This window comes from Mesorhizobium sp. L2C084A000 (assembly GCF_000502875.1).
In the GTDB taxonomy this organism is placed as follows: Bacteria; Pseudomonadota; Alphaproteobacteria; order Rhizobiales; family Rhizobiaceae; genus Mesorhizobium.
The window spans coordinates 225302-281786 of record NZ_AYWX01000004.1 but is presented as its reverse complement, the minus strand read 5'-3'; the positions used below and the strand labels follow the sequence as shown (position 1 = coordinate 281786).

Annotated in this window: 54 protein-coding genes, 1 tRNA gene and 2 pseudogenes (2 of these 57 cut by a window edge); 35 read left to right on the top strand and 22 right to left on the bottom strand. The window is 63.6% G+C overall.

All coding sequences use genetic code 11. From position 1 onward, the window contains the following. The 4 genes in view from hpaE to hpaH are tightly spaced (at most 20 nt apart) and all read left to right on the top strand, a layout consistent with a single transcriptional unit that may run on beyond the window. A protein-coding gene (gene hpaE / locus X735_RS153570) for a 5-carboxymethyl-2-hydroxymuconate semialdehyde dehydrogenase (RefSeq protein WP_023810845.1) crosses the window boundary here: on the top strand, positions 1-1388 show its 3' portion. Its footprint begins 130 nt before the window's first position; the window shows 1388 of its 1518 coding nt (coding positions 131-1518); its start codon lies off the left edge, out of view; it ends in the stop codon at positions 1386-1388. 14 nt (positions 1389-1402) lie between these two features. Then, positions 1403-2383 (top strand): 3,4-dihydroxyphenylacetate 2,3-dioxygenase, encoded by a 981-nt coding sequence (gene hpaD, locus X735_RS153575; protein WP_023810844.1) that lies wholly within the window; start codon positions 1403-1405, stop codon positions 2381-2383. A gap of 20 nt (positions 2384-2403) precedes the next feature. Continuing rightward, on the top strand, positions 2404-3279 hold the full coding sequence (locus X735_RS153580; protein ID WP_023810843.1) for a fumarylacetoacetate hydrolase family protein: 876 nt from the start codon (positions 2404-2406) through the stop codon (positions 3277-3279). Further along, positions 3276-4082 carry a 2-oxo-hept-4-ene-1,7-dioate hydratase gene (gene hpaH, locus X735_RS153585; RefSeq protein ID WP_023810842.1) on the top strand — a complete coding sequence of 269 codons (807 nt, stop codon included), beginning with the start codon at positions 3276-3278 and terminating at the stop codon, positions 4080-4082. The genes X735_RS153580 and hpaH overlap by 4 nt, the downstream gene beginning before the upstream one ends. Positions 4083-4112: 30 nt before the next feature. Here hpaH and X735_RS153590 read toward each other — a convergent pair whose 3' ends face one another. The 6 genes from X735_RS153590 to X735_RS153615 form a co-directional block, all read right to left on the bottom strand. Continuing rightward, complete coding sequence (locus tag X735_RS153590; protein WP_023810841.1) at positions 4113-5135, bottom strand: phosphotransferase; 1023 nt, start codon at positions 5133-5135, stop codon at positions 4113-4115. Continuing rightward, entirely contained in the window at positions 5132-6424 is a 1293-nt protein-coding gene (locus X735_RS153595) for an aminotransferase class III-fold pyridoxal phosphate-dependent enzyme (RefSeq protein ID WP_023810840.1), read from the bottom strand. Before X735_RS153595 ends, X735_RS153590 begins: the two co-directional genes overlap by 4 nt. A 35-nt stretch (positions 6425-6459) precedes the next feature. After that, positions 6460-7788, bottom strand: coding sequence for an aminotransferase class III-fold pyridoxal phosphate-dependent enzyme (locus X735_RS153600; RefSeq protein WP_023810839.1), 1329 nt, complete (start codon positions 7786-7788; stop codon positions 6460-6462). A 19-nt stretch (positions 7789-7807) separates the two neighbouring features. After that, positions 7808-8476 (bottom strand): HAD-IA family hydrolase, encoded by a 669-nt coding sequence (locus X735_RS153605; protein WP_023810838.1) that lies wholly within the window; start codon positions 8474-8476, stop codon positions 7808-7810. After that, a complete protein-coding gene (locus X735_RS153610; RefSeq protein WP_023810837.1) occupies positions 8473-9753 on the bottom strand; it encodes a Tm-1-like ATP-binding domain-containing protein in 1281 nt (426 codons plus the stop codon). Before X735_RS153610 ends, X735_RS153605 begins: the two co-directional genes overlap by 4 nt. After that, the gene (locus X735_RS153615; protein ID WP_023810836.1) at positions 9753-10523 is read right to left on the bottom strand and encodes an IclR family transcriptional regulator; all 771 of its coding nucleotides are present in this window, start codon (positions 10521-10523) and stop codon (positions 9753-9755) included. The genes X735_RS153610 and X735_RS153615 overlap by 1 nt, the downstream gene beginning before the upstream one ends. A gap of 173 nt (positions 10524-10696) precedes the next feature. On the opposite strand from X735_RS153615, the gene X735_RS153620 reads away from it, so the two are divergent. The 6 genes and pseudogenes from X735_RS153620 to X735_RS153645 all read left to right on the top strand — a co-directional run bounded on the left by X735_RS153620 (position 10697) and on the right by X735_RS153645 (position 17897). Continuing rightward, a complete protein-coding gene (locus tag X735_RS153620) occupies positions 10697-12145 on the top strand; it encodes an APC family permease (RefSeq protein WP_023810835.1) in 1449 nt (482 codons plus the stop codon). Positions 12146-12578: 433 nt separating this feature from the next. After that, a pseudogene (locus X735_RS1000000170395) lies at positions 12579-13235 on the top strand (cytochrome P450); the annotation flags it as partial. Positions 13236-13476: 241 nt separating this feature from the next. After that, a complete protein-coding gene (locus tag X735_RS153630) occupies positions 13477-14964 on the top strand; it encodes an aldehyde dehydrogenase (protein ID WP_023810832.1) in 1488 nt (495 codons plus the stop codon). Between the two features lie 251 nt (positions 14965-15215). Next, entirely contained in the window at positions 15216-16070 is an 855-nt protein-coding gene (locus tag X735_RS153635; RefSeq protein ID WP_023810831.1) for a MetQ/NlpA family lipoprotein, read from the top strand. 92 nt (positions 16071-16162) lie between these two features. Further along, the gene (locus X735_RS153640) at positions 16163-17260 is read left to right on the top strand and encodes a methionine ABC transporter ATP-binding protein (protein WP_023810830.1); all 1098 of its coding nucleotides are present in this window, start codon (positions 16163-16165) and stop codon (positions 17258-17260) included. Then, positions 17241-17897, top strand: a complete 657-nt coding sequence (locus tag X735_RS153645; protein WP_023810829.1) for a methionine ABC transporter permease — start codon at positions 17241-17243, stop codon at positions 17895-17897. The genes X735_RS153640 and X735_RS153645 overlap by 20 nt, the downstream gene beginning before the upstream one ends. Before the next feature lie 75 nt (positions 17898-17972). Here the strand turns inward: X735_RS153645 and X735_RS153650 are convergent, their stop codons facing one another. Both X735_RS153650 and X735_RS153655 read right to left on the bottom strand, forming a co-directional pair. Further along, positions 17973-18482: a flavin reductase gene (locus tag X735_RS153650; protein ID WP_023810828.1), complete on the bottom strand. Its 510-nt coding sequence runs from the start codon at positions 18480-18482 to the stop codon at positions 17973-17975. 6 nt (positions 18483-18488) lie between these two features. Beyond that, positions 18489-20033: a 4-hydroxyphenylacetate 3-hydroxylase N-terminal domain-containing protein gene (locus tag X735_RS153655; protein ID WP_023810827.1), complete on the bottom strand. Its 1545-nt coding sequence runs from the start codon at positions 20031-20033 to the stop codon at positions 18489-18491. 92 nt (positions 20034-20125) lie between these two features. Here X735_RS153655 and X735_RS153660 point away from each other — a divergent pair, with 92 nt between their 5' ends. The 15 genes from X735_RS153660 to X735_RS153725 all read left to right on the top strand — a co-directional run bounded on the left by X735_RS153660 (position 20126) and on the right by X735_RS153725 (position 35920). Beyond that, complete coding sequence (locus tag X735_RS153660; protein WP_023810826.1) at positions 20126-20995, top strand: helix-turn-helix domain-containing protein; 870 nt, start codon at positions 20126-20128, stop codon at positions 20993-20995. A 252-nt stretch (positions 20996-21247) separates the two neighbouring features. Further along, positions 21248-21655, top strand: coding sequence for a hypothetical protein (locus X735_RS0134105; protein ID WP_245273201.1), 408 nt, complete (start codon positions 21248-21250; stop codon positions 21653-21655). Between the two features lie 152 nt (positions 21656-21807). After that, on the top strand, positions 21808-22902 hold the full coding sequence (locus X735_RS153665) for a transporter substrate-binding protein (RefSeq protein WP_023810824.1): 1095 nt from the start codon (positions 21808-21810) through the stop codon (positions 22900-22902). Continuing rightward, positions 22899-23516, top strand: a complete 618-nt coding sequence (locus X735_RS153670; protein WP_023810823.1) for an ANTAR domain-containing protein — start codon at positions 22899-22901, stop codon at positions 23514-23516. The genes X735_RS153665 and X735_RS153670 overlap by 4 nt, the downstream gene beginning before the upstream one ends. A gap of 19 nt (positions 23517-23535) precedes the next feature. Further along, on the top strand, positions 23536-24402 hold the full coding sequence (locus X735_RS153675) for an ABC transporter permease (protein WP_196815320.1): 867 nt from the start codon (positions 23536-23538) through the stop codon (positions 24400-24402). Next, complete coding sequence (locus X735_RS153680) at positions 24399-25319, top strand: ABC transporter permease (RefSeq protein WP_023810821.1); 921 nt, start codon at positions 24399-24401, stop codon at positions 25317-25319. The genes X735_RS153675 and X735_RS153680 overlap by 4 nt, the downstream gene beginning before the upstream one ends. Positions 25320-25353: 34 nt before the next feature. Beyond that, positions 25354-26997: an ABC transporter substrate-binding protein gene (locus tag X735_RS153685; protein WP_023810820.1), complete on the top strand. Its 1644-nt coding sequence runs from the start codon at positions 25354-25356 to the stop codon at positions 26995-26997. Next, positions 26987-27931 carry an acetamidase/formamidase family protein gene (locus X735_RS153690; RefSeq protein WP_023810819.1) on the top strand — a complete coding sequence of 315 codons (945 nt, stop codon included), beginning with the start codon at positions 26987-26989 and terminating at the stop codon, positions 27929-27931. Before X735_RS153685 ends, X735_RS153690 begins: the two co-directional genes overlap by 11 nt. Before the next feature lie 208 nt (positions 27932-28139). After that, the gene (locus X735_RS153695; protein WP_023810818.1) at positions 28140-29906 is read left to right on the top strand and encodes an ABC transporter ATP-binding protein; all 1767 of its coding nucleotides are present in this window, start codon (positions 28140-28142) and stop codon (positions 29904-29906) included. A gap of 209 nt (positions 29907-30115) precedes the next feature. Beyond that, entirely contained in the window at positions 30116-31324 is a 1209-nt protein-coding gene (locus tag X735_RS153700; RefSeq protein ID WP_023810816.1) for an ABC transporter substrate-binding protein, read from the top strand. 12 nt (positions 31325-31336) lie between these two features. Next, positions 31337-32116 (top strand): ABC transporter ATP-binding protein, encoded by a 780-nt coding sequence (locus tag X735_RS153705; RefSeq protein ID WP_023810815.1) that lies wholly within the window; start codon positions 31337-31339, stop codon positions 32114-32116. Next, entirely contained in the window at positions 32109-32819 is a 711-nt protein-coding gene (locus tag X735_RS153710) for an ABC transporter ATP-binding protein (RefSeq protein WP_023810814.1), read from the top strand. The genes X735_RS153705 and X735_RS153710 overlap by 8 nt, the downstream gene beginning before the upstream one ends. A gap of 7 nt (positions 32820-32826) precedes the next feature. Beyond that, entirely contained in the window at positions 32827-33714 is an 888-nt protein-coding gene (locus tag X735_RS153715; protein WP_023810813.1) for a branched-chain amino acid ABC transporter permease, read from the top strand. A gap of 1 nt (position 33715) precedes the next feature. Continuing rightward, positions 33716-34687, top strand: coding sequence for a branched-chain amino acid ABC transporter permease (locus X735_RS153720; RefSeq protein ID WP_023810812.1), 972 nt, complete (start codon positions 33716-33718; stop codon positions 34685-34687). Between the two features lie 174 nt (positions 34688-34861). Beyond that, positions 34862-35920, top strand: coding sequence for an aminopeptidase (locus tag X735_RS153725; protein WP_023810811.1), 1059 nt, complete (start codon positions 34862-34864; stop codon positions 35918-35920). Between the two features lies 1 nt (position 35921). Here X735_RS153725 and X735_RS153730 read toward each other — a convergent pair whose 3' ends face one another. The 10 genes and pseudogenes from X735_RS153730 to X735_RS153770 form a co-directional block, all read right to left on the bottom strand. Further along, positions 35922-36857 carry an acetylserotonin O-methyltransferase gene (locus X735_RS153730; protein WP_245273200.1) on the bottom strand — a complete coding sequence of 312 codons (936 nt, stop codon included), beginning with the start codon at positions 36855-36857 and terminating at the stop codon, positions 35922-35924. Between the two features lie 181 nt (positions 36858-37038). Beyond that, positions 37039-37269, bottom strand: a complete 231-nt coding sequence (locus X735_RS153735) for a hypothetical protein (RefSeq protein ID WP_023810809.1) — start codon at positions 37267-37269, stop codon at positions 37039-37041. Positions 37270-37373: 104 nt separating this feature from the next. After that, positions 37374-37756: pseudogene (locus X735_RS1000000170390) on the bottom strand (VOC family protein). Between the two features lie 95 nt (positions 37757-37851). After that, the gene (locus X735_RS153740) at positions 37852-38832 is read right to left on the bottom strand and encodes a 2-dehydropantoate 2-reductase (protein WP_023810808.1); all 981 of its coding nucleotides are present in this window, start codon (positions 38830-38832) and stop codon (positions 37852-37854) included. 2 nt (positions 38833-38834) lie between these two features. Further along, positions 38835-40361, bottom strand: a complete 1527-nt coding sequence (locus X735_RS153745; RefSeq protein ID WP_023810807.1) for an acyl--CoA ligase — start codon at positions 40359-40361, stop codon at positions 38835-38837. A gap of 90 nt (positions 40362-40451) precedes the next feature. Beyond that, on the bottom strand, positions 40452-42038 hold the full coding sequence (gene ggt / locus X735_RS153750; protein WP_023810806.1) for a gamma-glutamyltransferase: 1587 nt from the start codon (positions 42036-42038) through the stop codon (positions 40452-40454). A gap of 81 nt (positions 42039-42119) precedes the next feature. Beyond that, complete coding sequence (locus X735_RS153755) at positions 42120-42920, bottom strand: ABC transporter permease (protein WP_023810805.1); 801 nt, start codon at positions 42918-42920, stop codon at positions 42120-42122. Then, a complete protein-coding gene (locus tag X735_RS153760) occupies positions 42917-43843 on the bottom strand; it encodes an ABC transporter permease (protein ID WP_023810804.1) in 927 nt (308 codons plus the stop codon). Before X735_RS153760 ends, X735_RS153755 begins: the two co-directional genes overlap by 4 nt. Next, positions 43843-44925 carry an ABC transporter ATP-binding protein gene (locus tag X735_RS153765; protein WP_023810803.1) on the bottom strand — a complete coding sequence of 361 codons (1083 nt, stop codon included), beginning with the start codon at positions 44923-44925 and terminating at the stop codon, positions 43843-43845. The genes X735_RS153760 and X735_RS153765 overlap by 1 nt, the downstream gene beginning before the upstream one ends. 79 nt (positions 44926-45004) lie before the next feature. Then, positions 45005-46045 carry an ABC transporter substrate-binding protein gene (locus tag X735_RS153770; RefSeq protein ID WP_023810802.1) on the bottom strand — a complete coding sequence of 347 codons (1041 nt, stop codon included), beginning with the start codon at positions 46043-46045 and terminating at the stop codon, positions 45005-45007. A 239-nt stretch (positions 46046-46284) separates the two neighbouring features. On the opposite strand from X735_RS153770, the gene X735_RS153775 reads away from it, so the two are divergent. After that, a complete protein-coding gene (locus X735_RS153775) occupies positions 46285-46986 on the top strand; it encodes a GntR family transcriptional regulator (protein ID WP_023810800.1) in 702 nt (233 codons plus the stop codon). A 64-nt stretch (positions 46987-47050) separates the two neighbouring features. Here X735_RS153775 and X735_RS153780 read toward each other — a convergent pair whose 3' ends face one another. Next, the gene (locus X735_RS153780; protein WP_245273198.1) at positions 47051-47815 is read right to left on the bottom strand and encodes an SDR family NAD(P)-dependent oxidoreductase; all 765 of its coding nucleotides are present in this window, start codon (positions 47813-47815) and stop codon (positions 47051-47053) included. 164 nt (positions 47816-47979) lie between these two features. Between X735_RS153780 and X735_RS153785 the strand changes: the two genes are divergently transcribed. The 4 genes from X735_RS153785 (at position 47980) to X735_RS1000000170255 (ending at position 49937) form a co-directional block, all read left to right on the top strand. After that, positions 47980-48147 (top strand): ATP-dependent Clp protease adaptor ClpS, encoded by a 168-nt coding sequence (locus X735_RS153785; RefSeq protein ID WP_196815318.1) that lies wholly within the window; start codon positions 47980-47982, stop codon positions 48145-48147. 192 nt (positions 48148-48339) lie between these two features. Continuing rightward, entirely contained in the window at positions 48340-48816 is a 477-nt protein-coding gene (locus X735_RS18145; protein WP_050592680.1) for a hypothetical protein, read from the top strand. After that, complete coding sequence (locus X735_RS153790) at positions 48816-49730, top strand: hypothetical protein (protein ID WP_023810796.1); 915 nt, start codon at positions 48816-48818, stop codon at positions 49728-49730. The genes X735_RS18145 and X735_RS153790 overlap by 1 nt, the downstream gene beginning before the upstream one ends. Positions 49731-49808: 78 nt before the next feature. Then, positions 49809-49937 (top strand): hypothetical protein, encoded by a 129-nt coding sequence (locus tag X735_RS1000000170255; protein WP_023810795.1) that lies wholly within the window; start codon positions 49809-49811, stop codon positions 49935-49937. Between the two features lie 13 nt (positions 49938-49950). Here X735_RS1000000170255 and X735_RS153795 read toward each other — a convergent pair whose 3' ends face one another. Continuing rightward, positions 49951-50184: a hypothetical protein gene (locus X735_RS153795; protein ID WP_155930575.1), complete on the bottom strand. Its 234-nt coding sequence runs from the start codon at positions 50182-50184 to the stop codon at positions 49951-49953. Positions 50185-50249: 65 nt separating this feature from the next. Here X735_RS153795 and X735_RS1000000168730 point away from each other — a divergent pair, with 65 nt between their 5' ends. Further along, complete coding sequence (locus tag X735_RS1000000168730; RefSeq protein WP_155930574.1) at positions 50250-51131, top strand: hypothetical protein; 882 nt, start codon at positions 50250-50252, stop codon at positions 51129-51131. Between the two features lie 581 nt (positions 51132-51712). Here X735_RS1000000168730 and X735_RS153810 read toward each other — a convergent pair. Beyond that, positions 51713-51789 (bottom strand) — tRNA-Arg (locus X735_RS153810). Positions 51790-52065: 276 nt separating this feature from the next. Further along, positions 52066-53571: a HAMP domain-containing sensor histidine kinase gene (locus X735_RS153815; RefSeq protein WP_023810791.1), complete on the bottom strand. Its 1506-nt coding sequence runs from the start codon at positions 53569-53571 to the stop codon at positions 52066-52068. Between the two features lie 278 nt (positions 53572-53849). Between X735_RS153815 and rpmH the strand changes: the two genes are divergently transcribed. From rpmH to X735_RS153830, 4 genes are all read left to right on the top strand, one after another. Then, on the top strand, positions 53850-53984 hold the full coding sequence (gene rpmH / locus X735_RS1000000167425) for a 50S ribosomal protein L34 (protein ID WP_008833937.1): 135 nt from the start codon (positions 53850-53852) through the stop codon (positions 53982-53984). Positions 53985-54000: 16 nt separating this feature from the next. Continuing rightward, positions 54001-54354, top strand: coding sequence for a ribonuclease P protein component (gene rnpA, locus X735_RS153820; RefSeq protein ID WP_013528505.1), 354 nt, complete (start codon positions 54001-54003; stop codon positions 54352-54354). 14 nt (positions 54355-54368) lie between these two features. Next, positions 54369-56180, top strand: a complete 1812-nt coding sequence (gene yidC / locus X735_RS153825) for a membrane protein insertase YidC (RefSeq protein WP_023810790.1) — start codon at positions 54369-54371, stop codon at positions 56178-56180. A gap of 176 nt (positions 56181-56356) precedes the next feature. Further along, positions 56357-56485, top strand: partial view of a fasciclin domain-containing protein gene (locus X735_RS153830; RefSeq protein ID WP_023810789.1) — the beginning only. 432 nt of this gene lie beyond the right edge of the window; the window shows 129 of its 561 coding nt (coding positions 1-129); it begins with the start codon at positions 56357-56359; its stop codon lies off the right edge, out of view.

Here is a 56485-nt window from a genome sequence, read left to right as displayed (position 1 = left end):
CGCCGGTCGACCTGAAGCCGCTGGCAAGCGTCGCGCGCGGCGGGGCTGCCGACATCGACCGCGCCGCCAGGGCGGCGAAGGCGGCTTTCCCGGCCTGGGCCGCCATGCCTGGCGAGGCACGCAAGAAGCTGCTGCACAGAATCGCCGACGCGATCGAGGCGCGTGCCGAGGAGATCGCCTTCGTCGAATGCATGGATACCGGCCAGGCGCTGAAATTTATGGCCAAGGCGGCGTTGCGGGGTGCCGAGAATTTCCGCTTCTTCGCCGACCGTGCGCCCGAAGCGCGCGACGGCGAGACGCTGCGGACCACGGGCCAGGTCAACCTCACCACGCGGGTACCAATCGGCCCGGTCGGCATCATCACGCCGTGGAACACGCCGTTCATGCTGTCGACCTGGAAGATCGCACCAGCGCTGGCGGCCGGTTGCACCGTGGTTCATAAGCCGGCTGAATTTTCGCCGCTGACCGCCCGCCTGCTCGTCGAGATCGCCGAGGAGGCTGGCCTGCCGAAGGGTGTCTGGAACCTGGTCAACGGCCTGGGTGAAGATGCCGGCAAGGCGTTGACCGAGCATCCCGACATCAAGGCGATCGGCTTTGTCGGCGAAAGCCGCACCGGCTCGATGATCATGAAACAAGGCGCCGACACGTTGAAGCGCGTGCATTTCGAGCTTGGCGGCAAGAACCCGGTGATCGTCTTTGCCGACGCCGATCTCGAACGCGCCGCCGACGCCGTCGTATTCATGATCTATTCGCTGAATGGCGAACGCTGCACCTCGTCGTCGCGGCTGCTGGTTGAAGCCTCGGTCTATGAGAGCTTCACCGCCAAAGTCGCGGAGAGGGCGAAGCGCATCGTCGTCGGCCACCCGCTCGATCCGAAAACGGTGGTCGGGCCGCTGATCCATCCGGTGCATGAAAAGAAGGTGCTGTCCTATATCGAGATCGGCAGGTCGGAGGGGGCCACGCTCGCCGTCGGCGGCGGCAAGGTCGATGGGCCGGGCGGCGGCTGTTATGTCGGCCCGACCCTGTTCACCAACGTCTCCAACGGCATGCGTATCGCGCAGGAGGAGATTTTCGGGCCGGTGCTGAGCGCTATTCCCTTCAAGGACGAGGCTGAAGCGCTCGCGCTGGCCAACGACACCCAATACGGTCTGACCGGTTATCTCTGGACGTCCGACGTCACCCGCGCCTTCCGCTTCACCGATGCGTTGGATGCCGGCATGATCTGGGTCAACTCGGAGAATGTGCGCCATTTGCCGACACCGTTCGGCGGCGTCAAGAGTTCCGGCATCGGCCGCGACGGCGGGGACCATTCCTTCGACTTCTACATGGAGACGAAGAACGTAGCCTTCGCGACGACCGCGCACGCGATCCAGAAACTCGGCGGCTGACCGGAGGAAATCAGATGCCCTTGCCCAAGCCCAATCTCTATCCCGCCTTCAACATCGTGCGCCTCAGCCATGTCGAGCTGGCCGTCACCGACCTCGCCAAATCCCGTGCGTTCTATGTCGATACGCTCGGCCTCCAGGTCACCGACGAGACTTCGGACACCATCTATCTCAGGGCGCTGGAGGAGCGCGGGCACCATTGTATCGTGCTGAAGAAGGGGGCCACGGCCGAAGCCCGCGACCTCGGCTTCAAGGTCTTCTCGGACGAGGATCTCGACAAAGCGGTGCATTTCTTCAAGGGAAAAGGCCTGCCGGTGAAATGGGTCGAGCGACCCTACCAGTCGCGAACCTTCCGCACCCGCGATCCGCACGGCATTCCGCTCGAATTCTACGCTGAGATGGAGCGGCTGCCGCCGATCCACCAGAAATACGCGCTGTACAAGGGCGTGAAGCCGCTGCGCATCGACCACTTCAACTGCTTCTCGCCCAATGTCGACGAGTCCGTCGCCTTCTACAACGAGCTCGGCTTCCGGGTGACCGAGTATACCGAGGACGCCAGCAGCGGAAGACTGTGGGCGGCGTGGACGCACCGCAAGGGCGGCGTGCACGACATCGCCTTCACCAACGGCATCGGCCCGCGCCTGCACCACGTCGCCTTCTGGGTGCCGACGCCGCTCAACATCATCGACCTGCTCGATCTGATGGCAACGACGGGCTATTTGCCGAACATCGAACGCGGCCCCGGCCGGCACGGCATTTCCAATGCCTTCTTCCTCTATGTCAGAGACCCGGACAACCACCGCATCGAGATCTACTGTTCGGACTACCAGACGGTCGATCCGGACCTCGAGCCGATCAAATGGGACCTCAAGGACCCGCAGCGCCAGACGCTGTGGGGCGCGCCGGCGCCGAAAAGCTGGTTCGAGGAGGGTAGTGTATTTGCCGGAGCTGCGGTGCGCCAGCCGGATTTGGCGGCTTCGCCGATCATTGCGCCGTGACGATGGACGAGGAGACCCGGATGACTGGACATGGGCGGCTCGCCACCTTCACCGTCGGCGGCAAGGCGCGCTATGGCGCGATCACGGGCAAGGGCGTCGTCGACCTGTCGGCGCGCCACAGACAGTGGCCGACGCTGCGCGAAGTGATCGAGGCCGGCGCCTTGCGCCGGCTGGCGGAAGGGGCTGAGGCCTTCGCCGCCGATTTCCCGCTCGGCGCCATCGCCTACGAAATCCCGATCCCGTCGCCGGAAAAGATCATCTGCGTTGGCGTCAACTATTCGGACCGCAACGAGGAGTACAAGGACGGCCAGGCTGCGCCCTCCAACCCGTCGCTGTTCATCCGCTTTCCCCGTTCATTCGTCGGCCATGGCGCGCCGCTGGTGCGGCCGCCGGAATCACCCCAGCTCGACTATGAGGGCGAAATCGTCATCGTCATCGGCAAGGCAGGCCGGCGCATCGCGGAAGCCGACGCGCTCGGCCATATTGCGGCGCTGTCGCTGTGCAACGAGGGCACCATCCGCGACTGGGTGCGCCATGCCAAGTTCAACGTCACGCAAGGCAAGAATTTCGACCGCACGGGTTCGATCGGCCCCTGGCTGGTGCCGTTCACCGACGAGGCGCAGATTGCCGACATTGCGCTGACCACCCGCGTCAATGGCGAGCTGCGCCAGCAGGATCGCACCAGCCGGATGATCTTCCCGTTCCGCAAGATCATCAATTACATCTCGACCTTCACGACGCTGGTGCCGGGCGATATCATCGTCACCGGCACGCCGACGGGTGCCGGCGCCCGCTTCGATCCGCCGATCTGGCTGAAGCCCGGCGATGTGATCGAGGTGGAGGCCGATGGCATCGGCGTGCTCAGAAACGGTGTCGTCGACGGGGCAGCGCAATGACCCCGGAGCAAGTGGAAGACGCCGCGGCACGGCTGTTCGAGGCCGAGCGGTCGCGCCGCCAGATCCGTCTGCTCAGCCTCGATTTTCCCGATGCGACGATGGAGGACGCCTACCGCGTGCAAGCGGCGCTGGTGACGCGCAAGATCGATGCCGGGCTGAAGCCGAAGGGCTGGAAGATCGGGCTAACCTCCAAGGCGATGCAGTACGCTCTTGCCATCGACACGCCGGATTCGGGCGTGCTGTTCGACGACATGTTCTTCAATGACGGCGCGACGGTGCCGGCCGGCCGCTTCATCCAGCCTCGCGTCGAGGCCGAGATCGCCTTCGTCATGAAGGCGCCGCTGAAAGGCCCCGGCGTGACCATCTCCGATGTGCTCAACGCCACCGACTACATCACCCCGTCGCTGGAAATCCTCGACACGCGCATCGAACGCATCAATGCCGAGACGAAGAAGGCACGCACCTTCTTCGACACGATTTCCGACAATGCCGCCAATGCCGGCATCGTCATCGGCGGCCGGCCGCAGCGGCCTGATGAGGCCGACATGCGCTGGATCGGCGCCATCGTTTCGCGCAATGCCGAGGTCGAGGAAACCGGGCTCGGCGCCGGCGTGCTCAACCATCCGGCGATGGGCATTGCCTGGCTGGCCGACAGGCTCGCCCGCTACGGCATGTCGATCGCGGCCGGCGAGGTGGTGCTGTCAGGCTCTTTCGTGCGCCCGGTCGAGGCGCGGCCCGGCGACACAATCGTCGCCGATTTCGGCAGTTCGGGCACGGTCAGCATTCACTTCGCGAAGGGCTGACGGTTCCGCCGCCAACCCGCACGGCAGCCTCTATTCGCCACGCAGATAGGCAACCACCACATCGGCTGCGATGGCCGACATGCGCATGCCGACATCCCTGGTGATGTCGCCTTCGACGCGGCTCTGCACCCAGCCAAGAAAGGCGAAGGCGCGCAGAGCCGAAAACAGCGGCAGCGCGGCGATGTCGCGCGCCGTCAGCTCCCGCTCCTGCCGATAGCCGTCGAGCAGAGCGGCCTCGATCAGCGGATAGATCGCCTCCTCGCGGTTCTGGTACAGCGCGACGGCAAGGTCGTACATGTGCCAGCCATGGCCGCAATCGTCGAAGTCGATGATGCGGATCGCGCCGTCATGGACGAGCACATTCTCGCGCACCAGGTCGGCGTGGATGATGCCGAAATTGCGGGCGCTGCGTTCATGCTCCGACAGCGCCTCCACGGCCTTTTCCCGCGCCTGGAAAATCAGCTCGCGACGAGGGCCGTCGAGGAAGGGCGAGGTCTCGAAACGGCCCCAAATCGGGTTCGCACCGAAGAAGCCGTCGAAATCCCAGGCATGGCGGGCAAAGCCGGCGGGCGGCGTCCAGGCAGACGTGACATTGTGCATGTGGGCGATGGTTCGCCCCATCGCGGTAAAGACCTGTCTTGCCTGCTCGGGCGTAAAATCCAGCGGCACGCCTCGCGCGCCGACGGCGCGGCCTTCCAGCCAGCTCAAGCAATCGACTTGACGGGGTTGCACTGAGGCGTTGGCGCTGACAAGCACGAACAGATCGCCGGCCGGCGTGGCGACCGGCGAGGGTGTGGCGATGCCGGCCGATTGCAGAAAGCCCATCCATTGCAGTTCCGAGCGCAGGGCGGCGTCCGTGTGATAGCCAAGCCGATGAATGCGCATGGCGGCCGGCTGGCCTGTTGGCAAGATGACGCGAAACACCGCGTTCTCGCGGAATTTCAGCAGCTCCGGCTCACCCTCATCAATGCCCCAATGGGTGAGCGCGCGCCTGGCAAGCGCCGTGACATCGGCTGCCGTCTCGGGCTCGGACTGCGCGGAAACAGCGCTCACGCCTTCACTCCGCCGACTTCACCAAGCACCTCGTCAAGCAGCCCGATCAGGACGTCGGCATTGTCGCGTGAAAACGGCATTGGCGGGCGGATCTTCAGCACATTGCCGTGGATACCAGTCTTGCCCATCAGCACTCCGCGATGGCGCATGCGGTTGGCGGCCTGCTCGGCAATGTCGGGCGCCGGCTCGCGCGTCTCGCGGTCGTGAACCAGTTCGGCGCCGAAGAACAGGCCGGCGCCCCTGACCTCGCCGATGCATTCATGGCGCTCGGCCAGCGGGCGCAGCAGACCGAGCGCATAGGCGCCGACATCGCGTGCGTTGGCGACGAGATCGTCCTGCTCGATGACGTCGAGGACGGCATTGGCCACCGCGCAGGAAACCGGATTGCCGCCAAAGGTGTTGAAGTAACGGAAAGCGTTGCGGAAGGTCGCCAATGTGTCCGTGGTGGTGACCACGGCGGCGACCGGATGGCCGTTGCCCATCGGCTTGCCCATGGTGACGATGTCGGGAACGAAGCCGGCGCGCTGGTGGCCCCAGAAATGGCTGCCGGTTCGGCCGAAACCGGGCTGCACCTCGTCGGCGATGACCAGTCCTCCGGCGTCGCGCACCGCGCGCATGGCACCGTCGAAGAAGCCGCTGGGTAGCGTCGGAAAGCCTTCATTGGCGAGCAGCGGGCAGAGGATGATGCCGGACAGGCCGATGCCGTTCTCTTCCAGCGACGCGATGGCTTCGCGCACCGCGTCGCCAAAGGCTTTGCCGTTGGCCATCGCATCCGGATGGCGATAGCTGTCGGGCGCCGGCACCAGCCTGACGTTGCGGGCGCGGCCTCCGACCGGCGGCATGCGGGTGCTGAGCTGCGAAACCGCCGTGGTGTTGCCATGGTAGGTGGCGTCGGTGGCGATGATGCCCATGCGGCCGGTGGCGGCCTGCGCCATGCGCAGCGCGATGTCGTTGGCCTCACTGCCGGTGCAGGTCAGGATGGCTGTGGACAGGCTGGTGTCGAAGGTCGCGGTCAGCCGCTCGACATAATCGAGGATGGCGGTGTGCAGGTAGCGCGTGTGGGTGTTGAGCAGGCTTGCCTGCCGGCACAAGGCCTCGACCACATGCGGGTGGCAGTGGCCGACATGCGCGACATTGTTGTAGGCGTCCAGATATTTGCGGCCGTCGGCATCGTAGAGCCAGACGCCTTCGCCGCGCACCAGATGCACGGGCTCGTCATAGAACAATTGCGATTTCGCGCCGAGCAGGCGGGAACGCCGGCTAACCAGTGCTTCTTGCGATTGACTCATTGCGTCTTGAAACTCCGTTGTGGCCAGCTAACCCGTCAGGCCTTCGACAGGCCTGCATCCAGCGCTTCGCCGATCTTCGTCACATCGGCGGCGGTGATGATGAGCGGCGGCGACAGGATGATGGTGTTGCCCGACACACGCAGCATGACGCCGGCCTCATAGGCGGCCTCCGAAACCACGGCCATGGTCTTCTTGTCGGTCGGCTTTTTCGTCGTGCGGTCCGAGACCAACTCCAGCGCCGCCATCAAGCCCTTGTACCTGACATCGCCGACGATCGCATGCCTGGCCTTCAGCCCCTCCAGCGCGGCCGCGAGTTCGACAGATCGGAAGAGCACACGTCNCTCGGCAAGCGCCGCCAGACCCGCCGCGCAGCCGACCGGGTGGCCGGAATAGGTATAGCCGTGGCCGATCGCACCAAAACTGGTCTTGTCGGCCTCGAAGACATCGGCGACTTTTCCGCCGATCAAGGTCGCGCCGAGCGGGAAATAACCTGACGTGATCGCCTTGGCGATGGTCATGAAATCCGGCTTCACGCCGGATAGCCGCGAACCCGACCAGGCGCCGGTGCGACCGAANCCCGTGACCACCTCGTCGGCGATCAGCAGGATTTCGTGGCGGTCGCATATCTCGCGGACCAGCGGCATGAAGCTGTCATGCGGAACGATGACGCCGCCGGCGCCGAGAACCGGCTCCATGATGAAAGCGGCGATGGTGTCGCCGCCCTGGAAGGCGATCTCGTCCTCCAGCGCCCTGGCGCAGAGTTTTGCCAGCCGCACTGGGTCGGTCTCATCGAACGGGTTGCGGAAGGTCCAAGGCGCGGGAATGTGGAAGACGCCGGGCAGCAGCGGCTCGTAGTTGCGGCGGAAATTGGCGTTGCCGTTAACCGACGCGCCGCCGAAATGGGTGCCGTGGTAGCCCTTCTTCAGCGCCAGGAACTTGGTGCGGTCGGCCTGGCCGCGGATCTTCCAATATTGCCTGGCCAGTCGCAGTGCCGTTTCGACCGAATCCGAGCCGCCCGAGGTGAAGAAGGTCCGCACCATGCCTTCAGGCTCGAACCATTCGCAGAGTTCGTAGGCGAGTTCGATCGACGGTCCAGTCGAGGTGCCGCGAAAACCGGAATAATAGGGCAGCGCGCCAAGCTGGTCGGCGATCGCCTTCTTGATCGGGGCGCAGCTGTAGCCGAGATTGACGTTCCACAGGCCGCCGACGGCATCGAGCACGGTGTTGCCGGCGATGTCGGTGACCATCACGCCCTCGCCCTTCATGATCACCTTTGGCGGGTTGGCCCGCATCTCGGCCGGATGCGCCATTGGGTGCCAGATCGGCTTGGCGTTGGTCTCGGTGAGGAAATTGATGTCGCGCATGAAAGGGCTCCGCATAATCTCAGGCTGCTGAAACGAGGTCGAAATGGCCGAGTGCTTCGGCATAGGATTGGGCCGGGTGAGCAACGTCGAAATGAACCGTGCGCATGCCGGCGGCACAGCCGCCATCGACATTGCGCCGCTGGTCGTCGACGAAGACGCAAGCACCCGCCGGCAGGCCGAGCGCTTCGGTGACCAAGGCATAGGCGCGGGGGTCGGGTTTGAGGATGCCGGTGTAAGTGGCGTCGACGATCGTGTCGAACAGGCCGAGCAACGGCAGCCGCTGGCGGAAGTCGGCGCCGTAGAACAGGTCGAGTTCATTGGACAGGATGGCCAGTCGAAAGCCGGCCGCATGCACCGTGCGAATGGCGCTGTCAGCTTCGGGCCGCACCACCTTTTCCGGCTCCGCGCCACGCGCGCGCCGGACGAAGGTTTCCATCGCCTGCCAGTCCTCGCCGACGAGACGGCCAACCTCGCTTGTGCGGGTGCGCCAATAGTCGCGCTCGCTGATCTCGTCGGCTTGCATGGCGCGCCAGAGCGGATCGCTGTCCGGATCGAACGGCCCGCGCCATTGCAGCGTCCCCGGCGTGAGGCCGAGCGCCTGTTCGGTCAAGGCGTGGGTCTCGAACAGTGTGCGGGTGACGACGCCGCCGAAATCAAGGACAAGCGCCTGGGCGGGAACAGCACTCACGCTGCCACTCCCTTGGCCGGCTTGCCGCGCGGGACGATGCCTTCCTCGACCCAGCGGTCGAAGATCTCGAGCGCCTTGCCGACGAAGTCGTCGCTGTTGATGTGAGCGTCGATCTCGTGGAACTCGACCCCGGCGGGAATAGCCCTGCGCATTTCGTCAGTGAAGGCCGCGAGAGCCTCGGGTTCATAGAGCGGCTCGCCCTGCACGTCCCATTCCTGGATGCCTCCGGTTGGCAGGATGAAGGCGGAGCGGCCTTTCGCGGCACCGAGCTTGGCGGCGATGGTCTTGGCGACCTGGCGGCGATCGTCGGCATCGACGGTGACCGAAGCGATCAGCCTGTTGTGGGCATGAAACGGCCGCGTCGAGAATTTAGCCGGCAAATCCTGCCAGGTCGGCAGATCGACCATGTCGACCGCCCCGGGTGCGGCGATCTGCGGAATGCCGCGAGCGCCGGCATTCTCCAGCCGGTCGGCGCCGGAACTGACGACGGATCCCGCGAGATGATTGGTGATTTCCTGCAGGCTGAAGTCGAAGACCGCGCAGAAATGATCTTGGCCCGCGATCGATTCGAAGGCGCGGCCGCCCATTCCGGTGGTGTGGAAGACCGCAACGTCATAGCCGCGCCGTTCCAGGGCCGGCTTCAGCGTCTTCATGTAGCGCAGGCAGCTGCTGCCGAGCGAGGTCATGCCGATGGTCGGCCCCGGTGCCTGCGCCGACGCGCGAGACGCCAGTACGATTTTAGCCGCGCCGACGACCGCACCGCAGGCCTGCGACAGGACCAGCCTGCAGATGTTGTTGAGGCCGTACAGTCCGCCCGCCCAGAGGATCATCATCAGGTCGGGGGCGACGCGCTCGGGCGGGATGAGATGCGAATAGGCGATGGTCGAGACGACGAATTTCGGCACGCCGAGCGGCAGGCAAAGCGCCACGTCGAGCGCCAGATCGGTTCCCATGGAGCCGCCTATGGCAATGAAGGCGTCGATCTCGCCACTTTGATGGAGCTTGCGCACCAGCTGCACGGCGCCGCCGGCCATCAGCGTCATGGCGGTGTTCTCATCACCGCTCGAAACGATCTCGGCGATCGTCACATCTACAGCCCGGGCCACGGCGTGCTTGTCGTGGTCCGGGCTGTAGGGCGGGTCGCCCAGCACGCTGACATCCATCATCACGGCGCTGCCGCCCGACGCATCGATGCACTGTTTCATGAACAGCAGCTCTTCGGCCTTTGTGTCGCCGGTGCCGATGACCAGGATGCGGGGCGCTGTCTCCAAGGGCATCAGGCCTGCCTCCTCAAGATTTGCAGGTTTTCGCCGTTGAGGCGCATGGAAATCTCCCGTGCCGCCTCCCTCACGGCAAGTCCCCGTTCGGCGATCGCGGCTGCCGTCGTTCTGGCCTTTGGCGCCGCCACCGCGATGGTGCCGAGCGCAAAGCCATCCGCCCCGCGGATTGCCGCCGCGACGCTGATCACACCTTCCTCATAGCCCTGGTCGTAGATCGAATAGCCGCGCTCGCGCGCCTCGCTCATGGATCTTGAGATTGCGGCCGGCTCGATCAGCGTATGGGCCGTGAAAGCGTCGAGCGAACCCGTCAGGCATGCCTTGACGGTCTCGTCGCGGGCGAAGGCCAGATAGGCGATGCCTGACGCGGTCGAATGCAGGGGCAGCAACTGACCGATGTCGATGTTGACCCGGTTCGCCCATGCCGGATGCTCGACATGGACGGTGACCAGGCTGTCGACGCCGAATTCCGACAAATGCACGGTCTCGGCCGTCGATGCTGCCAGGTCCCGCACCAGCGGAACAGCCGTCTGCAGGAAGGGAAAGCGCGCTTCGCGGATGCGCGCCAGCCGCGACAGGCCGGCGCCGAGGCGATAGTGCCGCGTGCCGATATCCTGCTCGACAAAACCATGGCCGGCCAGCGCAACCAGCAGCCGCCGTGTCGTCGCCTTGTCGAAGCCCGAGCGGCGCGCCAGATCGGACAGGCCGAGCTCGGGCTCGTCGACGCTGAACAGCTCCAGAAGCGAGATCGCTTTTCCGACCGTACTCAAATTTGCCTCCCGGTTCCGGGCAATCATTTAACGTGTGAATTAACTTGACAGGCATCGGCATTGTTTGCAAGTCTATATTCAAAATAACAGTTCAAATAATGAACCGACCACCAGAGTGCATGGGACAGGCCATTCGGCCGGCGAGCCTGAGGGTTTGCAAACAGGAGGGATCAATGACGGCAGTTGCAGAACAGGCGCCGGCCAACAGGCTGCGCAAGAACAGTCTTGGCGTCGGCGCCATCACCTTCATGGTGATTTCGGCGGCCGCCCCGCTCACGGCAGTCGCCGGCGGCACGCCGCTCGGCATGCTGATGGGCAATGGCCCCGGCTTTGCCGGCACCTATCTGATCGTGACGGTGCTGCTGCTTTTGTTCGCGGTTGGCTATGTCGCCATGTCACGCCATGTCGGCAATGCCGGCGCCTTCTATGCCTATGCCGCGCGCGGCCTCGGCAGCATGGCCGGCGGCGCCACGGCGCTGATCGCCATCCTGTCCTACAATGCCATGCAGATCGGGGTCATGGGCCTGCTCGGTGCCGCGACATCAGGCCTGTTCGCCGGCTGGGGCATCAATTTGCCCTGGTGGGTGTGGAGCTTCATCGCCATCGCGCTGGTGGCCGTGCTCGGCTACCGACAGGTCGACCTCTCCGCCAAGATCCTGACGGTGCTGGTGCTGTGCGAATATCTTGTGGTGCTGGTCCTCGACATCGCCATCCTCAAGACCGGCGGCGACAGCGGCCTGTCGGCGGCGCCATTCAGCTGGAGCCAGATCGTCAGCGGCTCGCCGGCCATCGCCATCCTGTTCTGCTTTGCCGCCTTCATCGGTTTCGAGGCGACGACGATCTATGCCGAGGAGGCACGCGATCCAAAGATCACCATTCCGCGCGCCACCTATTTTTCGGTCGTGCTGATCGGTGTCTTCTACATGCTCACGGCATGGCTGATGGCGGTCGGCGCCGGTGTCGACAAGCTGCTGCCGACGCTGCAAGGGCTGCAGGATCCGACGACCTTCCTGTTCGGCCTGTCGGATCGTTACGCCGGCACGATGCTGTCGCAGGCGATGAGCATCCTGTTCGTGTCGAGCCTGTTTGCCGGCGTGCTGGCGTTCCACAATGCGGTTGCGCGCTATATCTATGTCTCGGGCCGCGAAAAACTGTTGCCGCAGACGGTCGGCGTGACGCATGCGGTGCACCAGAGCCCGCATGTCGCTTCCATCATCCAGAGCGTGCTCGCCGCGGTCGTCGTCGGCCTCTTCGCCGTGCTCGGCCTCGATCCGGTGCTGGCGCTGTTCTCCTGGCTGACTAACGTCGCGACACTCGGCGTCATCGTCATGATGGCGGTGGCCTCGCTTGCCGTAGTGATGTTCTTCCGCGCCAATCCATCGACGCAGGAGAACGCGATGAAGACCACCATCCTGCCCGGGCTGACCTTCATCGCCTTCGTCATCATCATCTACCTGATCGTCATCAATTTCGGCAGCCTGTCCGGGGCCGGCGGTTTCCTTGGCGTGTTCCTGCCGGGGCTGGTGCTGATCGCCGCGATCGTCGGCCTGCTGCTGGCCAGCGCGCTGAAGAGCCGCGATCCGGTCGCGTTCAAAAACCTCGGCCAGCCGCTGAAAGATTGAGAAAAGCAAAGGGGGGCGTGCCACGCCGCCCCTTACACCACAAAGGGGAGTGGCGGATTTGAGCTTTGCCGAAAATATCACCGTCGAGGCATTGGAAGCAGATCCCTACCCGATCTATGCAGAGCTCAGGCGCAGTGCGCCTGTCGCTTTCGTGCCGGCGGTCAATCTGTGGTTCGTCACCCGCTGGAAGGATGTCGAGAGCGTCGCCAAGTCTCCCGACATCTTCTCCGCCGTTGTCGGCTCGTCGCCCGTCGAGCGCTCCTTCGGCAAGCCGACCATCCTGACCACCGATGGCGAGACGCACAAACAGCTGCGACAGGGCGTCGACCCGAAATACCGGCCGCGCACCGTCGCCGCCTATGCCGGCGACCTCGTACGATCGATCGCCGAGCCCTACCTCGACCGGATCGCCGAACAGGGTGCGGCCGAACTAATGGCCGACTATTTCGAGCCGGTGTCGACGCTCAGCCTGGCGCGCTCGCTCGGCCTTGCCGACATCGAGATGCCGACGCTGCGCCGCTGGTTCTACGGCCTTGCCCAGGGCGCCATCAATTTCGAGAACGACCCGAAGCGGCAGGAGATCGCCGACGCGATCAGCGCCGAGGTTGGCGACGCCATCCTGCCGACGCTGGAAAGGCTTGTCCACGCACCGGATGATTCCGCGCTGTCGCATATGCTGCATGACGGCATGCCGGAGGGCACGACGCGGCCAATCGACTTCCTGATGCCGAGCATCAAGGTGATCTTGCTCGGCGGCATGCAGGAGCCCGGACATGGCGCCGGCTCGATCGTCGCCGGCCTGCTGGCCCATCCCGAACAGATGCGGCAGGTGCTCGCCGATCCCGAGACCTTCGTGCCCAAAGCGGTTGACGAGGGCTTGCGCTGGGTCGCGCCGATCGGCACCCAGACACGGCAGACGACGCGGGCGGTCGAGCTTGGCGGCGTGACGATCCCGGCCGGTGCAGCGGTGGCCGCCCTCGTCTCTTCGGCAAGCCGCGACGAGAGCCGCTTTGCCGATCCCGACCGCTTCGACATCAACCGCAACGAAGGCAACCATGCCGCCTTCGGCTTCGGCCATCATTTCTGCTCGGGCCGGTTTTTCGCACGCGAGCAGATGTGCCTTGCGGTAAGGCTGTTGCTCCAACGCTTCCCCGATCTCAGCCTTGTGCACGGCAAGGAACCGGTGTTTCGCGGCTGGGAATTCCGCGCGCCCACNTGTTGCTCCAACGCTTCCCCGATCTCAGCCTTGTGCACGGCAAGGAACCGGTGTTTCGCGGCTGGGAATTCCGCGCGCCCACCACATTGCATGTGTCCCTGGGAGTCCGTCATCCATGATCAGTCAGAATGCCATCGACACGCTGCGCAAGACGGAGATCGGCGCGCGGGGGCTGTTCATCGATGGCGTGCAGATCGAGGCAACAAGCGGCGCAAGCCTGCCGGTGACGTCGCCGATCGACGGCCGACCTTTCGCCAGCATCGCCGACGGCAACGCCGCCGATATCGACCGCGCCGTGAAGTCGGCGCGCAAGGCGTTCGAGAAGGGCTCGTGGTCGCGATCAGCGCCGGCCTTTCGCAAGAAGGTGCTGACGAAATTCGCCGAGCTGGTCGAAAAGCATGCCGACGAGCTCGCCGTGCTCGGCGTGCGCGACAATGGCACCGAGATCGGCATGGCCTACAAGGCCGAACCGCTGTCGGCGGCAGGCACCATCCGCTACTACGCCGAGGCCATCGACAAGGTCTATGGCGAGATCGCGCCGACGGCCGACAATGTTCTGGGACTGATCCACAAGGAGCCGCTCGGCGTCGTCGGCGTCATCGTGCCGTGGAATTTTCCGCTGATGATCGGCGCCTGGAAGATTGCGCCGGCGCTTGCCGCCGGCAATTGCGTGGTGGTCAAGCCGCCGGAAATCGCTTCGCTGACGCTGCTGCGGCTGGCCGAACTGGCAAGCGAGGCCGGACTTCCCGCCGGTGTGCTCAATGTCGTCACCGGCCGTGGTTCGGTTACCGGCGAGGCGCTCGGCCTGCATATGGATGTCGACGCCATCGCCTTCACCGGTTCCGGCCCGGTCGGCCGACGGCTGCTCGAATATTCCGCTCGCTCCAACCTGAAACGCGCCTTCCTCGAACTCGGCGGCAAGTCGCCCAACATCGTCTTTGCCGATGCTCCCGACCTGAAACAGGCGGCGGTCGTCTCGGCCAACGGCATTTTTCGCAATTCCGGCCAGGTCTGCGTCGCTGGCTCGCGCCTGCTCGTCCAGGCGTCGGTCTATGACCGTTTCATGGACGAGCTTCTCTTGGCAACGACCCGGCTGAAAGTCGGCGACCCGCTCGATCTCTCCAGCGACATCGGCGCGGTATCGAGCGCCGAACAGCTGGACAAGAACCTCGGTTTCGTCACCAGGGCCACGGAAGAAGGTGCCCGTCTCGTCACCGGCGGCGAACGGATCCTGACAGAGACCGGCGGCAGCTACATGGCGCCGACGATCTTCGAGAACGTCACGCAAGACATGCAGCTTGCGCGTGAGGAGGTGTTCGGGCCCGTACTCGGCGTCATGCGCTTCGAAACCGAGGAGGAGGCGGTTCGGCTTGCCAATTCGACCGTCTACGGGCTTGCCTCCGCGGTGTGGACCGCCAACCTCTCCACCGCGCATCGCATGGTGCGCGCCATCAATGCCGGCGTCGTCCACGTCAACACCTATGGCGGCGCCGACATCACCGTGCCGCTCGGCGGCGTCAAGCAGTCGGGCTTCGGCCGCGACAAGTCGCTGCACGCGCTGGAGAAATATCTGGAACTCAAGACCGCGTGGATCGCGCTTTGAGACCAACCGTGGCGCTGGCCTGCCTCCGAATCTGACCTTCCCACGGAGATGCCCAGGATCGCCTTAGATCCGGCGGCGGTCGGCCGAGCGCCATCTTGTTCTCTCTTCGTTGGAATTTTTGAGAGAATATTCCTGGCTTTGGCGAGAACGGCGAAACGCGTTCTTTGATTAAATCAATAGAATTCCTGACGATGTGATCAAGGCTAGGCAGTCCGCTTGGCCGCATGACTTCACAACCGCAGAGATCAATCATGTCCGACTTCAAAAACACTTTGCCATCTTCCTTAGGGTCAACCATCAACCGGCGCAGCGGCTTGGCTCTGCTGTTCGCATCGGCCGTAGCGATCGGTAGCCTGATGGCACCGCATGCATCGTTCGCCGAGGACAAGAAGGCGATCAAGGTCGGCATCATCAGCGGCGAGGACGAGGATGTCTGGCGCGTCGTCGTCGCGCAAGCCGCCGAAAAGGGCCTCGCCATCGAGACCGTGGTGTTCAACGACTACACCCAGCCCAACGAGGCGCTGGAGCGCGGCGAAATCGACGCCAACGCCTTCCAGCACCAGCCCTATCTCGACAACCAGATCAAGACACAGGGCTATCACATCGTGCGTGTCGGCTATACCGGCGTCTGGCCGATCGGCCTCTACTCGAAGAAGTACAAAGCAGTCGCCGACCTGCCCGAGGGCGCGGTCGTCGGCGTGCCGAACGACCCATCCAACGAAGGCCGGGCGCTGCGCGTGCTGCAGAACGAGGGCGTGATCAAGCTGAAAGACGGCACCGGCATTCTGGCCACCACCGCCGACATCGCAGAGAATGCCAAGAAGGTGGTGATCAAGGAACTCGACGCCGGCATCGTCGGCCGCTCGGTCGAGGATCTCGACGCGGCCGTGGTCAACACCGACTGGGCGCTGAAAAGCGGCCTGACGCCGGAAAACCGCATCGCGCAGGAGCCCATCGCCGACAATCCCTACCGCAATTTCATCGCGGTGAAGGCCGGCAACGAGAACGAGGCCTGGGTGAAGACGCTGGTGGCCTCCTATCAGAACGAGGCGGTGAAGGCCGAGTTCGACAAGGTCTACAAGGGCACCGGCCTCAGCGCCTATTGATCCGATCGTCGACCGGACGCCCGGTTCGAGAGCAACAGCGGTCCGCGCTCAGGCGCGGGCCGCGATTGCGTTTTCGGAGAACAGGAACATTCATGAACCAGCATATCACAGCATCCGGGGACACCACCGATCCGACCCGCGCCCGGCCCGACGCATCTCAGGATGTCGTGCGCCTCGTCGACCTGAATCGCCGCTTCGGTGTGACGGCGGCGCTCGACGGCATTTCGCTGACCGTGCGCAAGGGCGAGATCCTCGGTATCATCGGTCGCAGCGGCGCCGGCAAGTCGACGCTGATCCGCTGCCTGAACGGGCTGGAAAGGCCTGACTCCGGCGAAGTGTTCATCGAGGGCCGCGAGATCAGCCGGCTAGGCGAGCGCGACCTGCAGCCGTTGCGGCGACGCATCGGCATGATCTTCCAGCATTTCAACCTGCTGTCGGCCAAGACCGTCGAGGACAATGTGGCGCTGCCGCTGAAGATCGAGGGCCGCCCGAAAGCCGAGAGGCTGAAGCGCGCCGCCGAACTGCTCGATCTCGTCGGCCTGTCGGAGAAAGCAAAAGCCTATCCGGCGTCGCTGTCGGGTGGCCAGAAGCAGCGCGTCGGCATCGCCAGGGCGCTGGCAGCACGGCCGGCGCTGCTTTTGTCGGATGAAGCCACTTCGGCGCTCGATCCGGAGACGACGCGCTCGATCCTTGCGCTGCTCAGGGATATCAACCGGCAGCTCGGCCTGACCATCCTGCTGATCACCCATGAGATGGAGGTGATCCGCTCGATCGCCGACCGCGTGGCGGTGATCGATGCCGGGCGCATCGTCGAGGAAGGCCCGGTCTGGTCGGTGTTCGCCGACCCGCGCTCGGACATCACCAGAAGCCTGCTCGGCGCCATCCGGCCGCAGCTGCCAGCCGAACTGGCGGCCCGGCTGCTGCCGGGGGCCGGCGCGGAGACGATCCTGCGCGTGGATGTGGCCGGCGAAGCGGCAAGCGGGCCATTGCTGTCCGACCTTGCCACGGCTGTTCCAGGCACCTTCCGCCTCGTCCATGGCGGCATCGACCATATCCAGCAGCAGCCGGTCGGCACGCTGTTCCTTTCGGTTCCCGGCAGCGATGCAAATCATCTCGCTGACATCATCACATTCCTGAAGGCCCGCCAGGCGCGGGTGGAGGTGCTTGGCCATGTCGCCGATCCTGTTTGAACTTCTGCTGCGTTCGATCTGGGAGACGGTGCTGATGACGGCCGCCTCCGGCCTCATCTCGCTGGTCTTCGGCCTGCCGCTCGGCCTGGCCTTGATCGCCACCGAACGCGGCGGGATTGCCGAAAGCCTGTGGGTGAACCGGTCGCTTGGCGCCGTCATCAACGGCTTCCGTTCGGTGCCCTTCATCATTCTTCTGGTCGCGCTCATCCCGGTGACGCGGCTGATCGTCGGCACCTCGATCGGCACATGGGCGGCCATCGTGCCGCTGTCGATCGCCGCCACGCCCTACTATGCGCGCATCGCCGAAGTGTCGCTGCGCGAAGTCGATCGCGGGCTGATCGAGGCGGCGCGCGCCATGGGCGGCAACCGCTGGACGATCATCCGCGAGGTGCTGGTGCCGGAAGCCCTGCCCGGCATTGTCGCCGGCTTCACGGTGACGCTGGTGACGCTGATCGGTGCCTCGGCCATGGCCGGCGCCATCGGTGCCGGCGGCCTCGGCGACCTCGCCATCCGCTACGGCTATCAACGATTTGAGACGTCCATCATGATCGCCGTGGTCATCGTGCTGATCATCCTGGTCTGCGGCATCCAGTGGGCGGGGGACCGGCTGGTGGCGAGGCTGGATCGGCGGGGGTGAAAGACTGGCTGATGGCACGGCCGGGGACGGGATAGGCGGAGGCCTTCCCGCCACCAAACCGTCTGACGCCCGGCTTCACCCGCCAAAGCTGCCCAGCCGCGTCGGCTGCGTATAGCTGCGGTCGACATAGAGCAGGGCCGAGCCGCCGCTGCCGTGCCGGACATCGATGACGCGGCCGATCATGACATTGTGCGTGCCGACGATATGCACAGTCTCGATCTCGCAATCGAAATTGACGATCGCATCCGACAGCGCCGGCGTACCGGAGGTCAGCGTCTGCCAGCGTGCGGCGGAGTAGCGCGCTTCCATGTCCCTGGTCGCGCCGGCGAACTTTCCCGCCAGATGCATGTGGTCATGCGTCAGCACGTTGACGCAGAAGCGCTGGTTGGACAGGAACATGGCGGCCTGCGTCGAGCGCCCGTTCATGCACACCAGCAGCGTCGGCGGCTCGTCGGAGACGCTGCACATGGCGGTGGCGGTGAAGCCGCCGCGCCCTGCCGGGCCATCGGTGGTGACGATGTTGACCGGCGCGCAGACCCTCGCCATGGCGTCGCGGAAATCGGTTTTCGAAATCTGCGTGGCCATCTGGTTTCACTCGGCCGTTGAGACAAGCGGATTGAACCAGGTATCGCCCGTCCAGCCATTCTCGTCATAGTCGGCCATGCAGGTGTCGACGAGCTCTTCCATCGCCTTCAGCCGCCCGCCGCGTTCAGCTCCTTTCAGCACCTGCAGCCGCACCTCTTCCGGCGCGCCGGCATAGTTGAGCTCGTAGAGCGCGTGACGGCCGCCGAACTCGGTGCCGGTCGCGTCCCACAAAAGCTTCATGATCTTGATGCGCTCGATGTGGCCCATGTCGTTGGAGCCGCGCACATATTGCGCCAGATACTTGTCGATCTCGGGGTTGTTGAAGTCGCGCACCGACGACGGCAGGTAGATCAGCCCGGACGCGATCACCCGGCGCACGGTGTCGATGACGCGCGGATAGGCTTCCGACATGAAGGTGCGGTAGGCGAGCGCGGCTTCCAGATTGGGCAGCACCGCACCATTCGCCCACGGGATCGGGTTGTAGGCCATGGCGTTGGAAAAGCTCCAGAACATGTGCCGCAGTGCAATGACCTCGCCCAGTGCCGCCTGGTTGCCGCGGAAAGCATCGCCGCCCGTGGCGCGCAGCGCCTTGGCCAGCAGGCCGGCGAGGAAATCGAGCTTGACGGCGAAACGCGTGCAGCCCTGGAAGCAGTAGCCATGCATGAAGCCGGACGCCGGGTGGAAGGACAGGATCTTCTGCGCATCGCGCAGCACCAGCACGTCCTCCCAGGGGATGAAGACATTGTCGAGCACTAGGATCGCGTCGTTCTCGTCGAAGCGTGACGACAGCGGATAGTCGAACGGCGCCGCCACCGTGTTGGCCGTCTGCTCGTAGGAGACGCGGCAGAACATCTTTATCCCCGGCGCATTCATCGGCACGATGAACATCACCGACAGCGACGGATCCTCGGTGACCGTCGCCGATCCCTGCGCCAGGAAGTTATAGTGCGTCAGCGCCGAGGACGTCGCCACCACCTTGGCGCCGGAGACGTAGATGCCGGCATCCGTCTCCTTGGTGATGTGGACGAAGACGTCCTTCACCTGTTCGGCCGGCTTGTGGCGGTCAATCGGCGGGTTGACGATGGCATGGTTCATGAACAGCACGGCTTCCTGGGCACGCCTGTGCCAGGACAGGGCATTGTCCCTGAACGGCCCGTACCAGTCTGCGTTGGCGCCGAGCGTATTCATCAGCGCCGCCTTGTAGTCGGGCGTGCGCCCCATCCAGCCATAGGACATGCGTGACCACTCGGCGATCGCCGTCTGCTGGGCGGCGAGTTCGCCAGAGGATTTGGCGACGCGGAAATATTTGTGGGTGTAGCCGCCCGAGCCGGTGTCGGTCGGCGAAGTCAGCGTGTCCCGTCGCAGGGGATCATGCAGCGCATCGTAGAGGCGCGCCAGCGACCGCGCCGAATTGCGCATCGACGGGTGCGTGGTGACATCGGCAATGCGTTCGCCATTGATATAGACCTCGCGGCCGTCGCGCAGGCTCTCCAGATACTCGGCCCCGGTGAACGGCCGTGCCTTGTCGGCGCGGAAGTCTTCTGATCGCATGATGGTCCTCCTCTTGAGTCGCAACACTAGCGCCTTGGGCATGCATCGGTTATGGACGGAACGGCAAAACCGATTGGACTTTTTCAGGCGCCATGAGCCAGAATTCCATCCCCGACTTCTTCGTCTATGGCGAGCCTGTGCGGCCGCTCGATGTCGGTTTCCTGCATGTCGAGACGGTGCTTGCGCGCAGCAATATCCATCTTGGTCAGGTTGCGGCGCACAAGCATCCGCAGATGGGCCAGATCACCTACTGGACCAGCGGCTCCGGCACCTACCGTATCGAAGACCGATCCTGGGACTTTTCGGCGCCTGCCGTCAGCTTCGTGCCGAGCGCTGTCGTGCATGGCTTCTCGATCGGACCCGGCACCGATGCCATCGTCGTCTCGGTCGCCGACGGCGCGCTCGCGGCCATCGCCGCTCACAGCCTGCTGCCGCTGGACAGGCCGGTCTTTGCCGACGGTCTGCCACGACACGCAGCGTGGGCGAGACTGGCGGCGGTGCTGGAGATGATCGCCGCCGAATATGCCGAGGCGCAAGCCGGCAATGACAGGGTCCTGCCGGCGCTGATCGCCGTCGCACTCTCCCACATTGCGCGCCTCAGCCCCGGCGTGACCGCCTCCGCCGCCTCTTCCGATGCTTCGCTGGCGCGGGGCCTGCGTCGGCTCGCCGACACGCATTTCCGCGACAACTGGCCGGTCGATCGCTACGTCGAGGCGCTGGCCACCACGCCGCATCTTCTCGACAAGGCTGCCCATGCGGTTCTGGGCGCCGGCGTCAAGCGGGTCGTCAGCGAAAGGCGGCTGCTGGAGGCCAAGCGCCTGCTGCTGTTCACCGTACGCACGGTGGAGGACATCGCCTACGAGATCGGCTTCGACGACCCGGCGTATTTTTCACGGTTCTTTCGCGCGCGAGTCGGCGAAGCGCCCGCCGCCTGGCGCCGGAAGCACTTGCAGGGCCATTGATCCTGCGTGAAATGCAGACCCCGTGACGCGCAATCCTCGATGTTGCAGCCACAGCCACTTTTTCGTGAAGCTGAACGGGTTGATCCCTTCGCCTGCCTGCCTAGGTAGAAAGGAGCGGCGGGTGCCACGCAAATCTGACATCGGACCAATCTGACGGTCGGCATGATATTTTCCTGCATTCAAAAGCTTGCCCTTCCTATTCTCTTCGTTGGCATCCAGTCTTCCTGCGTCGTTCCCGACGATACGTCGCGCGTGGCCAAGGTTGACCCCACCGCGGCGGCGGCTCGCAAGGAGATGGTCGGCCTCAGCGAAGCCGACGTCCGCATGTGCGCGGGGTTTCCGACCGCCACCGCGGACGCCGGCCGATCGGGCCAGATCTGGTCCTATAAGCGCGTCGTTCAGCGCGGCAATCTCAGCATCGTCGTCCCAACCATGGCATTGGGCGCGATCCCGGCGGTCGGTGGCTCCGTCAATGTCGCTCCCGGCGGTTATTGCGATACGCAAATTCGCATGGTCGACGGTCGCGTCGCCGAAGTTGCCTATGCCGGCGACAACAATATGCCGAACAGGCGCGACGCGCTTTGTGTCAGCACGGTGGACGCCTGCGTGACCTATGCGCGTCAACACGGTCAGAGGCCAGTGGCAGCGAAACGGCGATGACGGTCACGCAAATATCGTTGAGGGCTTGACTGACCCGCCGGACAGAATACGCTAGCGCAAAATACCGGCTCTGATCGCCGGGCGGCAAGAATGCCTCGTATGCCTCGCCCTCCCGGCGCTGGCTGCGAGGCATTGTCATTTTGGGGATCTGTTTGAAACGGCGTATCGAGATCGGCATCCTATATTCCCGCTCGGGGAGCTATCAGCTCGTCTCCGATGCGTGCCGCATCGGCGCCATGCGCGCCATCGCCGACATCAACGCCGATCGCAGCTCAGGTATCGAACTGGTGCCGGTCGAGCGCGATCCGCAAAGCAATGCCGACCGCTACGCAACGCTGTGCGAGGATATTTTCAGGACCAGCAGCGCGCGCCATGTCGTCGGGTGCGTCACCTCGTGGAGCCGCAAGGAAACCATTCCGGTGCTCGAGAAGGCGGGCGGCATGCTGTGGTACGCCTGCCCCTATGAGGGCTTCGAGGCCAACGAGCACGTCGTCTACATGCACGCCTGCCCCAACCAGCATCTGGTGCCGTTGATGGCGCATGTCGTGCCGCGTTTCGGCGCCAACGGTTTCCTGCTTGGCTCGAACTATATCTGGGGCTGGGAGATGAACCGCGTCGCCCGCGACCTGATCGCCGATGCCGGCGGCAAGGTTCTGGGCGAACGCTATCTGCGCATCGGCGAGACCGACGTGTCGCGTCTGATCGCGGAAATCCGCGCCACGCGGCCGAACTTCATCCTCAACAACCTGATCGGCACCTCGTCCTACGCCTTCCTCGCGGCCTATCGCGACCTAGGTCACGAGGATGCCGCCTTCAGTCCCGAGACTTGTCCCGTCATCTCCTGCAACCTCACCGAAGGTGAGCTGCCGGCGATCGGTGAATCCGGCAAGGGACATCTATCGGTCGGGCCGTACTTCGCGCCGCGGCCGGCCGCCTTCGCCTCGTCTTTCGAGGCCTCCGCCTATGCCTCCGTGCAGGTGATGGCCGACGTGCTCTCCAGCAATCCCGAAGCCGGTCCGGCGGAATTTTCCAGAGCCTTCGCAGAACGCCGCTTCTCCACCCGGCTCGGGCCGATCGCCATCGACGCGCACTCGCAGCACGCCACATTGCCGGTGATCATCGGGCGGATCGCGGACGGCTTCTTCGAGGTCGTCAGCCGCGAAGACGAAGTCGCGCCGGATCCCTATCTGTCGCGCTACGACCCGGCAAAAACATTCGGCCGCCCACGCCTGAGGGTGGTGTCGTGACGAGAGCCCCACGCATCCCCAATCTCGGCGGCGCCAAGGCGTTTATCCTGCATCGCCCGCATCCGACGGTGCAGGCGATCACCAGGCAATTGTCGGCCATCGGCCTGATCACGCTGGACTGCTGGCCGGAACTGCCGCCCGAGGCGCTGGCGGCCGATTTCGTGTTCTTCGACGCCGATCTCGGTTTCGACGAGCAGTTCCCCTGGAAGCCGGGCGAGGCGCCGATGCCGCTGGTGGCGCTGATCGGCTCCGAGGCGCCGGGCCGCATCGAATGGGCGCTGTCGCACAAGGCCGATGCCCAGCTCCTGAAGCCGGTCGGCAATGCCGGCGTCTACAGCGCGCTGCTGATCGCGCGCCAGAGTTTCGAGGCGCGAAAACACCTGGCCAGTGAGATTGCCTCGCTTCGCCAGCGCGTCGCCGAGCGCCAGACCATCGTGCGCGCGGTCACCGCACTGGCGAAAGGCACCGATGACGGCCGCGCCTATGCGCAGCTTCGCTCGCTGGCTATGAGCTGGCAGATCAGCGTCGAGGATGCCGCGCGGCGGATCGTGGCAATGACAAGTGAAGAAGCAACAGGGGAAGAAGGCGGCGATGACCAGTCCCATCGCGCCTGATCTCACCGCGCCAGGGCGCATGCCGGTCAAACCACGCGCCGGCGTCTGGCGCCGGCTGGTCAGGCGCCGTCTCGCACTGCTTGGGCTGATGATCGTCGCCATTGTCGTTGCCGGCGCCGTGCTGGCGCCATGGCTGACTGGCTATGATCCCAACGAGCAGATGTTCGACGGCCTGACCATCGAGGGCTCGCCCTTGCCGCCGGATGCAAAATTCTGGCTGGGCACCGACCTGCTCGGCCGTGACCTGTTGACCCGCATCCTCTACGGCGCCCGCACCTCGCTGATCATCGGCATCGTCGCCAATGGCGTGGCGCTGTTCATCGGCACGCTGGTCGGTGTTGTCGCCGGCTATTTCCGTGGCTGGATCGGCAGCGCGCTGATGCGCTTCACGGATTTGATGATGGCGTTTCCGGCACTGCTGCTCGCCATTTGCCTGGCGGCGGTGTTCGAGCCCAGCCTGTGGATCGTCGCCATGGTCATCGCGCTGGTCAACTGGGTGCAGACCGCCCGCGTCATCTACACCGAAACCTCTTCGCTGGCCGAGCGCGAATTCATCGACGCCGAACGCACCATAGGGGCGAGTGCACCGCGCATCCTGTTTCGCCATATCCTGCCGCATCTGCTGCCGACCATCATCGTCTGGGGCACGCTCGGCATCTCGACCACGGTGCTGCTCGAGGCGACACTCTCCTTCCTCGGCATCGGCGTGCAGCCGCCGACGGCGTCGTGGGGCAACATCATCTTCGAGAACCAGACCTATTTCCAGGCCGCACCCTGGCTGGTGTTCTTCCCCGGTGCCGCGATCCTGGCGCTGGCGCTGGCCTTCAACCTGATCGGCGACGCACTGCGCGACATCCTCGATCCGACGCAGAGGGGCCGGGCATGATCGCCTATCTCGGCCGCCGCCTGATCCAGTCGCTGCTGATCCTGCTCGGCGTCTCGCTGATCACTTTCGCGCTGCTCTATCTCCTGCCCGCCGATCCGGTGCGCCAGATCGCCGGTCGCAGCGCCACGCCGCAGACGGTCGAGAACATCCGCCAGCAGCTCGGCCTCGACCAGCCCTTCATCGTCCAGTACTGGCGCTATCTCACGAAGCTCATCAGCGGCGATCTCGGCCGCTCCTACATCCAGCGCTCCGAAGTCACCGAGCTGATCGTCTCACGGCTGCCGGCCAGCTTGTTGCTGATGGTCGGCGCCATCCTGTGCGAGCTGCTGCTCGGCCTGAGCATGGGCCTGATCGCTGCCGTCAAGCGCGGTACCGCCACCGACCAGACGCTGATGGTCGCCTCCTTCGTCGGCGTTTCGGCGCCGCAATTCGTCGTCGGCCTGCTGCTGCTCTACGTCTTTGCCGTGCGGCTCAGCTGGTTCCCGATCGGCGGCTATGGCACCTGGCGTCATCTCGTGCTGCCGTCGCTGACCATGGGCATACTCGGCGCCGGCTGGTACGCCCGCATGATGCGCTCGTCGATGATCGATGTTCTGCGCCAGGATTATGTCCGCACCGCCCGCGCCAAGGGCCTGGCGCGGCGAGCCATCCTGTTCCGCCATGCACTGCCCAACGCCATCCTGCCGGTCATCGCCATGATCGGCATCGACATCGGCATCTTCATGGGTGGCATTGTCGTCGTCGAAAGCGTGTTCGGCTGGCCTGGCATTGGCCAGCTGGCGTGGCAGGCCATCCAGCGCGTGGACATCCCGATCATCATGGGCGTCACCCTGATCTCGGCCTTCGCCATCGTGCTCGGTAATCTGCTGGCCGACGTCATCGCGCCCTTCATCGACCCCCGCATCAAGCTCAGATGAAAATGAAAACCAGATAGAGAAAGGGAACATAAAAATGAAAAAGTTTCTCGCATCCACGGTAGCGGTATCGGCGCTGGCGCTGATGCTCGGCATGACAAGTGTTCGCGCCGAAGACGCCGTCGACCCGAACGCCAAGCAGGGCGGCGCCATCACCATCACCTACAAGGACGATGTCGCCACGCTCGATCCGGCGATCGGCTATGACTGGCAGAACTGGTCGATGATCAAGAGCCTGTTCGACGGGCTGATGGACTACGAGCCGGGCACCACCAATTTGAAGCCCGACCTCGCCGAAAGCTACGAGATCGCGCCCGACGGCAAGACCTTCACCTTCAAGTTGCGCCATGGCGTGAAATTCCACAATGGTCGCGAGATGACGGCTGACGATGTAAAATATTCGCTCGACCGCGTCACCAATCCGAAGACCCAGAGCCCCGGCGCCGGCTTTTTCGGCTCGATCAAGGGCTATGACGATGTCGCCGCCGGCAAGGCCGAGAGCCTCTCCGGCGTCACCGTTGTCGACCCCTACACGGTCAAGTTCGAGCTGACCCGGCCCGACGCCACCTTCCTGCATGTCATGGCCATCAACTTCGCCCATGTCGTGCCGAAGGAAGAGGTCGAGAAATACGGCGCCGATTTCGGCAAGCATCCGGTCGGCACCGGCGCCTTCAAGCTCGCCGAGTGGACGCTCGGCCAGCGCATCGTCTTCGAGCGCAATGCGGACTATTGGCACAAGGGCCTGCCGCATCTGGACAAGATCACCTTCGAGATCGGCCAGGAGCCGATCGTTGCGCTGCTGCGCCTGCAAAAGGGCGAGATCGACGTGCCCGGCGACGGCATTCCGCCGGCAAAATTCCAGGAGGTGATGGCCGATCCGGAGCAGAAGGCGCGCGTCGTCGAAGGCGGCCAGCTGCACACCGGCTATGTCACCATGAACACCACCATGGCGCCGTTCGACAATGTGAAGGTGCGCCAGGCGGTCAACATGGCGATCAACAAGGCGCGGGTCATCCAGATCATCAACGGCCGCGCCGTGCCGGCCAACCAGCCGCTGCCGCCGTCGATGCCCGGCTACGACAAGGAATACAAGGGCTATCCCTATGACGTCGCCAAGGCCAAGGCGCTGCTTGCCGAAGCCGGCCATCCCGATGGTTTCGAGACGCAATTGTTCGCCATGAACACCGATCCCAACCCGCGCATCGCCCAGGCGATCCAGCAGGATCTGGCGGCCATCGGCATCAAGGCCAGCATCCAGTCGCTCGCCCAGGCAAACGTCATTGCCGCCGGCGGCGACAAGGCCGGCGCACCGATGATCTGGTCCGGCGGCATGGCCTGGATCGCCGATTTCCCCGATCCGTCGAACTTCTACGGCCCGATCCTCGGCTGCGCCGGTGCGGTGCCGGGCGGCTGGAACTGGTCGTGGTATTGCAACAAGGATCTCGACGCCAAGGCGGCCGAGGCCGACTCGGTGGTCGATCCCGCCAAGGCTGGCGAACGCGACAAGATGTGGAGCGCCATCTACGACAAGGTGATGGAGGACGCGCCTTGGGCGCCGGTCTTCAACGAGCAGCGCTTCACCATGAAATCGGCGCGCATGGGCGGCGCCGACAACCTCTATGTCGACCCGGTCCATATCCCGATCAACTACGACAATGTGTACGTAAAAGATGTGCAATAACTGCGACTACACCATCCACGGGCGCCAACATCATTTCGGCTGGGACAATTCGTTTGCCCCGGCCGAGCGGGTGGCGCCCGGCTCGACCATCGAGTTCCAGTGCCTCGATTCCTCCGGTGGCCAGTTGCAGGCCGACAGCACGGTCGCCGACGTCGCCAAGCTCGACTTCGCCACCGTCAATCCGGTGACCGGGCCGATCTTCGTCGAGGGCGCCGAGCCGGGTGACGCACTGAAGGTGACGATCGAGATGTTCAAACCGTCCGGCTTCGGCTGGACGGCCAACATTCCGGGCTTCGGGCTGCTCGCCGACGACTTCAAGGAGCCGGCGCTGAACATCTGGAAGTACGACGCTGCCTCGCTCGAGCCGGCGCTGTTCGGCAAAAATGCGAGGGTGCCGCTGAAACCCTTCGCCGGCACCATCGGCAACGCCCTGGCGGAAAAGGGTCACCACTCGGTGGTCCCGCCAAGACGCGTCGGCGGCAATCTCGACATCCGCGATCTCGCCGCCGGCACCACGCTGTACCTGCCGGTGGAAGTGGCGGGCGCGCTGTTTTCGGTCGGCGACACCCATGCCGCGCAAGGTGATGGCGAGGTCTGCGGCACGGCGATCGAAAGCCCGATGAACGTCGTGCTCAAGCTCGATCTGGTCAAGGACGCCAGGCTGAAGACGCCGCGCTTCACCACGCCAGGCCCGGTGACGCGCCATCTCGACGCCAAGGGCTATGAGGTGACGACGGGAGTTGGGCCGGACCTGATGACGGGTGCAAAGGAGGCGGTTGCCCAGATGGTCGACCTGCTTTCCACCCGCTACAGAATAGACCCCGTCGAGGCCTACATGCTGGCCTCGGTCTGCGGCGATCTCCGCATCAGCGAGATCGTCGACATGCCGAACTGGGTGGTGTCGTTCTACTTCCCGCGCTGCGTGTTTGAATGAGGTTGGGCCGGCGCTGCACCCCCCTCTGTCCTGCCGGACATCTCCCCCGCAAGGGGGGAGATCGGATGTCACGACGGGCTTCGCCACTTTTCAACGGTGACGAATGGACGCCGCGGCAAGGCCGCCAATCTCCCCCCTTGCGGGGGAGATGTCCGGCAGGACAGAGGGGGGTGTGCCGGAGTAAATCCCCCTCCGGGTCACACGCGCAATGATCGCCGCCAGCAAACCCATACTCGACATCGCCAACCTCTGCGTCAGCGTGCGCGGTGAGGACGGCGAGCGCGAGGTCGTCTCCGACCTGTCGCTGACTTTGGCGCGTGGCGAGACGCTCTGCATTGCCGGTGAATCCGGCTCCGGCAAATCGATGACCGCACTGGCGATCATGCAGCTTCTGCCGCAGCCTGCCGCCCGGATTTCATCCGGCAAAGTCCATCTGGGCGATACAGATCTGACGACTCTGGACGAGCGCCGGATGCGGCGCATCCGCGGCGACCGCATCGCCATGATCTTCCAGGAGCCGATGACCTCGCTCAACCCGGTGCTGTCGATCGGCCGGCAGCTCACCGAATCCATCGAGGCACACACCAGCCTGTCGCAGGGCGAAGTCCGCCAGCGCGCCATCGAGGCTCTGAAAGCGGTGCGCATTTCGGAAGCCGAAAGCCGGCTGAAGCAGTTTCCGCACGAACTGTCCGGCGGCATGCGCCAGCGGGTGATGATCGCCATGGCGCTGGCGCTCGAGCCGGACGTGCTGATCGCCGACGAGCCGACGACGGCACTTGACGTCACCGTGCAAGGCGAGGTGCTGGAGCTGCTGCGCGACCTGCAGCGCCAGCACGGCACCAGCGTCATCCTGATCACCCACGACATGGGCGTGGTCGCAGAGATGGCCGACCGCGTCATCATCATGCGGCATGGCCGCATGGTCGAAGAGGGGAAAACCGCCGACATTTTTTCCAGGCCACAAGCCGACTACACGCGCGAACTGCTTGCCGCCGTACCGCGCATCGGCAGCGGCGTCGGCCGACAGACATCCAGGGAGGCCGAGGCGACGACGGCATCGGCCAATGTCGCCGAGGTCAAGGACCTGCATGTCCGCTTCGACCTGCATGGCGGTTTCTTCGGTCGGGTCAACCGGCGCGTTCACGCCGTCGAAGGCGTTAGCTTTTCGATCGCGGCCAACGAGACGCTGGCGCTGGTCGGCGAATCCGGTTGCGGCAAGTCGACCACCGCCAAGGCGCTGGCCGGACTGGTGCCCTACAGCGGAGGCGTCGTCATCGGCGGCCGCAATTTGTCTGGCCTTGGCCGCGACGAGCGTAAGGCGGTGCGCCGCGACGTGCAGATGATTTTTCAGGATCCCTACGCCTCGCTCGACCCGCGCATGCGCGTCGGCGAACTCGTCGCCGAGCCGCTGCTGATCCATGGCATCGCCTCGAAGCAAGAGCGCAGCGACCGTGTGGCCGCGCTGTTCGAGCGCGTCGGCCTGTCGGCCGATCAGATGGAACTCTATCCGCATGAATTCTCCGGCGGCCAGCGCCAGCGCGTCTGTATTGCGCGTGCCCTTGCGCTGCGGCCGAAGCTGATCATCGCCGACGAAAGCGTCTCGGCGCTCGACGTCTCGGTGCAGGCGCGCGTGCTCGATCTGTTGAAGGAATTGCAGCGCGAATTCGGCGTCGCCTATCTCTTCATCTCGCATGACATGGCTGTGGTCGAGAACATCTCCGACCGCGTCGCCGTCATGTATCTCGGCCAGATCGTCGAGATGGGCACGCGCGACCAGGTCTTTTCCAACCCGCGTCATCCCTACACCAGGCGGCTGATCGAAGCCGTGCCCGTGCCCGATCCGGCTAAGCGGCGAAGCCGCTTCGCCCGCCTCGACCAGGAGATCCCGAGCGCCACCCGCAGGATCGGCGAGGCGCCGTTGAAACTGGCGCTGAGGGATGTCGGCAACGGCCACCTCGTCGCCGCCGAGGGCTGAGGCAAGTACCGCCGCGGGTCGCGGTTCACGTGTTTGTGTTTCTATCTCGGGCTCAACGCCGGCATTCTGTCCCCAAAGCGCATCGCTTCGAACACGAAATCCGGGACGGCCTCTTGCCCTCTGTCCCTATCTTCCTCATGTTCAATACCATTGCGATGATCGATCGTAGGAGGGTCGGTCGGATTCATCGCTATGGGAGGAAGTCAACCATGAAGGTAAGCCTTTTCGTTTCCGCGGCACTTCTCGCCGCATCCGCGATCCCCGCCTCGGCCGCCGACATTTCCGACGGCAAGGTCAAGATCGGCATCCTCAACGACCAGTCGGGCGTCTATGCCGATTTCGGCGGCAAGTGGTCGGTCGAGGCGGCCAAGATGGCGGTCGAGGATTTCGGCGGCAAGGTGCAGGGAGCGCCGATAGAAATCATCAGCGCCGACCACCAGAACAAACCGGATATCGCCTCCAACATCGCGCGGCAGTGGTACGACACCGAGCAGGTCGATGCCATCATGGAACTGACGACCTCTTCGGTGGCGCTCGCCGTCCAGGGGATTTCCAAGGAAAAGAAGAAGATCGACATCGTCACCGGCGCGGCGACCACGGAGCTGACCGGCAAACAATGCTCGCCCTATGGCTTCCACTGGGCCTATGACACACATTCGCAAGCGGTGGGCACCGGCGGCTCTCTCGTGCAGCAGGGCGGCGACAGCTGGTTCTTCGTCACCGTCGACTATGCATTCGGCTATTCGCTGAAGGATCAGACCACCAAGTTCGTCGAGAGCCATGGCGGCAAGGTGCTGGGCGAGGTGCGTTATCCCCTGGGATCGACCGATTATTCGTCCTTCCTGCTGCAGGCGCAATCGTCGGGCGCCAAGGTCATCGGCCTGGCCAATGCCGGCCTCGATACCTCCAACTCGATCAAGCAGGCGGCCGAATTCGGCATCGTGCAGGGCGGTCAGCGTCTTGCCGCACTCCTGTTCACGCTGGCCGAGGTGCATGGGCTTGGCCTTCAAGCGGCGCAGGGCGTTGTGCTGACCGAAGGCTATTATTGGGATCGCGACGACAAGAGCCGCGAATTCGGGCAGCGCTTTTTCAAGCGCACCAACCGCATGCCGAACATGATCCAGGCCTCGACCTATTCGGCGGTGACGCAGTACCTGAAAGCGATCGACAAGGCCGGCACGGACGAGACCGAAGCGGTCGCCAAGCAACTGCATTCGATGCCCGTGGACGACGCCGCGATAACCAACGGCAAAGTGCAGGCGGACGGCAACATGGTCCATGACATGTACCTCTATCAGGTCAAGTCGCCAGCCGAGAGCACCAAGGAGTGGGACTACTACAAATATCTCGCCACCATTCCTGGCAACGAGGCCTTCCTTAGCGAAAAGGAAAGCGGCTGTCCGACGGCCGGCCAGTGATCGGCGCGGCCGATGGCGCCGACTGACCTGAGCGCGAACGAGCCGCCTGTGGTGCTTTCCGCCCGCGGGTTGCGGCGCGACTTTGCCGGCTTCATCGCCGTCAAAAACGTCGATCTCGATGTCCGCCATGGCAACATCCATGCCCTGATCGGACCCAACGGCGCCGGCAAGACGACCGTCTTCAACCTGCTCACCAAGTTCCTGGCGCCGACCAGCGGCAGGATCGAGCTGCTCGGCCACGACATCACCCGCACCTCGCCGGCCAGGGTCGCGCGGATGGGCCTGGTGCGCTCGTTCCAGATATCGGCGATTTTTCCGCACCTCAGCGTGCTCGACAATGTGCGCGTCGCGCTGCAGCGGCCGGGCGGGCTCAGCGTTCAGTTCTGGCGCTCGCTGGCGGCGCTCGACCGGCTGACGCCGCGCGCCGAGGAACTGCTGCGCTCGGTCGGTCTCGACGACGCCAGGAACAGGCTCGCCGGCGACCTTTCCTATGGCAGGAAACGCGTGCTCGAGATCGCTACGACCCTGGCGCTCGATCCGAAAGTGCTGCTGCTGGACGAGCCGATGGCCGGCATGGGGCATGAGGACGTGGCCACGGTTTCCAGCCTCATCCGTTCGGTGGCCAGGGATCGCGCCGTGCTGATGGTCGAGCACAATCTGACCGTCGTGGCCGACCTTTGCGACTGGATAACGGTCATGCAGCGCGGCGAGGTGCTGGCCGCCGGCGACTACGCCACCGTCAGCCGCGACGAGCGCGTCAAGATCGCCTATATGGGCACCGCCGATGACTAGTGCCGCACCTCTGCTTGCAGTCAGCGGCCTCAACGCCTGGTATGGCGAGGGCCATGCGTTGCACGGCGTCGATCTGGAGGTGTTTGCCGGCGAGACGGTCACGCTGCTCGGCCGCAACGGCGTCGGCAAGACGACGACGCTGCGCGCCATCATGGGGCTGATCCGCAAGCGAACCGGCCGGATCGCTTTCGACGGCCAGGATCTGATGCGGCTGCCGCTGCACCGGACCGCGCATCAAGGCATCGGCTTCGTGCCGGAGGAGCGCGGTATCTTCGCGACGCTGACCGTCGACGAGAACCTGGTTCTGCCGCCGGTCGTCGCGCAGGGCGGCATGAGCGTCGAGGAGATTTTCGACCTGTTCCCCAATCTGAAGGAGCGGCGCAACAGTCCAGGCACGAGGCTGTCGGGCGGCGAACAGCAGATGCTGGCGATCGCGCGCATGTTGAGAACCGGTGTGAAAATGCTGCTTCTCGACGAGCCGACGGAGGGTTTGGCCCCCGTCATCGTGCAGCGCATTGGCGCGTTGCTGGCGACGTTGAAAAAGCGCGGCATGACGATCCTACTGGTGGAGCAGAACTTCCGCTTCGCCAGCCGTGTCGCCGATCGTTTCTATCTGATGGAGCACGGCAAGGTGGTGGCGGGGTTTCCGGTCGGCGAGCTGCCGGACCGCATGACGCAGCTCCACGAAGTCCTGGGTGTATGATGGCGCCATGACGATGATCTTCGGCATCCCCGTTCAGGCTTTCCTCGGCCAGTTGCTGGTCGGCCTGATCAACGGCTCGTTCTACGCCATGCTGAGCCTGGGCCTGGCTGTCATATTCGGCCTGCTGCGGGTCATCAATTTCGCCCATGGCGCCCAATATATGCTCGGCGCCTTCGTCGGTTATCTGCTTCTCACCTATCTCGGCATCGGCTACTGGCCCGCCTTGATCCTTGCGCCGCTGATCGTCGGTGCCTTCGGCATCGTGGTCGAGCGCCTTGCGCTGTCGAGACTGTACGATCTCGATCCGCTCTACGGCCTGCTCTTCACCTTCGGCCTCGCGCTCGTGCTCGAAGGCATCTTCCGCTACTATTACGGCGTCTCGGGAAACCCCTACGCCGTGCCGCCGCTGCTTTCGGGAGGCACCAATCTCGGCTTCATGTTCCTGCCCAACTATCGCGGCTGGGTCGTCGTCGCCTCGCTGATCGTCTGCTTCGGAACCTGGGCGCTGATCGAGAAGACCAGGCTCGGTTCCTACCTGCGCGCCGCGACGGAGAATCCCCGCCTCGTCCAGGCTTTCGGCGTCAACGTGCCCTTGCTGCTGACCCTGACCTACGGCCTCGGCTCCGCGCTGGCCGGGCTTGCCGGGATTCTGGCAGCGCCGATCTATCAGGTGAGCCCGCTTATGGGGTCGGATCTCATCATCGTCGTCTTCGCCGTCGTCGTGGTCGGCGGCATGGGATCGATCCTTGGCGCCATCGTCACCGGCTACATGCTTGGCCTTGCCGAAGGCCTGACCAAGGTCTTCTACCCCGAGGCCTCCAACCTCGTGGTCTTCGTCATCATGGCGATTGTGCTTCTGGTCCGGCCGGCCGGCCTGTTCGGAAGGGACGCCTGACATGTCGGAACTGACGCTTCGCGAGACATCGGCCAAAACCTCGGCACGGCTTGAATGGACGCTGGTCGGGCTCGGCATCCTGGCGCTGCTGGTGGCGCCTTTCCTGGTCTATCCGATCTTCCTGATGAAGATGCTGTGCTTCGCGCTGTTTGCCTGCGGGTTCAATCTTCTGCTTGGTTACACCGGGCTGCTGTCATTCGGCCACGCAACCTTCTTTGGCGGCGCCGCCTACTTCACCGCGCATGCCGTCAAGGTTTGGGGCTGGCCGCCGGAAGCCGGCATTCTGCTCGGCATGGCGGGTGCGGCCTTGCTCGGCCTCGTCATGGGCTTCTTCGCCATTCGCCGGCAAGGCATCTATTTCGCCATGATCACGCTGGCACTGTCGCAGATGTTCTTCTTCTTCTGCGTGCAAGCGCCGTTCACGCAAGGCGAGGACGGCATTCAGGGCATACCGCGCGGCATGCTGCTAGGCGTCCTCGACCTGAACGTCTCGCTGAACATGTATTATTTCGTGCTGGCGGTGTTCCTGATCGGCGTCTTCGCCATCTGGCGCATCGTCAATTCGCCATTCGGCATGATCCTGCGCTCGATCCGGGAAAACGAGAATCGCGCCATTTCGCTGGGCTATTCCGTCGCCAACTACAAGCTCGGCGCCTTCGTCATGTCGGCGGCGCTGGCCGGGCTGGCCGGCTCGCTCAAGGCGATCGTCTTCCAGTTCGCCACGCTCACCGACGTCACCTGGCAGATGTCGGGCGAGGTGATCCTGATGACGCTTCTCGGCGGCATCGGTACGATGGTCGGGCCGATCATCGGCGCCAGCCTTGTCATCGGCCTGGAAAACACGCTTGCCACTTCCGGCTTTCCGGTGACCATCGCCACCGGCCTGATCTTCATGGTGTGCGTGCTGATCTTCCGGCGCGGCATCGTCGGCGAATTTTACGCGCGGATTTTCGGGCGGGCGGGAAAGGACTGATCAGCTGCAGGTTGGTGGGACGCGGTTTGCGCGTGGTGACATGCGTCACCACAATGAGCACCTGTCCGGATTCTTCAGAAAACTATAGACCTCGATCAATCGAGGCGACTGCTTGCGACCTGGGGCAATCGCGACCCCATCGGAACGGGTGAGCACTGCTGTGGACAAATCGTGATGCGCGCATTCTTTCGATTGGTTGCGGTTATGACCGTGGTGTCCGGCGTGACCGGCTGCACCAGCATTTCCTACTACGCGCAATCCATGAAGGGTCATCTGCAGATCATGACCGCACGCCAGGATGTCGGAAAACTGATCGAGGATCCTTCGACGCCGAAGGCGTTGCGCGCCCGAATGGCATCGGCGAGCGCCATACGACAGTTTGCGACAGATGAACTGGCGTTGCCCGACAACAACAGCTACCGCAGCTATGTCGACATTGGTCGGGACTCGGTGACATGGGCTGTCTTCGCCGCGCCGGCATTTTCGCTGACGCCGCGAACATGGTGTTTTCCTGTTTTCGGCTGTGTTCCCTACCGGGGGTATTTCTCCAGGAAGTCCGCGACTGAAACCGCTGTCGAACTTCAAGGACAGGGCATGGACGTCTATGTGACGGGCATCACGGCATATTCCACGCTTGGCTGGTCGAGCGACCCGCTGCTCAGCACGATGTTCGGCCAGGATGAAACCTATCTTGCAGCGCTGGTGTTCCATGAGCTGGCCCACCAGCGCGTCTATGTGCACGACGATTCCGCTTTCAACGAGGCGTTCGCTGTCGCCGTCGAAACAACCGGCGTGAAAAAATGGCTGCGCGCGACTGGCGATACCGCCGCATTGCGCCGTTACGAAGCCGCCCGGGGACGCAAGGCTGAATTTCTTTCGCTGGTGTCGCGGACCCGGGACGAGTTGGCGCAAGTCTATTCCAACTCCGGCACCTCGGAGCAAAAGCTGGCCGCAAAGACGGCCGCGATTGAACGGCTGCGGATGCGCTACCGACACATGCGCGACAGGCGCTGGGACCGATACCGGGGATACGATGCCTGGTTCGCTTCCCCGATCAACAATGCAAAGCTCGCCGCGACTTCCGTCTATAGCGATCGGGTGACCGCGTTTCTCCGCCTGTTCGACTTGTGTTCGGGCGACTATGTCAGGTTCTATGCATCGGTCCGGCGGATTGGCGCACTGGACGAAGCTCACCGCGTCGAAGCACTTGCGGCGGCAGATCGCTGTTATTGAGTCAGCCCGAGAGTCGCGCACGAAACAACGTGCAGCCGTCCGTCAGGCGCGACCTGGAGATATCGCGGAATCCAGCCTCGGTCATCCACGCGCGATACTGACCCTCAGTGTACGATTGGCCGTTGCGATAGAGGTTCAGGAAGGTGAGATTGAGAAAGACACCCTCAGGCGGGCCGAGGCGGTCGTCATCGACGACACCCCACCCCGCAATTGCGATCTCGCCGCCACGTGTAAGGCAACGCGCGGCGTTCAGGATCGAACTGCGCGCCTTGTCCGGCGGAAGCACCTGGACGACGGCCTTCAGGATCGCCAGATCGTGCCGACCTATCGATGGCGCGGCGGTTATATCTCCCTCTTCGACAACCACGTCGTCGGCACCGTATTCCGACAGGATAGCTGGCGCGACCGCTGCGACCGTTGGCAGTTCCATCAGCGTCGCCGCAATGTGCGGCCACCGCTCGCGAAGCCCGACCAGTATGGTCCCGGCGCCTCCGCCGATGTCGATCACCGAACCGACCGCCGAGAGGTCCATCTCCTGCGCCAGATGTCGGCCGAAAATCACCCCGCCCGGCGCGAGCATGCGGCTGAAGGCGGCCGCGGCCTCAGGTCCCGCTTCGGAAAAGTCGTGCAGCGCGGCCGGCCGGTTCTGTCGCAGCGAGTCCGCGGTCAGCAAGTCGGCTCCCCAGAGCTCGCGCAGGAGCGCATGATCGCCGCCGCGATAGCTTGGCTTGGACGCATCGAGGAAGGCCGACGCTTCGGCTCCGTTGCGAAATTCACCATCCTTGACTTCAAGGAGGCCGATGCTGGCGAGCGCGTAGAGGAGCCGCGACAGACGATCGGGTTCGACTTTGAGCGTGGCCCCGAGGCTGTCAGCAGTCAGCGCGCTTTCACCGAGCCGGGTGAAGATGCCAAGGTCCAATCCGGCGCGAAGCGCCAAGGCGGGGGGCACCGCTGCGATCAGCTTGTCGATCCGGTCAGAATCCACCATGTCACATCCCCTCCGCGATCCAGGATCGGCCTTGAAACAACTCCCATGGACTAGAACTTACAGTCCCGACGTCCGGATGGCGACGGACCGGCCGAGAACTCCCAGTGGTGCGGTTGGAGCGCGCGCGGCTCTAGTCTGAGAACTTCACGCTCACGCCGCGCTGCCGAAAATAAGCCTGCATCAACTTGCGGCCCGAGCGGTTGTTCTGCGCCAGTTTGGTAGGATCGAACACCGCCTGTTTTATCCCCTCCCGCGTCAGCGCCGCCTTAAGCGTCGCGATATGTGCGTCGATGTCGGCATTGTCCGCCCGGAGCGAGGCATAGATGCTCTCGGTCGCCTCGGCCACGGTCAGTTCGCTCATTGGTGTCGTCCTTTGGTTGGTTGGGCGGCGCTTAGCACAGATTCGCGGTCCGCCGATACCGAGACCGTCAGTACACAGCGCCCGCCGCGAAAGCGAACCGTTCCTTATGAGGCTTCGTAAAGTTCCAGCGGCAATCCATCCGGATCTCTGAAAAAAGTAAACCGTTGGTCTGTGTATGGGTCGATCCGGATTGGCTCAACGGCAACGCCTGCGGCTTCCAGGCGGATAATTGCGGGCTCAAGATTAGCCACAGCAAATGCCAGATGTCTCAGGCCTGTAGCCTCTGGGTGGGATGGCCGCATCGCCGGTGCAGGGAAGGAGAACAATTCCAGTTGGGCCGACCGATCCGCAGATCCGCCTTCCATGACTGCCGCTCCTCCCGATAAACCTCCCGGATCAGATCGAGGCCGAGGAGTTCGACGTAGAACCGTCGCGACCGGTCGTAGTCGGTGCAGATGAGCGCGACGTGGTGAATAGCGTTCAGCATGCTGCTAACCCTGGTCAAGCTGGGACATGAGGCCGAGGTACTTCAGGGCCTGGATCGTCGCGCGCCACGGCTCTGATTTGCCCTGTCCTTTCACCTCACCCATAACACCCGCGTTCCACCGCCAGCCGGCGCACCAGCGCCAGCACGGCATCGATGGTCGGGGTCGGCTTGTCCGTTAGCCGGCCAAGTTCCTGCACCGCGCTCACCAGCGCGTCGATCTCCATCGGCCGGCCGCGCTCCAGGTCCTGCAGCATCGAGGTCTTGTGTTCGCCGACATCGCCGGCGCCCTTGATGCGCCGGTCGACCGCTATGGGAAAACGCACGCCGAGGCTTTCGCCGATCGCCTGCGCCTCCAGCATCATGGTGCGGGCGAGCGCGCGGGTGCCATCGTCGGCGACAATCGCGGCCAGCGTGCTGCCGGTCAGCGCCGAGATCGGGTTGAAGGAGAGATTGCCCCACAGTTTTACCCAGATTTCGCTGCGGATGTCCTCGCGTACCGGCGCTTGCAAGCCGGCCTTGACCATCTCCTCGGCCAGAAGCGTGACCCGTTCGCGGCGCTCGCCGGAGGGTTCGCCGAGCGAGAAACGTTTGCCCTCGACATGGCGGATGAGGCCCGGCGCATCGACCTCGACGGCGGGATAGACGACCGAGCCGATGACGCGGTCCGGTCCGATCCGCTGCCAGATCGCGCCGCCGGGGTCGACCGCGTTCAGCCTGGTGCCTTCCAGCGGCCCGCCGACGCCGTGGAAATACCACCAGGGCACGCCGTTCTGCATGGTGACGACTGATGTGTGGTCCCCGAGCAGTGGCGCGATCTGGTCAAGGGCTGGGGAGAGCGAATGGGCCTTCAGCGCCAGCACGACGTAATCCTGGGCGCCAAGCTCCTCGGCCTTGGCGGCGGCCCGGACGGAGACCGAAATCTCCTGGCCATCCTCGATCAGGCGAAGGCCATCCGTCTTGATCGCTTCCAGATGGGCGCCGCGCGCGACGATCGAAAGATCGGTCCGCCCAGTGATGGCGAGCTTGGCCGCGAGATAGCCGCCAATCGCACCGGCGCCGAAGATGGTGATCTTCATCGTCAAAGCCCGAGTTTGGCAGCAAGGCCGATGCGCTGCAATTTGCCGGTCGCACCCTTGGGGATCTCGTCCAGGATCAGGATCTTGCGCGGCACCTTGAAATCGGCAAGCCGCGTCGCGGCATAGGTGCGGATGTCACCCTCGGTGGCGCTGATGCCTTCGCGCAGCACAACCGCCGCGGCCACCTCCTCGCCAAGCTTGTCATGCGGCATGGCGAAGGTGACGACCTGCGCCACCGCCGGATGGTCCATCAGCACATCGTCGACCTCGAGCGGCGAGATCTTTTCGCCGCCGCGGTTGATGATCTCCTTGAGCCGTCCGGTAACCCTGAGATAGCCGTCTTCGTCGAGCACGCCCTGGTCGCCGGTGTGGAACCAGTCATGCGCGAAGGCGGTGGCGTTGGCATCCGGGTTCTTCTCGTAGCCAACAGTCACATTGGGCCCGCGAATGACGATCTCGCCGGTCTCGCCGGCATTAAGCAGCCGCCCGTCGGGCGCCATGACAGCCACTTCCGGACCGGCGGAGGCCCCGACGCTGCCCGGCTTGCGCTGGCCCGGCGGCAGCCGGTTCGACGCCATCTGGTGCGCCGCCTCGGTCATCCCGTAGGATTCGATCACCGGGCAGCCGAAGGTCGCCTCGAGCTCAGCCATCACTTGCGCCGGCAGCGACGCCGAGGACGAGCGGATGAAGCGCAGCCGCGCAGCCGCCAGCGCCTCGGTGTTGCGTGCCGCGCGGGGCAGGATCGCCTGATGCATGGTCGGCACCGCCGTGTACCAGGTCGGCCGCGCGTCGCTCAGCCACTGGAAGAAGCGCAGCGCGTTGAAGCCGGGCGTGCAGTAGATGCTGCCGCCCGATGCCAGCGACGACAGCACCGCCGCGATCAGGCCGTGAATGTGGAACAGCGGCATGATGTTGAGGCAGCGGTCATCGGCCGTCAGGCCAAGCGTGCCGCCGATATGGGCAGCCGAGGCTGCGATGTTGGCATGGCTGAGCGGCACCAGTTTTGGCCGCGACGTCGTGCCGGAGGTGTGCAGCAAAAGCGCGATGTCGCCGTCTTGCGCCATGTCGGGTGATGCCGGGGGCCCGATCGCCGCGCCCTCGATCGCAAAACTGCCGGCGGGTGTGGCGGGCTGCACGACAAGCCGCAGCACGCCGATGCCGAGGCGTTCGGCCACCGTCACCGCCGGTCCGGTCTCGCCCTCCGCGACAAGGATCGCCTTGGCGCCGATGTCGGTCAGGTAGAAATCGAGCTCGTCGGCCCGGTAGGCGGGGTTGAGCGGAGCCGTCGAGGCGGCGGCCGCCACGGCGACGAAGGCGGTGGCCATCTCGGGCCCGTTCGGCAGCACGATCGCCACCCTGTCGCCCCGGCCGATGCCGCGCGCATGCAGCTGTTTTGCCGTGTCGGCCATCAGGCTGCGCAATCCGCCATGGCTGAGCGTTGCCCTGTCGGGTGCCAGGATAGCGGGCGCATCGTCGACGCCGGTGGCAAGACGGCGGGAGAGATCTGCGTGGGTTTCGGCTTGGGTCATGATCACCGGCTGGATTTCGAACGACTATTGGCGGGAGCCCGGCTGACGGGCTTACCTCGATACGGATACGCCATTGGACAACGGATTGCGTCAGTAGCCAAGCGCCAAACCATCCTTGCGCGGATCGGAGGCGCCGGTCAGCGTCCCCTTCTCCCAGTCGATCAGCACCACCTGCCCGCCGCCCAGCGGATGATGCGGCTCGGCGATGCGGTGGCCGCGCCGGCACAGGCCCTCGATTGCCGCAGCAGGAACGCCACGCTCGGCCTCCACGGTGTCGTCATTGTAAAACACCCTCGGCGCATCCAGCGCCTGCTGCGGGTCCATGCCGAAGTCGATCATGTTGGTCAGCAGATGGACGTGTCCAAACGGCTGGTAGCCGCCGCCCATGACGCCGAACGGCATCAGGACGCGGCCGTTCTTCGTCGCCATGCCGGGCATGATCGTATGCATCGGCCGCTTGCCGGGCGCGATCGCGTTCGGGTGCGCCGGGTCGAGGCGGAAGCTCGAACCGCGGTTCTGCAGCACGACACCGGTCTTCGGGCCGACGACGCCGCTGCCGAACGAATAATAGGTCGAGTTGATGAAGGAAACCGCGTTGCGGTCGCGGTCGACGATGGAGATGTAGACCGTGTCGCTGCCGGGCAGCTCCACGCGCGGCAGATGCGTCATGGCGCGGTCGCGGTCGATCTCGGCGCGCAGCCGGTCGGCATAGGCGCCGGACAGGAGCTGTTTGACCGGCACCGGGACATGATCCTGGTCGCCGACATAGCGGTCGCGGTCGCGATAGGCCAGGCGCCCGGCCTCGATCTCCAGATGCAGGCGCTCGGCGCCATTGGGGTCAAGTCCGCCAAGCTTGAAGCCCGACAGCAAATTCAGCATCAAAAGCGCCGTCAGCCCCTGATTGTTGGGCGGCATCTGGTGGATCTCGTGGCCGCCATAAGAGGTGCTGACCGGCGTCACATAATCGCCTCGGGTCGAGGCGAAATCCTCGGCCGAATGAAGTCCGCCCAATTCGTTAAGCCGACTAACCATATCGTCGGCGACAGCGCCTTCATAGAAACCGGCTCGGCCGTGTTTGGCGATGATGCGCAACGTCGCCGCTAGTTCCGGCTGCCTGTGGATGTCACCCGCCTTCGGCGCCTTGCCGCCGGGCAGGAAGATGCGCGCGGCATGCTCGTCGGCCGACAGGTCGGTTTCCGGTTCGGCCCAGTCGAAGGCGACGCGGTCGTGCACGACATAGCCGTTCTCGGCATAGTGGATGGCCGGCGCCAGCACCTCGGCAAGGCCCTTGCGGCCATGGTCTTCGAGCAGGCGGCCCCAGGCGTCGACAGCGCCCGGCACGGTGACCGCATGCGGACCCTGCAGCGGGATGCGATCGAAGCCTTTTTCGCGGTACCAGTCGACCGTCGCTTTGGCTGGCGCCCGACCCGAACCATTGAAGGCCAGCACATTGCCCTGTCCCGCCGGGCTATAGAGCACGAAGCAATCGCCGCCGATGCCCGTCGATTGCGGCTCGACGACGCCCTGCACGGCGGCGGCGCAGACGGCGGCATCCATGGCATTGCCGCCGGAGCGCAGCATGTCGATGGCCGCAAGGGTTGCAAGCGGATGCGAGGTCGCGGCAACCGCCTCGGTGGCACGAACCGGCGAGCGGCCGGGAAACTGGAAATCACGCATTCTGTCTGGATATCCCCTGGTCACGTCTGCAAGTTGGTCACGTCTGCAAGTTGGTCACTTCTGCGAATTGGTCTGGTGAAATCAATGCCGCCGGCCGAAGATCTGCGCAACCGACAACAGCACGACCGAGAGAACGATCAGGCAGGTCGAGATGGCAGCGATCGTCGGGTCGATTTGGTCGCGCAGCGCGTTGAACATGCGGCGTGTCAATGTCGTGGTCTCGCCGCCCGATATGAACAGCGAAACCACCACTTCGTCGAAGGAGGTGATGAAGGCAAACAGCGCGCCCGAGACGATCGAGAAGCGGATCTGCGGCATCGTCACCTGCCAGAAGGCGGCGACGCGGCCGGCGCCAAGGCTGCGCGCCACCCGCTCCTGGTTCATGTCGTAGGAGCGCAGCCCGGAAAGCACGGTCAGCACCACCAGCGGCAAGGCCTGCACCGTGTGCGCGATGACCAGCCCGGTCAGCGTGTTGTTGAGCCCGATGCGGGCATAGAGGAAGAAGGTGCCGATGCCGATCAGAATCACCGGGACGATCAGCGATGCGGTCAGCAGCGCGTTGATGGTGCCGTTGAAGCGCAGCGTGCCCCGGTTGATGGCATATGCGGCAGCAGTGCCGAGCGGCGTCGCCACCAGCACGGTCATAACAGCCACCTTGACCGAGACGATCGTGGCGTCGCGCCATTCCAGTGAGCCAAAATAGGTCTGGTACCAGCGCAGCGACCATTGCTGCGGCGGGAATTGCAGCAGCGTCGAATCCGAAAACGACATGATGACGATGATGATCGACGGCGCGATCAGGAACAACAGCACGAGGCCGCCGAGGCAGTAGAGCCACAGACGTTGCCGATGCGAGATCGGCAGGCCGACATCCTCGCTCATCGTGAACTCCACACGCCTGTGGCGCGCGCGCCGAGCAGCCACTGGAACAGGCCGAGAAGCGCCAGCGTGACCACCAGCAGCACCACGCCCAGTGCTGCACCCGCACCCCAGTTGGAATAGAGGCTGGTGGTCTGTTCCATGCGCATCGCCCACATGATGACCTTGCCGCCGCCCATCAGCGCAGGCGTGACGAAGAAGCCCAGGCACAGCACGAAGACGATGACCACGCCCGAGGCGAGGCCGGGCAGCGACAGCGGAAAGAAGATCTGCCGGAAGGTAGCGGCCGGGTCGGCACCGAGATTCATGCCGGCGCGCAGGCAGTCGGTGTCGATTGTCTTCATCGAGGCGTAAAGCGGCAGCACCAGGAACGGCAGCAGGATATGCGTCATGCCGATGACGACGCCCGAAAAATTGTTGGCGAGCGACAGCGGCTGGCTGATCACGCCGAGGTCGATCAGCCAGCTGTTGATCAGGCCCTTGCGCTGCAGGATCACCAGCCAGGCATAGGTGCGCACCAGAACCGATGTCCAGAACGGCAGGATGACGAAGATCAGGCAGATCGACGCCGCCCGGCGCGGCAGCTGCGACAGCATGTAAGCCAGGGGATAGCCAAGCAGAACACAGGCGCCGGTGACGATGAAGGCGACCTTGAAGGTGGTGATGAAGGTCTTGATGTAGGAGGCCTGTTCGAAGAAGCGCGCATAATTGGCGGGACTGAAGGCGCCGGCTTCGTCGAACAGCGACAGCCAGAACAGCCAGCCGATGGGCACGATGATGATGGCGAAGACCAGCAACAGGCTCGGCGACAGCAGCGCCAGCAACCGCAACGACTCGCGCCGAGCGTCCATATGCAGCGCCTGCGTGTTCAGATCCGGGCCCGAGCGGCCGGCTTTCTCCTGCATGAGGGCGGTCTGCGCGCTCATCAGTCTGCCGCCACCAGGATCGTGTCCTGCGCATCGAGACCGAATGAGACTGGATGGCCGGGTGCGGGCATTTTCGCCAGCACATCGCTGCGGCAATAGTCGCGCAAAGTCAGCTGCCGGCCGTCGCGCAGCACGGCATAGCAGACGAAGCTGTCGCCCTGATAGATGATGTCGCTGAGCGTCGCGTTGAGCACGTTGACGCCGCTTGTCGGTTCGGCGTTTGCCAAGAGCCGCAGCTTTTCCGGCCGCACCACCATCAGGTACTGGCCTGCCGCCGGCGTCGCCGCCGCCGTATGGATTCTTCGCTCCTCGTACCAGACGGAGCCGTTGCGGCACTCGACCGGAATGAAATTCGATTCGCCGATGAAGCCGGCTACAAATTGCGTTTGCGGCCTGGAGTAGAGGCTTTCGGGCTTGTCGAGCTGTTCGATGCGCCCGGCGTTCATCACCGCGATGCGGTCCGACATGGTGATGGCTTCACGCTGATCGTGCGTGACATAGACCGTGGTCATGCCAAGCCGCCGGTGCAGGCTGCGCAGCTCGATCTGCATGTGCTCGCGCAAGCCCTTGTCGAGCGCCGACAGGGGCTCGTCCATCAAAACGATGCGCGGCTCGAAGACGATGGCGCGCGCCAGCGCCACGCGCTGGCGCTGGCCGCCGGAGAGCTGGTCGACCCGGCGCTCGCCCAGCCCCTGCAATTTCACCAGATCGAGCGCCTTCTCGACACGCTCGGCCGTCTCGGCGGCGGCAACGCCGCGCTGCTTCAGCGGAAAGGCGATGTTGTGAAAGACGTTCATATGCGGAAACAGCGCGTAGTTCTGAAACACCATGCCGATGTTGCGCTTGTGCGGCGGCGTGGTGATGATCTCGTCGCCGCCGACCCTGATCGAGCCGGCATTGGCCCGTACAAAGCCGGCCAGGATCATCAGCAGCGTCGTCTTGCCGGAACCGGAAGGCCCCAGCAGCGTCAGGAATTCACCAGCCTCAACGTCGAGGTTGAGGTCGCGCAGCACAGGCACGCTGCCAAATCGTTTCTCGATCCCGCGCATGCCGATCGGCAACGCGGATGGCGCAATGGACAAGATTTTTCTCTCCCAGGGGCTGAGGCGGCGAAAGCAGGGCGAGGCGTCGCCCTGCCGTGGTTTGGATTGCGGCCGCAGCCTATTGCTGGATCAGATTGTTGAACTTTTCCGTCGCCTCGACCAAATTGTCGCGCCAGAATTTTGCATCCTGCAACACCTGCTTCTTGACGTTTTCGGGCGCCGAATTGATATCCTTGATCCTGTCCTGCGGGATCTTGCCGGTCTCGAAAGCCTTCTCATTGACCGGGCCATTATCGACATAGAGCGGCAGATTGGCCTGCAATTGCGGGCTGACGAACATCGCCAGCGCCTTCATCGCGGCTTCCTTGTTCTTGGAGCCCTTGGGGATGACCATGCAGTCGGCGGTCAGCACGCCCTGGTCGAAGGAGAAGCTGACCGGCGCGCCTTCCTTCTTTAAGGTGCCGGCACGGCCGTTCCAGATGCTCGCCATGTCGACTTCGCCGTCCTTCACCAGCTGCATGGCCTGCGCGCCGGAGGTCCACCAGGCGTCGATATGGCCACGGATCTTGTCGACGGACTTCAACGCGCCGTCGATATCGACCGGATAGACCTTGTCGATCGGAATGCCCTCGGCCAGTGCCGCGACGCTCAGCGTTTCCGTCGCCTGGCTGCCGCTCAGCGCACGCCGTCCCGGAAACTTTTCCACGTTCCAGAAATCGGCCCATGTCTTCGGGCCTTTGTCGCCGAAAACATCGGTTCGGTAGATCAGTACGACCGACGTGTAGGAAATGCCGACCCAGTCGTCATGGACAAGCTTCGGGTTGATGCCGCTCTTGTCGATGATGCCGTAGTCGAGTTTTTCGAACAGCCCTTCCTTCGAGCCGCGCGCGCATTCGTCGGCGCCAAGTTCCGTGATGTCCCATTTCACCGCATTGCCGGTCACCTGCAGCCGCACGTCGTCGAGGCCGTTGGTGGTGTCTTCCTTGATGGTGATGCCGAGCGCATCGGCGGTCGGCTTGAAGAACGCCTTGGTCTGCGCGTCCTGGTAGGTGCCGCCCCATGAGGCGACGGTGATGGTGTCGCCCGCCATGGCGGGGGCTGCGAGCGAGGCCATGAGGCCTGCCATCGCAACGATACTAACGCTTCTGGTCCTGTTCATTTTTTCGGCTCTCCAACCGGTGTTCCCATTGTTTTTGATTTGGCATGCTATTTTGTATACAATTTTGAGTGTAGCCTAGCGATCGATGTTGTCAACACCGCCGGCTCGATCGAATTCACGGGTTTCGAGCCGGACAAGGTGGCGAGGAACGGCGTCGCCGGGGGCGTGGCAAATTATGCCGACTGCGGCTACAGCTATGCGTGTTCCGGCTGAAAGGCCGGAGAAGTGGGAAGGGAAGCTTGGCCAAGGAAACCAAAAATACGTTGCGCGACTCGGTTTATTCCGCGCTCAAGGCGATGATCGTGACCGGCCAGATTCCGCCGGGCTCGCGCGTCACCGAAAACGACATCGCCGCGAAGCTGACTGTCAGCCGAACCCCCGTGCGCGAGGCTTTCAACCGTCTCGAGCGTGACGGGCTGGTCACCGGCCGGCCGCGCCAGGGCTATGTCGTCACCGAGTTCGACATCAACATGTTCCGCGAAGCCTTCGAGATCCGCGAGCTGCTCGACGGCCATGCGACGGAACTTGCGGCAACGGCCGCGACGGAACAGGACAAGGCGCGGCTGCGCGCCATGCTGGCCGAATGCGAGCGCTTGGCCGCCATTCCGGAACGAACCAATCGGGAAAAATTCCAGGAACTGGAGGTCGGCATCGACCTGCACCGCGTCATCGCCGAAATCAGCGGCAATGTGATGCTGCACGGCATGCTGTGCGGCATCCTCGACAAGTGCCAGCACTATGTCTGGACCGAACTGCTGTGGCTGGACGAATGGAAGATCGCCCGCGACGAGCACGCCGAAATCGTCGACGCCATCTGCGCCGGCGACGCTGCCAGAGCCGGCACGCTGGCGCGCGCCCATGTGCGCGGATCGCGCGACAATGTGCTGCGCCTGCTGCAGGCCAAGTCCGACTATCGGAATTTTTTGGCAAAGGCGTCGTGAGGGGCGAGGAGCTTGGGCCAGGCGTGCCCGCCGAATACCCCTGACGACAAGCGCCTTTGAGCCTTCAGCCCTTGCGCTCCTGAAGGCTGTTGCCGCCGTCGACCACCAGCAGGGCGCCATTGACATAGCTGGCACCTTCCGAGGCCAGGAACACCACCGCTGCGGCCACCTCATCCGGCCGTCCGGCCCGCGCCGGCGGCGTGTGCAGGGCGGCTTGCCGCTCCATCTCGCTCGACGATCCCGTTTCGATCCAGCCGGGGGCCACGGCATTGGCCGTGATGCCGCTTTTCGCCACTTCGAGCGCCAGGGTGCGGGTCAGGCCGGCCATGCCGGCCTTGGCGGCGGAATAGGCTGATGTGCCTTCGAAGGACACCAGCGGCCCGGTGACCGACGCCACATTGACGATGCGCCCGTAGCCCGCTTCGACCATCGCCGGCAGAAACGCTTTCGTGACGAGGAATGCGGTCTTCAGGCTGACGTCGATCCCCTGATCCCAGTCAGCCTCGGTCATGGCGAGAAACGCCTTGTCGACCGAGGGCGATGCCAGCGAGCCCATGCCGGCATTGTTGACCAGGATATCGACGGCACCGACATCAGCACGCAGCCGCGCGACATCGGCCGCAATGGTGAGATCGGCGACCACGGCTTTGGCATCGATGCCTTCGGCGCACAACTCGGCGGCGCGATCGAGCACACGCCCGCTGGCGCCCGTGAGGAAAACGGCATGGCCGGCAAGGCCGAGTTGCCGGGCAATGGCAAAGCCGATGCCGTCGGCCGCACCGGCCCCGGTGATCAAAGCGCGTTTGATGCGGCTAGAGGGAATGGTCAAGTCAGGCTCCGCTGGTTTCCGCCTGTGCAGCCTCCTCGTCGAGGTGTGCAACCAAGGCGTCGAGTTGTTAACAATTCATGCAACGTGGCGCAGATATTGTTGATCTGCAGCAGCATTAGAAGTGAGCCGTTCCATTGCGCAATATCCCCGCGGAGGCGATTAATTTGCAGCTTGTCATTCACAATGACGACCAGACGCTGTGGGAGTTCGTCGTCGATCTCGTTCGCTCGGTCTTCGACCGATCGGAGGCGGAGGCCGAGGCCTACGCCGCGACAGTGACGCAGCAGGGAAAGGCCGTGTGTGGCAGCTACGCTCAGCCGGAATTAGGGTAAATCCTTTCGGGTTTACTTTCTCTCAATTTCCGGCTGTATCTTTGTACAAGGGAAATTAGTGGGGCAGCGGTAGTTCATGGACGTTGTGGAGACGGCACAGTGATCCCAGCATGGAATCTTGTGGGATTGCTTCCGCCAATACGTCCAGGCGAAGAGGGTCACGGAAGTGATCGGTCGCCCTACGCCGCCACGATGTTAGATGTAATCGGCCGTTTCGGAACAAATGAAGACCGATTGGCCATATTGGCTGGCCTTCTGAACTACCGCCAAAATCTGTATGATCTGGACGTCATAGAGGGTTTTCAGTGGCTAGACGGCAGCTTCACGGAGGATGTCGAGAGCCTAATGGGACGTTCTCCGAATGACATAGATGTGGTAACATTTTTCAAGTTGCCCGCCGGGCAAACGCAGGAGAGCATGTGGCCACAGTTGCATCATCTGTTCGACATTGAGCACACGAAGCAGGCTTTCCGCGTAGATGGTTATCCAATGATCCTCGCGGAAGCGTTGGAGGACAGGCACGTCCACGAAATCGCTTACTGGTACAGTATGTGGGGACACACGCGCGATCGGAACTGGAAGGGTTTTCTTCGAGTTGATTTGGATCCTGGTGCAGATTTGAACGCACGCAACCTTCTCGAAGCCGTGCAATTTGTGGAGCCAGAGTAGTGAGACGCAGGAGTCACGCGCTCGCATCAGAAGTCGCGGAACTGGAGGCCGTGCTTTCACGAATTCCAGAAACCAGCGTTATTGAGCGCTTCGGCTTCGAGCAGCGGCTCAAAACTGCTCGTGCGGCTCTTGGCCAAGCCCAAGACACAATCGAACCAGAGAGAACCCAGCTGACATTTCGAGGGCTTCCGGTCAAAGGTAGCCAAGGGATTTATGCCGAGTTCGGCAGCAAGGCAGCTGTTGCATTCACAGCAGCATTCACCGCCATACTGGCTGGAATGAAAGATCGTCTGAACTACATGGGCCCAATTCCAGACAAGGCTCGAAATCAGCTATTGATTACTGGGACCGCTGTCGGCTCTTTCGGGTTCGAATTTCAACTTCCTAGCCTGAACCCAGATTTCTTTTCTGAATCTGGAGGCGCTGAAGAGGCATTGGAACGGCTACTCGGGCTTTTGGAAGTATCTGCTGAAGGCACGGACGACGATGTCGCCGAGCTAGTTGCGGAAGTACATCCTCGCGCTGTCCGAAAGGTTGCATCATTCCTAGAATATCTTTCTCGAAACCAGGCATGGTGCGGACTCGAATTCAAGCAGAATGTGTTCAAATACCGCAATGTTGAGCAGTTAAGACGTTCTCGCGACCGCCTAAGTGAAGGTAATATCCGGGAGACTCATGAGGAGTTCGTTGGCGAACTGCAAGGCGTTCTGCCCAAAGGACGCACTTTTGAGTTCAGCGTCAGTGGCGCCGATCAAATTCTGAGAGGAAAAGTAGGGATAGGCATAGAAGACCCTGACATACTAAACCGGGAGTGGCTTCATAAGCCTGTAAGGGTCAGCCTGAATGTAGTTCAAGTTGGGAAAAGTCGCCCAAGTTACATACTGGCAGATCTTGAGAGAATTAGCCGAGTTTAATTGCGACCGTGGTGATGACGGCGAGCTGTTCCCGCCTTCGGGCCGACCGACCAGCAGACTGAAGATCGGGCGATCCGCATGGCCAAGGCCTTGGCATCAACGCATGTCGGCGTGATTGCATGGAGCCGCGATGCCGACCCGGCGTTAGGCGACTATGGCTCGCCGACAGTGCTTCTCAACAGCGGTGGTGTCCCCGACATGGAATAGGGGCAGTCGGATTCTAGCTTGCCTTTGCCTTACTCCGGCTGATGACGACGACCTGGTCGAATGCCGCCTGCAGCTTGTTCTCCGAACACACGTCATCCGACGTGAACCATGCTGCCCAAGCGTCATAGACCGACTGTAGCAGCGGCACATCTTTCGCCGCCACATGCTTGTAGAGTTGAGATCCATATGCCAGCGCACAGAGCTCAGCGTCGGGAGCCTCTTGCCGAACACGCAGGATGAGCCACATGGTTTGTTCCATCACTGCGGCACGGCGCTGTTTGGTTTCTTCAAGCCGAAGGACGGACGGAGCGAATGCCTCGACAAGATCATGTGGAGGCATTGGACAACCAAAACGGTGATCGCACCCTTTTGATGAACGTCGGCACGCAAGACCGATCGCCCATCGATGTCCTGAACCAGCCCTATACCGCTCAAGGCCTCATCGAACCGGGTAAACACGAACGCCGCTGCCTGATAGTCGAAGGACATGTTGGCTGCCCTCGCCGAGAAGGCATTGTCGACATCACAAGAGGTGGCACAGACATCCTCTGGCCGCTGCCAAATGAGCCATTCCCTCAAGGAAGTCGTGTCGCCATCAATTGGGTGAAAAACTTGACCCGCCCGCAAGCCAGGCTTGACGTCGAATGTTTAATTATGTTAGACCATGTCTGCCCATGTCGCTCGACACGGGCAGACACTCAACCCGGTGAGGCTTCGCCTGGAAAGCCAGCCTCACCAACATTGGAGATCAACATGTTAACACCGAAGGCGCAGATGCGCAAAGCACGCAGAGCATCGAAGTCGATTGTCGGAGGGGATGCCCTTCTGGAGTTTCTGCAACGTGAAGATGTCCTTGAACTTCTCAAGGAAGGCATTGTCGAGGAAGTACCACCTGTATCCAAGATCAGCGACTTGCTGATGGAGGAGCTGGGCGAAGAAGTCGATCTCAAAGCGCTCCCCGTCCGACAGTACATCGGGTACGTGGTTAAAGCCGTGCTCGCCGATGACGGATACCGCGTTATGGAAACGGGGGTCCGCATCGAGGGAGATCAGATTTTCCGTTCTGGCTCGACCTATGAGGCCGTCGAACACGAGACTAGCGACGGCGATCTGCTTACCCGCTTCATCGCCACGCTCGATCGAGATGAACTGGAACGCGCACGCGAGCTGGTCGAGGAGGCACTCGGCGATTAGTTGGTAAATGGAGGCAAGGTGCGGCGACCCTGCCTCTTATTGATTTTCGGGTGAAGATTTCTCGCCGTGAGATGTGCACCTGAGGGAGACGTTGAACCCTTGGCCATCCTGATGCGACCATGCAGCACCGACTTTCGTCCAGAAGGCTCGATCTCCCTCCCCTTCCACTACGCAGACACCGTGCGAGGGGTGGTTCTTCGCGGGTGCGGTCTCCTTCTTTGCCATTTCGGCCTCCTGTGTCGACCGCCCCATTTCGGCCATTCTGGAAGCCGGGAACGGAAGGATTCAGGAGGGTCCAGCTGGCTCCGGAGGACGCTTGCGCTTGGCCATAGGCGGGGCCTTCAACCGACGTAGAGGAAGGCAACAGAACGGCGCGGGAGCGGGTGAATCAGGAGGCTATGGCATGGATGAGACGACTCCCTCCGCGCGCGCCGATCCATCGCCGGGGGAGTACGGGCGAAAAGGCGAGAAAAATCAGACGAACTTGGTCTGCACTTGGTCCAGGGGGAAAAAAGCGATGAACGCCTTCCGAACCCTGGCCCCGGTCGGTCAAATTTTTCCAGTATTTTCAAGGGTTTGAATGGCGCGCCCGAAGAGATTCGAACTCCTGACCCCCAGATTCGTAGTCTGGTGCTCTATCCAGCTGAGCTACGGGCGCGCAACAAGCCATGCTTTCCATGACCCCGCGATCCGATCGTGAACGACCGGCCGCGACGAGACGTGTTCCCTAGCGACTGAATTTCCGAAAAGCAAGTCGATCCGGCAAAAGTTTTGTCACAAGTGCCTTGGCCGGCGATGACGGCCCGGATTCTTGCGTTCGAAACGGCCGTGAAGCCAAGCTCCGAACTCATCTTTCAAGGGAAGGGTGCCGATCTTGAAAGGAGGAGCACCGGGGCTGGAGGCAAGAGCACCGGGCGACACTGCGCCCGAACCGTCACGCAGGGCGGCGCAGGCCGTTGCTGCGGGCCTGGTCGAGCCGGACCGGCTGGTCGGGGATGGTGACGGCAAATGTGGTGCGTCCGCCAATGCTCTCGACCAGTTCCACCGTGCCGCCATGCGCGCGGATCAGTTCATGCGCGATCGCCAGGCCAAGGCCGGTGCCGCCGCTGCGCGCCGAGCCGCGGAACGCCGCGAACAGGTTCTCCCGCGCTTTGGCTGGCAGGCCGGGTCCGGTGTCGCTGACGGCGATGCGGCTGACGCTGCCCAGACGCACGGCCGACACCGCCAGGCGGCGCACCAGGGCGTTTTCGCTGTCGGCCGCCATCGCCTGCACGGAATTCCGGCACAGATTGGTGAGCACCCTGAACAACTGGTCGGAATCGGCATCGACCTCGAAGGCCGGCTCGACCGAATTGACGAACTCGATGCCTTGCTCGATGTCGAGCAAGCCTTGCACGTCCTCGACCAGCTGCCGCAGCCGGAGCCGGCGCCGCGCGGGCGGCGGCTCCTGCGTGCGGCCGTAGTGAAGCACGCCTTCGGAATAAGACACGGCGCGGTCGAGTGCGCGCAGCAGTTTCGGCGCGAAGGCCTGCACGGTCGGATCCTTGACCTGGCGCAGGCGGTCCGACATCAGCTGCGCCGAGGCCAGGATGTTGCGCATGTCATGGTTGATCTTGGAGACCGCGAGGCCGAGGTCGGCAAGATGCTTCTGCTCGGAGAGCATTTTTTGCAGCCGCTCCTGCATCTGCGACAGTTCGCGCTCGGCAACGCCGATCTCGTCGGCGCGGGCAGCCGGATGGATGATCCGTCCGGGATCGTCGGGCGCTTCGGAGAAGGACAGCATCGAGCGCGTCATGGTCCGGATCGGTCCGATCATGATCAGGTCGATCGCGGCATAAACCAGCATGGCGGTGAACAGCGAGATCAGCAGCGAGACGAAGGCGACGTTGCGCGAATAGCGCAGCATCGCATTGCGCAGGCTGTTGTCGGGCATGATCAGCTCGAACTCCTTGTCGGACTCGCCGACCGGGCCGAAGACGCGCAGCATCCGGTCGCCGCCGAAAAACAGCGTGTCGAGCGCGCCGGTCATGCCCTTGATCATGCCGATCGAAGCGATATCGATGTGTTCGTCGACCTTCGGCGGCATTTCGGCCACCACCAGCAGCCGCGAGACGCCGCCGTCGCGCACCGCGATCGCCTTGGCGCCGATCGCCATTAGCACGTCGTTCTGGGCCGTGCGCGACAGCGAGGTGGATTCACCTTGCACCAGCACGATCGACACCGCCGCCGCCGTGCTCAGCCGCTCCTTCAGCCAGTTCAGCCGGTAGCTGGCGATCCAGGGCAGGAAGATCAGCACTTCGGCCAACAGCACGAAGACGATGGTCAGCAGCAGCAGCTTGGTCGACAGGCCGCGCGACAGCGGAACCGTGCGCACAGTGGCTGGCGCCTCGGTGGCCCCCGCCGTGCCGATCCCTTCCTGTGCCTGTATGGTTTCGCTCATGCGGCTAATGTCTTCACGATCACTTGATCAACGCAGATTAGGCGATTACGGCTTTTTTGCCAATTTCATCCTTGGTCGCAAACATAAACCGGCCTGAACGGAGCCGGATTGCGCCCGACGACTCCGGATTGACTTCCAAAAGCCTTCTTTCTATAAGCCCGCACACGCTCGGGCCATTCGTCCCGGCGCGGTTTCGATCGCGCCAAAGCCGGCCCGGCAAAGCTCCTGTTACACAGTGACAGAATCAAGAAGGGCCGCACCCCGCGGTATTAAAACAAATGAAGCGTACCTACCAACCGTCTAAACTCGTCCGCAAACGTCGGCACGGCTTCCGTGCCCGCATGGCCACCAAGGGTGGTCGCGGCGTCGTCGCAGCTCGCCGCAACCGCGGTCGCAAGCGGCTCAGCGCCTGAACGGAAGACGAGATCGTTGCCCGCATCCGGCAAGCCAGTGGGACCAAATCCCAAGCGGCTTCTGAAGCGCGCGGAATTCCTGGCTGTCCGTCGTGGTGAAAAGCGACGCGGGCGGCTTTTTCTCGTTGAAGTCCTCGACCGCGGCGACGGCCTGTCGCCGCGCGTCGGCTACACCGTCACCAAGAAGGTCGGCAATGCGGTTGTCCGCAACCGTGTCCGGCGGCGGCTGCGAGAAGCCGTCCGCACGCATGCTGCAAGTGACATGGCGCCTGGCAATGACTATGTCATCGTCGGGCGCGAAGACGTGCTTACCACTCCGTTCGGCCAGTTGAAGGCCGAACTCTCCCGCCGACTGCGCGGAACACGATAGGCCAAGGGCTTTCGATGGAAAACAACCGGAACTTCTTCATCACCATCGCGCTGTCGGTGCTGATCCTGGCGGTATGGCAATATTTTTACGTGTTGCCGCGCAGCGAAGCGCAGCGCGAGGCAGCCCGCGTCGAACAGCAGCGCGTCGAGGAGCAGAAGAAGGCCGCCGGCACAAATCCCGGTACCGACACCGGAACGCCCGTCGCCCCTGGCGCCATTCCCAACGCACCGGGAACAGACGCCGTGACGCCGGCCGGCCGCGAACAGGCACTCGCCACGACCACCCGCGCCAGGATCGACACGCCGAGCCTCGAGGGTTCGATCAACCTGACCGGCGCCCGTCTCGACGACCTCAAGCTCAAGCACTACACTGAGACGGTCGACAAGAACTCGCCCGAGATCAGCCTGCTCAACCCGGCAGCACTCCCCAATGGCTACTATGCCGAGATCGGCTTCGTCGGCAACGACAAGACCGGCGCGGTGCCCGGTCCCGAGACTGTGTGGGCCGTCGACGGCAATGCGACGCTGACGCCGACGACCCCGGTCACGCTGACCTATTCGAACGACAAGGGCCTGACCTTTAAGCGCACCTTTTCCGTCGACACCAACTACATGTTCACGGTGTCCGACACGGTGCAGAATACGGGCACGGCCGCCGTCTCGCTGTCCAATTACGGCCGTGTCACCCGCTTCGACAAGCCGCTCGTTGCCAGCACCTATGTGCTGCATGAGGGCCTGATCGGCTTCACCGGCACCGAAGGCCTGCAGGAGCACAAATACGCGTCCATCGAGAAGGACAAGCAGTTCACGCCGGGCAAGTCGACCGACGGGTGGCTCGGCATCACCGACAAATACTGGGCGGTGACGCTGGTGCCGACGGAGAAGCAGCCGTTCCAGCCGCGCTACGCCTATTTCGAGGACGGCCGCCATCGCTACCAGTCCGACTTCCTCACCGACCCGATCACCGTCGATGCCGGCCAGTCGGCGACGGTGGAGAGCGAAATCTTCGCCGGCGCCAAGGAAGTCGGCAAGATCAACGCCTATGCGGAAGACCGTCATATCAAGCGGTTCGATCTCCTGATCGACTGGGGCTGGTTCCACTTCATCACCAAGCCGATGTTCTGGCTGATCGACACGCTCTACAAATTCTTCGGCAATTTCGGCCTGGCCATCCTCGCCACCACCGTCATCGTCAAGGCCATCTTCTATCCGCTCGCCAACAAGTCCTACGCGTCGATGGCGAACATGAAGAAGGTGCAGCCGAAAATGCTCGAGATCCGCGAGAAATACGCGGACGATAAGATGAAGCAGCAGCAGGCGATGATGGAGCTGTACAAGACCGAGAAGATCAACCCGCTTGCCGGCTGCTGGCCGGTGGCGCTGCAGATCCCGGTCTTCTTCTCGCTCTACAAGGTGCTCTACATCACCATCGAGATGCGGCACGCGCCGTTCTTCGGCTGGATCCAGGATCTGGCCGCACCCGACCCGACGTCGCTGTTCAACCTGTTCGGCCTGATCCCGGTCACCCTGCCGCACATGCTGATGATCGGCGTCTGGCCGCTGATCATGGGCGTCACCATGTTCCTGCAGATGCGCATGAACCCGACGCCGCCGGACCCGACGCAGGCGGCGATCTTCACCTGGATGCCTGTCATCTTCACCTTCATGATGGCGGGTTTCCCGGCCGGCCTGGTCATCTACTGGGCCTGGAACAACACGCTGTCGATCCTCCAGCAGGGCATCATCATGAAGCGCCAGGGCGCCAAGATCGAGCTGTGGGACAATCTGGTCGCGCTGTTCCGAAAGAAACCATCGCCGGCCGAATAGAAGCGCAGCGCTTTCTCCAGCCTCAAAGCCCCGCTCGCGCGGGGCTTTTTCCGTTTAAGCAACTCCGGGATCACGTTCCCGTGATCGGCGAAACTTGCGCCTCGCCGGGGGCGTGACTGCCTGTGCGTTTCCAAAGGCTATCAATTCCGATCAGCCCTCACCCGGAGGAAGACCACATGCGCTTGCCGTCATTCAGGACCATCGCCTTTTCCGCGCTCATCGCCGGCGTGGCGATTGCCGCGCCCGCCTATGCCAAAAACCCGAATGTCGGCGGCGCGCCGATGTACACCACCAAGAACATCGTC

What these genes read in the sequence shown, in the direction of transcription:
- hpaD (WP_023810844.1), top strand. Translation starts at nt 1,403, where the DNA reads ATGCCCTTGCCCAAGCCCAATCTCTATCCCGCCTTCAACATCGTGCGC.
- X735_RS153580 (WP_023810843.1), top strand. Translation starts at nt 2,404, where the DNA reads ATGACTGGACATGGGCGGCTCGCCACCTTCACCGTCGGCGGCAAGGCG.
- hpaH (WP_023810842.1), top strand. Translation starts at nt 3,276, where the DNA reads ATGACCCCGGAGCAAGTGGAAGACGCCGCGGCACGGCTGTTCGAGGCC.
- X735_RS153595 (WP_023810840.1), bottom strand. Translation starts at nt 6,424, where the DNA reads ATGAGTCAATCGCAAGAAGCACTGGTTAGCCGGCGTTCCCGCCTGCTC.
- X735_RS153610 (WP_023810837.1), bottom strand. Translation starts at nt 9,753, where the DNA reads ATGCCCTTGGAGACAGCGCCCCGCATCCTGGTCATCGGCACCGGCGAC.
- X735_RS153620 (WP_023810835.1), top strand. Translation starts at nt 10,697, where the DNA reads ATGACGGCAGTTGCAGAACAGGCGCCGGCCAACAGGCTGCGCAAGAAC.
- X735_RS153630 (WP_023810832.1), top strand. Translation starts at nt 13,477, where the DNA reads ATGATCAGTCAGAATGCCATCGACACGCTGCGCAAGACGGAGATCGGC.
- X735_RS153635 (WP_023810831.1), top strand. Translation starts at nt 15,216, where the DNA reads ATGTCCGACTTCAAAAACACTTTGCCATCTTCCTTAGGGTCAACCATC.
- X735_RS153640 (WP_023810830.1), top strand. Translation starts at nt 16,163, where the DNA reads ATGAACCAGCATATCACAGCATCCGGGGACACCACCGATCCGACCCGC.
- X735_RS153645 (WP_023810829.1), top strand. Translation starts at nt 17,241, where the DNA reads ATGTCGCCGATCCTGTTTGAACTTCTGCTGCGTTCGATCTGGGAGACG.
- X735_RS153650 (WP_023810828.1), bottom strand. Translation starts at nt 18,482, where the DNA reads ATGGCCACGCAGATTTCGAAAACCGATTTCCGCGACGCCATGGCGAGG.
- X735_RS153655 (WP_023810827.1), bottom strand. Translation starts at nt 20,033, where the DNA reads ATGCGATCAGAAGACTTCCGCGCCGACAAGGCACGGCCGTTCACCGGG.
- X735_RS153660 (WP_023810826.1), top strand. Translation starts at nt 20,126, where the DNA reads ATGAGCCAGAATTCCATCCCCGACTTCTTCGTCTATGGCGAGCCTGTG.
- X735_RS153675 (WP_196815320.1), top strand. Translation starts at nt 23,536, where the DNA reads ATGCCGGTCAAACCACGCGCCGGCGTCTGGCGCCGGCTGGTCAGGCGC.
- X735_RS153680 (WP_023810821.1), top strand. Translation starts at nt 24,399, where the DNA reads ATGATCGCCTATCTCGGCCGCCGCCTGATCCAGTCGCTGCTGATCCTG.
- X735_RS153685 (WP_023810820.1), top strand. Translation starts at nt 25,354, where the DNA reads ATGAAAAAGTTTCTCGCATCCACGGTAGCGGTATCGGCGCTGGCGCTG.
- X735_RS153690 (WP_023810819.1), top strand. Translation starts at nt 26,987, where the DNA reads ATGTGCAATAACTGCGACTACACCATCCACGGGCGCCAACATCATTTC.
- X735_RS153695 (WP_023810818.1), top strand. Translation starts at nt 28,140, where the DNA reads ATGATCGCCGCCAGCAAACCCATACTCGACATCGCCAACCTCTGCGTC.
- X735_RS153700 (WP_023810816.1), top strand. Translation starts at nt 30,116, where the DNA reads ATGAAGGTAAGCCTTTTCGTTTCCGCGGCACTTCTCGCCGCATCCGCG.
- X735_RS153705 (WP_023810815.1), top strand. Translation starts at nt 31,337, where the DNA reads ATGGCGCCGACTGACCTGAGCGCGAACGAGCCGCCTGTGGTGCTTTCC.
- X735_RS153710 (WP_023810814.1), top strand. Translation starts at nt 32,109, where the DNA reads ATGACTAGTGCCGCACCTCTGCTTGCAGTCAGCGGCCTCAACGCCTGG.
- X735_RS153715 (WP_023810813.1), top strand. Translation starts at nt 32,827, where the DNA reads ATGACGATGATCTTCGGCATCCCCGTTCAGGCTTTCCTCGGCCAGTTG.
- X735_RS153720 (WP_023810812.1), top strand. Translation starts at nt 33,716, where the DNA reads ATGTCGGAACTGACGCTTCGCGAGACATCGGCCAAAACCTCGGCACGG.
- X735_RS153725 (WP_023810811.1), top strand. Translation starts at nt 34,862, where the DNA reads ATGCGCGCATTCTTTCGATTGGTTGCGGTTATGACCGTGGTGTCCGGC.
- X735_RS153735 (WP_023810809.1), bottom strand. Translation starts at nt 37,269, where the DNA reads ATGAGCGAACTGACCGTGGCCGAGGCGACCGAGAGCATCTATGCCTCG.
- X735_RS153740 (WP_023810808.1), bottom strand. Translation starts at nt 38,832, where the DNA reads ATGAAGATCACCATCTTCGGCGCCGGTGCGATTGGCGGCTATCTCGCG.
- X735_RS153745 (WP_023810807.1), bottom strand. Translation starts at nt 40,361, where the DNA reads ATGACCCAAGCCGAAACCCACGCAGATCTCTCCCGCCGTCTTGCCACC.
- ggt (WP_023810806.1), bottom strand. Translation starts at nt 42,038, where the DNA reads ATGCGTGATTTCCAGTTTCCCGGCCGCTCGCCGGTTCGTGCCACCGAG.
- X735_RS153755 (WP_023810805.1), bottom strand. Translation starts at nt 42,920, where the DNA reads ATGAGCGAGGATGTCGGCCTGCCGATCTCGCATCGGCAACGTCTGTGG.
- X735_RS153760 (WP_023810804.1), bottom strand. Translation starts at nt 43,843, where the DNA reads ATGAGCGCGCAGACCGCCCTCATGCAGGAGAAAGCCGGCCGCTCGGGC.
- X735_RS153770 (WP_023810802.1), bottom strand. Translation starts at nt 46,045, where the DNA reads ATGAACAGGACCAGAAGCGTTAGTATCGTTGCGATGGCAGGCCTCATG.
- X735_RS18145 (WP_050592680.1), top strand. Translation starts at nt 48,340, where the DNA reads ATGTTAGATGTAATCGGCCGTTTCGGAACAAATGAAGACCGATTGGCC.
- X735_RS1000000170255 (WP_023810795.1), top strand. Translation starts at nt 49,809, where the DNA reads ATGGCCAAGGCCTTGGCATCAACGCATGTCGGCGTGATTGCATGGAGC.
- X735_RS153795 (WP_155930575.1), bottom strand. Translation starts at nt 50,184, where the DNA reads ATGTGGCTCATCCTGCGTGTTCGGCAAGAGGCTCCCGACGCTGAGCTC.
- X735_RS1000000168730 (WP_155930574.1), top strand. Translation starts at nt 50,250, where the DNA reads ATGCCTCGACAAGATCATGTGGAGGCATTGGACAACCAAAACGGTGAT.
- X735_RS153815 (WP_023810791.1), bottom strand. Translation starts at nt 53,571, where the DNA reads ATGAGCGAAACCATACAGGCACAGGAAGGGATCGGCACGGCGGGGGCC.
- rpmH (WP_008833937.1), top strand. Translation starts at nt 53,850, where the DNA reads ATGAAGCGTACCTACCAACCGTCTAAACTCGTCCGCAAACGTCGGCAC.
- yidC (WP_023810790.1), top strand. Translation starts at nt 54,369, where the DNA reads ATGGAAAACAACCGGAACTTCTTCATCACCATCGCGCTGTCGGTGCTG.